Raw genomic sequence first — 57671 nt, forward strand, 5'->3', positions numbered from 1 at the left:
CGATGGGCAACGACCGTGACGCGGGGTGGCCGGCTCGGGACGGCCATGCCCTAACATCCATTAATACCCATTTCCCAACCTGTCCGCCCTTAAAGCCTCGCGGGCGGGAGAGGGGTTGGGGTGAGGGGATCTTAAAACCCCTGTCCAATCGAAGTTGCACAGGGGTCTCGCGAGCTTCATTTAATCACCATTTAGGGCAAGGCGTTTAATGCATTACGTACATTATCTTGATTCGAGCTAAAAATAACCACAAATTCTTGGCCACTACCTTTGATGCCAACATGCACATCGTCGTCAGTACGGTTCAGATCGTTTTCGCGCAGCAACAAATCGCCGTTTGGGTTAAGCGTACCGTTAAATAAACTCAAAAATTCATCGCCATCAGCGGCGGTATCCCAGCGTAATGTCCATTGCAATACTGGCGTGAAATCGCTGGTATGTTCATACAGGGTCATACGACCGCCGCCAATTCCTGCTGCTGCAGCGTCTATATCTCCAGCAGTCGCGGTATAGTTGAGCAACGATTTAACGTCAAACTCCCCAATCGTGTTGGTCATCGCGGTCGTCCAATCTGCGCCAAGCACTGGCAACAGATCAAATTGATTGGGCAAGCTTGGGTTGTCGCGGGTCGCGCTCAAATATTTTTCAGGGTGCAAAATCTGCTCAGTCGAGGTTGGTGGGTCTTGCAAGGCCTTGGTCACTGCTTCCCAACCGCCTGCTGCATAGACTTCCTCAACAAAGGTCAAGCCATCTTCATAGGGAAACACTAAGCCATCACGCAACACACCTGGTACTTTTTCCAAAATGTCGCTGCTATCTTGTTGTTCTTGCAACGTGCGCAACAATTCTTGCAATTGATCAGGCGACATGCGCGGTACTAAATCGGTTTGCAGCCAATCGCTCATTAATTTGGTTGCATCGCCTTCAACCAACGAACGAAATGCCAATGATCGGTCTGCATCAAATTCGCCAACTTTCAAGCCATCTTGCAAATTGATCAATTGATCTTGTAAGTTGTGATTAAATTCATGGGCGTAGGTAATTTGATCTGCGGCAGGAAAATCGTTATTTTCAGCAATAATATAAAATGTATCGGTTTCTGGGTCGTAGAAGCCGCCAATTTGTTCAGTTTGCAAATCGATATACAATTGCTGCAAATCAATATCTTTTTCGGCTAAACCAAGCATCCACATTTGGTTGGTTTCATGGCGAAAGTCTTCGGGTGTATTTTCGGTTTCCATTTCTTTGACAATGTAATCGCGCAATTCATCGCGGGTTAGCATGCGGCGGGTTACAGGCCGTTCTTCAGGCAAGCCGCGCAAGGCAATTACTTCTTGCTCAATTTGCTTCATCACTGCGACAATTTCGGCTGGTGGCTCAACCCCACCTGGGCCGGCTGGAGTTGGCGCAGCTGGGTCAACGGTTGGGGTCGGGCCAGCCTCAGGGATGGCGGTTGGCTCCAGCGCTGGGCTGGTTGGCTCGGCCACACTGGTTGGCGGATTATTGAGCCGCTCTTGTAAATCGTTAACTTGATCTTGCAGCTGACGGTTTTTATCTTGCACCTCATCAGCAGCAGTAACTTGATCTTTCAATTTGCCAAATTCGGCTTGGGTGGTGGCATCGCGCGAGATAATTGTGCCCCGCTCAACCCATAGCCAACCGCTAGCGCCGAGTGCCACCAGCAGCAACGCCACTAGCCCAATTATTGCAACACGTGTTCGATTCATGGATATTCCTTCAAAACTAGGCCGAGATCTCTCAAACGTGTACAGAGCATATCACAGCTTTGGCCGCTTGGAAGTGAAAAAGTGGTGAGCAGTTGCGGCTGATTTGCCTATTGCGTGTACAATCAATACAGCGCGATTCACTCACAATGAGGTTCTTATGGAAAGTATTAGCGTTTTTTTAGTCGATGATCATCTGGTTGTCCGCCAAGGCTTGCGTGATTTTCTCGAACTCCAAGACGATATTGAGGTTGTTGGCGATTCGGGCATGCCCGTCGAAGCAGTTGGCCAAATTAAGCAACTGTTACCAGATGTGGTGATTATGGATTTGGTGATGCCCGAAATTGATGGCGTGGAAGCGACCCGCCGCGTCAAGGCGGTTAGCCCAAGCACTCAAGTTATCGTTTTAACCTCGTTCTCCGACGATGAAAAAGTTTTCCCAGCAATCAAAGCCGGCGCAATTTCGTATTTGTTGAAAGATGTTAGCCCGCTGGAATTAGCCCGCGCCGTGCGTTCAGCCAAACGTGGCGAGGCCGTCTTGCACCCCGAGGTCGCTGCCAAATTGATGCAAGAATTCTCAACGCCCCGCAACAATGATCCCGATGCAGAAGCGCTGACCGAGCGCGAAATGGATGTACTGCGCTTGATCGCCCGGGGCCATTCCAACCGTGAAATTGCCGATTCGCTGATCATCAGCGAAAAAACTGTCAAAACCCACGTCAGTAATATTTTGTCGAAACTGCACTTGGCAGATCGCACCCAAGCGGCGATTTATGCCCTGCGCCAACGCCTTGTGCCTATGGACGATCCCTTACCCGGGCGTTAATTTGGCTAAGCCGCCGCTCAACTGAGTGGCGGTTTTACGTTTTAGCGCGCGTTTAAGGAATTTTCTGCACATCCCACACCAGCTTACTCCAACGGCTGTAAACGATTCGATAGCGTTCAGCTTTGCGCATGTGCATATAATGCTGTTGAGTAACAAATGTTTTGCCTAGTTGTTGAAACTTAGCCGTATAGCGACTCCCCAGTGGGCGACTTGTACGATCAAAACCAATACATAGATCAACAGTAGATTCCAGCTTGCCTGTGATTAAATCGATGAGCAGAAATGCAGTTTGAATAATCAACATCCAAAGCATAAACAGAAAAAGCACTTGAAGTACATTACTAAATTCAAAAGAACCCGAAATTAATTGTTTGATCGAGTCTCTTGCAAAAAATGCAACAATCACCCCAAATCCTAAATTCGTCAACATCATTTTAATAATCTCTTTGCGTTGCCCCGATGATAATCGAGATTGCTCTGCCAAATATTCAGTGTTTTTCAATTCTTCTGCTTCTTGTGTATTTAATAGTTGATCAATAACTGCTTGATTTGGTTCAAGTTTAATTTTCCAAAGCTTTTTAGTGCTTGGGCTATACATTATTCGATAAACCAAGTACGGTTCAACGGTATTATATATTTCTTCATCAACCTGAAAATCACCAAGACGATTAAAAAGCGTAACATAATAGATTTTCATCTTAGGTTCTTTAAATTTCTCTACTTTAAGCAGCTGATCTGTTTCAACATACACAACATCGTTAACAAAATCATATAAATGTTTATTTAAAGCTATAGCTGCAACAATCAAGCCAATTATGATCAACAATGGAATCAACGTAAAATTTCTGGATAAAACAAATGCGAATATGACAATAATTGGTACTGTTATCACTAAGAATGGAAACAAAGCTTTGATCAGATGATACCTGCTTTGTTTGCTGGTCATGGCCATGCTTGGAACTGGCTTTGGATCAGCTGTTGCAGCCTTTACTGGAGTGTTGCGGGGCAAACCTGGCCCACCACATTTGGGACAACGAGTCTCGCCTGATGGGAATTTGATAGAACATTTTGGGCAATACATGGCATTCATCCATTTCTCTCATGGCTCAGTTTATTTTGTAGTTGGATGCAACAAGCGGCCTACGAGCGCACTTAACAGTCGCCCCAACACGATTATGCCAAGCGTCTCGCCTAGCGCCCAAAAGAAAGTGGGGTCAATAGCCTCAAACGTGGGATTAAAAATATTCAGCGTAGGCGAACGAAAGAGATACCAAAAGGCCACAAAAAGAATAAGATAGAGCATCGCAGACCAATTTTCGCGTTCGGGCGCACGTTGAGCATCTAATGACTGCTTAGGGATCGCTTGATGGATAGTCCATAAATGTTTGGAGAAGCGGCTATAACTGATCTGATATATCGCTCCTTTGACTGCCAATTCATACCTTTTCGGGCCTATATTGAAACTGCCGACTTGCTCAAACCGAGCATTATATTTGTTCAAGCTATTTCTGCTGTTGTACGATTTTGAGCCTAGTCGAGCGACGGCGACTTCAGCAACGCCACTCAGCAAATCAAGCAAATAGCCCATTAAATACCAGCCAACCCAACCAAAGAACACAAGTTTGAAAAAGCCAGGAATCATCTCAGCTAGCTCGATGCGCAGCACGAACCACGCAACCGCGATCAGCATGGTCAAATAAAATACGATCCTATCCAAGAGCATGCTTTTTTGATCGCTGGTTAGCTTAATTGTGGTTGGCACGAAGCTTTCCAACCATGCTTGATCAGCCTTACTAACCATAAGCTCTGGCTCGGTTTCTGGCTCCCAGAGTGGTTCAGCCATCGGTTCAGTGCGTCGATAGGCATTGGCCATGGGAAATTCGCCAAAGAGTGGAGTAGCAATCGAACGCCGAGTTTGCTGATTGCAAATTGGGCATGGCTGGGCAGCATTCGCCAGCGGCGTATCACAATTTGGGCATTGCATCGCATAGCTCCCATCCATTATTTGAATGATCGACTCCGCCAAAGATGAAAGATTAAGCGGCCTATTTTGGCCACGAGATACACGCCAAAAATTCCCATTACGAGCCAAAATGGCCAGCCATCTTGCTCGAAAAACCACCAACAGAACAGTACCATGAGTGACCATGGCACAAGCCCAACCAAAAAGAATTGCCACGCTTGTTTGGCAGTTAATGGCCGCGAACCAGGCGGCGCAACCACAAGCTGTAATAATTGTTTGTCGATTACTGCCCCACAAGTATCACAATTACCAGCAGCGCTCGTGATGGTCGCGTTACATTCTGGGCATTGCATCGTGATTCCTATTCTGTTGCGCTAGCAACGTGAGCTGTATCCAATGGTCCATCAACCTGCACCATATCCAATAAATGGTTATTGGTTTGGGCATAAGTAAGTTTATAAACAGCGCCAGCAACCGCAGCATGGAAATCTTGGCGACGAATAATTACACGCCCAAGTTGCTCAAAATAGCCATAGAAGACGGTAATATTTTGCGATCGTCTATGGAAGCTTTGAGTGTCGATTAAGCGATCAACATAAACTTCAGCCACGCCATTAAAGAAATCGTTCAGATGCGCGACCATCTGCGCACCCATAATTAATCCAAAGATGCCCACAAACGCCAAAATAAAGCCAAAATCGCCAACCTGAATTAAATAGCCAACAATCAGCGTTGCCACAAATAGCGCCGCCAAACTCGCCAAGGCAATCAGAAGGTGTTTTTTCTTTTGGGCGTGGGTCAATGGCTTAATCGTTGGCACAAGATTATGGCCATCGGGAAGACTAATGTAGCGCCCACTGGGCAATCGAACGCTTTCGCCACCTGGATGGATTGCTAAATGGGCAACCGCAGCCTCATCAAGCTGAACATAAAACGGAAAGCCACATTCGACACAGCGACTACGGTCGGGAACAAGCTTCTGACACTTCGGACATTTCATAACACTTCCTCTCTGCTGCTTTCAATAGGCAACGACCATAATCGACCGTGGCACAAGCCCAACCAAAAAGAATCGCCACGCTTGTTTGGCAATTAATGGCCGCGCCACACGGATCACAATTGCCAGCAGCGCTCGTGATCCTCACGTTAGATTCTGAGCATTACATTGATGTTCCTATTCTGCTGAGCTACCGACCTGCACTATATCCAATAAAAGGTGAGATTTTTTAGCATAACTCAATCTATAGAGCGCACCTGGAATCGCTTCATAATGATCATTGGCACTAATCGAGATCTGGCCAAGCTGTTCGAAATAGGCACGGTAATAGATTGATCGGTATCCAGTCCCTACCCGATAACGTTCAGTTTCGATTAAGCGATCAGTATAGACTTCAGCCTCGCCGTTAAAGAAATCGATCACGTGGGCAATCATATTCCAGCTCAATGCTAGGCCAAACATCAGCACAAATATCCAGATAAAGCCAATATCAACAGCCAAACTTAAGTAGCCAATCACCATCAGCGTGATTACAATCAGCACCAGAAACAAAAATGCCATCAAAAGGTTTTTGTTCTTTTGGGCGCGCGTCAATGGCATGATCGTTGGCACAAGCTTGTGCTCCTCGGGAATTCTGATCATGCGACCGCTTGGCAATTGAATATTCTTACCATCAGGATCGGCAGCTACATGGGCAACTGCAGCGTCATCAAGCTGGGCATAAAACTGAAAGCCACATTCGGCACAGCGACTACGGTCGGGAACAAGCTTTTGACACTTCGGGCATTTCATAACCATTCCTCTCTACTTCTTTCAATCGTTTGTTATTAGTTAGCCAACTTGTTGCATCTCCCACAAGCTTTTGCTGCGCGGGCTGTAAGTCACTTGATAAATTGCACCTTGCAAGGCAGTATCGTAATTTTGGCGACCAATAGTCAGCCGACCAATGCGTTCAAAATGGCCATAGTACGTCCGACTATTTTTATTTTTGACAATTTGGGTTTTGGTTAAGCGATCAACTTGAACTTGAGCAACGCCACTGAAAAAATCGATCAACTTGGTCATTGATTGCCAGACAAAAATCAAACTCATCGCGATAATGAAAATCCAGGCAAAGCCTGCATCTTTATTGGCTAATGAGCGGCTAAAAGACCACACAATAATCCCAATAATTGCCAAGGGAATCAAAGCACCGAACAGCAATTTGGATTTTTGGCCGCCAGTCAAGGGCACGCTGGTGGGCATGGCATTGCCTATCATGGTGGCGTTTGGTGGCGCAGCAACGCTTTGCATTGGGGTTTGATCCCAGGTTGAGGCTGGCTCGGCTGCTGGTTGCTCCCATGTATTTAATGCTTGGGTTGCTGGGTTCCAAGCAGCATCAGCAGGCGCGCTTGGCTCCCAAGCTGCTGCCGCTGGCCTACTTGGCTCCCAAATATCAGCATCATTTTGTTGATCGCGGCTCCAAGCATTGGCGGTTGGCGATTGACCAAACGCTGCTGAGGAGGTCGAAGTTGGGGGCGTGCGTAACGGCCAATCGCAGCGTGGGCAGGTAGCACTACTATTTGAAACAGTACTATAACAATTTGGGCATTTCATCGGGGTAGTCCTCCATTGATAATGTACGTCGAAACTCAGCATGGGTTGCGTTCGTCGCTCAAGCTTACCCGATCGCCCACACAAGGGCTAGATCAGGCTAGTACTAGAGCGTCAGCTGCGTGCTTGACAGCAACTATCTGGATTGCTATAATGCGACCGTTATCGATAACGGGATCGATAACGGGATCGATAACGAGGTCGGTACCACCTCCAAAACCCTCCCTTAATTGCCGTTCCAAACTTAACTGCTTCAGTGTTCGCAACCTGTCTTCGTTGGGTGCGCCATTTAAGCGCAGCAACCCTAGCTGTGGCACAACTTAAGCCACCGCCCACGAAAACTTACTCCAAGGAAGGACATGACGATGAAGTCTCCTCGCGCGAAGTTCATGCTGGTTTTGATGGTGCTCATGACGATGGTTTTGGCAAGCTGTGGCGAAGCCGCAACTCCAACGCCTGCGCCAACCGATGGCGGCACAACCAGCACCGGTGGTACAACCGCCAATGCTGATAACAGCAAATACACCATTGGGATCTCAATGCCCACCAAATCATCTGCTCGTTGGATCGCTGACGGCGACAATATGGTGAAGTATTTCCAAGAAAAAGGCTTCAAAACCGATCTTCAATACGCTGAAGACGATATTCCAACCCAACTTTCGCAAATTGAAAACATGGTCACCAAAGGGGTCAATGTTTTGGTGATTGCGGCAATCGACGGCGAAACCCTCTCAGATGTTCTGCAAAGTGCTAAAGACAAGAAAATTCTGGTTATCGCCTACGACCGCTTGATCAAAAAGACTCCTAACGTCGACTTCTACGCAACCTTCGATAACTTCAAGGTTGGGGTCTTGCAAGCGCAATCGATCGAAACCAAACTTGGTTTGAAAGATGGCAAAGGCCCATTCAATATCGAGTTGTTCGGTGGCTCATCGGATGATAACAACGCCTTCTTCTTCTACGATGGCGCGATGTCGGTCTTGCAACCCTACATCGATAGCGGCAAGTTGGTGGTCGTCAGCGGCCAAACTGGCATGGATAAAGTTGCAACCTTGCGCTGGGACGGGGCAACCGCTCAATCACGCATGGACAACATTTTGAGCGCTTTCTATGGCGACAAACGAGTTGATGCAGTGCTTTCGCCATACGACGGCATCAGCATTGGGATCATCTCATCGCTCAAGGGTGTTGGCTACGGCAGCGCCGACCAACCAATGCCAGTCGTCTCGGGCCAAGATGCTGAAGTGCCTTCGGTCAAATCAATCATCGCTGGCGAACAAAGCTCAACCATCTTCAAAGATACCCGCGAATTGGCAAAATCAGTCGTTGGTATGGTCGAAGCCTCATTGTCAGGCAAAGAAGTGGCAGTCAACGACACCACCACCTACAACAACGGGGTCAAAGTTGTGCCTTCACAATTGCTGGTTCCGGTCGTTGTCGATGTAACCAACTGGGAAAAAGTGTTGGTCGAAAGTGGTTACTACAAAAAAGAAGACATAACCAAATAGTTCTGGCAGCAGGTCTGGGTGTGGGCAAGGCTCATGCTCAGGCCTGCTTTGCATAGGAAACTTGGCCATCTTCTCAGCAAACGAGGCACAGGTTATGTCTGATCTACTACTTGAAATGCGCGGAATTACCAAAACGTTTCCTGGGGTTAAAGCGCTGAATGATGTTAATTTGCAAGTGCGCCAAGCAGAAATCCACGCGCTAGTCGGCGAAAATGGCGCAGGCAAATCGACCTTGATGAAGGTGCTCAGCGGCGTGTACCCGCATGGCAGCTACAGCGGCGAGATTATTTTCGAGGGTCAAGAGTGTCGTTTCAACGATATTAGCGCCAGCGAAAAACTCGGCATCGTGATTATCCACCAAGAACTGGCTTTGATTCCGTTCCTCTCGATTGCCGAAAATATCTTTCTCGGCCACGAAACTGCCTCACGCGGCGTTATCAATTGGAATGCGGCGATTGCCAAAACCCAAGCCTTGCTCAAAAAAGTGGGCCTGAGCGAATCGCCCAACACATTAATTACCGATATTGGCGTAGGCAAGCAACAATTGGTTGAAATTGCCAAAGCCCTCGCCAAAGAAGTCAAACTATTAATTCTCGATGAACCAACCGCCAGCTTAAACGAAAGCGATAGTGAAGCCTTGCTTGAATTGCTGCTGCAATTCAAACAACAGGGCATCTCATCAATTCTCATCTCACATAAATTGAATGAAGTTTCGAAAGTTGCTGATGCGATTACGGTGCTCCGTGATGGCGCAACCATCGAAACCCTTGATTGTCACAAAGAAACCATTAGCGAAGACCGAATTATCCGCGGCATGGTTGGCCGCGATTTGAGCCATCGTTTTCCGCCTCGCGAGGCCACGATTGGCGAAACTATGTTTGAAGTTCGCAACTGGAATGTCTATCACCCACTTCACGCTGAGCGCAAAGTTGTCGATAACGTCAACTTCAACGTGCGCAAAGGCGAAATTGTCGGGATTGCAGGTCTGATGGGTTCGGGCCGCACCGAATTAGCAATGAGTATTTTTGGTCACGCATATGGCAAACATATCAGTGGCCATGTCTATAAAAATGGCCAAGAGATCGATGTGCGCACGATTCAAAAGGCCATTCGCAACGGAATTGCCTACGTTACCGAAGATCGCAAAAACTATGGCTTAGTACTGATTGATGGGATTAAAAATAATATTTCGCTTGCCAATTTGCCAGCGATTGCCAATAAATCGGTGCTTAACGAGCCAAAAGAATTGCGCATTACCAATCAATATCGCGATGATTTAGGCATTCGCAGCTCCAGCGTGCTGCAAAAAACCGTCAATCTCTCTGGCGGCAACCAACAAAAAGTTGTGCTGAGCAAGTGGTTGTTTGCCAACCCCGATATTCTGATTCTCGATGAGCCAACCCGTGGGATTGACGTGGGCGCTAAGTATGAAATCTACACGATTATCAACAAATTGGCGCAAGCAGGCAAAGCCGTGATCATCATCTCTTCGGAATTACCCGAAATTCTCGGCATGTGTGATCGCATTTATGTGATGAATGAAGGTCAGATAGTGGGCGAAATGCCTGCCGCCGATGCCTCTCAGGAAAAGATCATGAAGTGCATTATGCAGCAGGAGGTTAACCAGCAATGAGCGCTGAACTGCAAACCAACGAATCCAGCAAAGCGGCTGGGTTCAAACTCGCCAACGTTTTCGATTTCTTGAAAAATCATATGCGCGAATATGGCATGCTGGTTGCCCTTGTGGTGATTGTGCTGTATTTCCAATTTGAAACCAGCGGCGTGTTGCTCCAACCAACCAACATCACCAACGTGATTTTGCAAAATAGCTATATCGTGGTGATGGCGCTGGGCATGCTGCTGGTGATTGTGGCAGGCCATATCGATCTTTCGATTGGCTCGGTGGCGGCCTTTGTCGGGGCAGTTGCTGGCTATATGATGGTCAAAAATGATTATCCAGTCATCATTTCGATTGCTGCCTGTATTGCAATTGGCGCTGTAATTGGCGCGTTTCAAGGCTATTGGGTGGCCTTCCGCAAAATTCCGGCCTTTATTGTAACCCTTGCAGGCATGTTGATCTTTCGTGGATTGACCTTAGTGCTACTCGGCGGTAGCTCACTTGGCCCGTTCCCTGAGAGCTTCAGCAATATTAGCCGAGGTTTCATTAGCGGCAACGAAGCCACGACAGGCTTTATGAGCAACCCTCTTGGCGGCGCTGACGCAAAACTGCACGTGATGACGCTTATCATTGGCTTAGCCTTTGCAGCAATCATCGTCTACTTGGATATTGTCGGGCGCAAAAATAGTCGCGCATTCAACTTTCCAGTGCTTTCAACTCCCTTGTTTATTGTCAAAAATACAGCAGTTGTCGCCATTATTATGGCGTTCTGCTATATCTTGGCTTCCTACAAAGGCTTGCCCAACGTCTTGTTGGTCTTAATTCCATTGATCGTCTTGTATATCTTTGTCACCAAAAAGACGGTGATTGGGCGGCGGATTTATGCCTTGGGTGGCAACGAAAAAGCCGCCAAACTCTCTGGCGTGCCAACTGACCGTCTGACGTTCTATACCTTCGTCAATATGGGGGTTTTGGCAGCTATCGGCGGCATGATCTTCACAGGCCGCTTGAACTCGGCCACTCCCAAAGCTGGCGATGGCTTTGAACTCGATGCAATCGCGGCGGTCTTTATCGGCGGCGCATCGGCCTCAGGTGGCATCGGCACAATTTTTGGCGTGGTCATCGGGGCCTTGGTGATGGGCGTGCTCAATAATGGCATGTCAATCGCTGGCGTAAGCGTCGATTGGCAACAAGTGGTCAAAGGCGCAGTGCTCTTGATCGCCGTCTACTTCGATGTATCGAGCAAAAATAAAGCCTAGTTGAAGCAACGCAAGGCATGAGCCACCCTTGGTTCGTGCCTTGCAAATGCATACAAGGAGTTGCCATGAGTCGGCAAACTTACGCGATCGGGGTCGATTTTGGCACCGAGTCGGGCCGTGCTGTGCTCGTTGATGTGCGCAATGGCCAAGAAATCGCAACCGCGATCTATGCCTACGCCAACGGGGTTATCGACGAAAAACTGCCCAATACCAACATTCGGCTAGAGCCAGATTGGGCACTCCAAGACCCCAACGATTATCTTGATGTCTTCAAAATCACCATCCCCGCCATTCTCAAAGAAAGTGGCGTTGATCCAGCTGATGTAATTGGGATTGGGGTTGATTTTACTGCCTGTACGATGTTGCCAACCAAAGCCGACGGCACGCCGTTGTGTATGCTGCCAGAGTGGCGCAACACGCCGCATGCATGGGTCAAATTGTGGAAACATCATGCTGCCCAGCCCGAAGCCAACCAGCTCAACCAGATTGCTCGCGAGCTTGGCTATAGCTTCCTTGATCGCTACGGCGGCAAAATTAGCTCAGAATGGTTTTTCCCCAAGGCTTGGCAAATTCTCAACGAAGCACCCGAAGTCTATGCCGCCGCCGATCGCTTGATCGAAGCGACCGACTGGGTAGTTTGGCAGTTGACTGGGGTCGAAACCCGCAACGAATGTACCGCAGGCTACAAAGCCATGTGGTCAAAATCGGAGGGCTTTCCACCCGACGAGTTTTTCAAGGCGCTCGACGAACGAATGGAACAGATCGTCGATCAGAAAATGTCGCGCACGCTCTTGCCGCTTGGCGCAAAAGCTGGCGGCCTCAGCCAACAAGCCGCAGCATGGACGGGCTTACTAGCAGGCACAGCGGTTGCCGTCGCCAATGTTGATGCCCACGTCACCCTGCCAGTTACCGGCAATACCGAAATCGGCACGATGGTGATGATTATGGGAACTAGCACCTGTGACGTGATGAACGGCGAACAGCGCGACCAATTGCCAATTGTCGAAGGCATGTGCGGCGTAGTCGATGGCGGCATCGTGCCAGGTATGCTTGGCTACGAAGCAGGTCAAAGCGGCGTTGGCGATATTTTTGCTTGGTTTATTGAGCATGGCGTGCCTGGCGAATATTTCGCCCAAGCAGAGGCTGAAGGCCTCAATATTCACAGCTTGCTCGAACGCGAAGCCGCCAAACTTAAGCCTGCTGAGAGCGGTCTCTTAGCCCTCGATTGGTTCAATGGCAATCGCTCAACCTTGGTCGATGTTGAACTCAACGGCTTGGTGTTGGGCATGACCTTGGCCACCACAGCGCCCGAAATCTATCGCGCTTTGCTCGAAGCAACGGCCTTTGGCAAACGCGAAATTATCGAAACCTTCAATCAATCGGGTGTGCCAATTCGCAAATTGATTGCAGCTGGTGGCTTGCCCGAAAAAAACCATTTGTTGATGCAAATTTACGCCGATGTCACCAACTATGAAATTAGCGTGATTGCCAGCAAACAGGCTCCCGCCTTGGGCGCAGCTATGCATGGCGCGGTTGCCGCAGGCCTTGAAGCAGGTGGCTACGCCGATATTGCCAGCGCCGCCAACCAGATGGGCCGCTTGAAAGCCGAAACCTTCAAGCCAATTCCCGCCAATGTTGAAATTTACGATCAGCTTTATGCTGAATATAAAGTGCTGTACAACTACTTTGGCCGTGGCGAAAACGATGTGATGAAGCGCTTGCGCATGCTCCGTCACGCCGCGCTCACTGCCTAGTTGCAGCCAGATTGGAAACCAACGATGTTAGAAACGCTAAAACACGAACTTTGGAAATTGCACCTTGAATTGCCCAAAAATGGCTTGGTAACCTGGACTTCGGGCAACGTCAGCGCCCGCGATCCTGAAACCAATTTGGTGGTGATCAAGCCCAGCGGCGTGATGTTTGAAGATTTGCGGCCCGCCGACCATGTAGTGCTCGATTTAGACGGCAATGTGATTGAAGGCGAACTCAAGCCTTCATCGGATACCGCCAGCCATTTGTATATCTATCGCCATCGTCCTGATGTGAATGGGATTGTGCATACGCATTCGCCATTTGCTACGGCGTTTGCCGCAAACGGCAAATCAATTCCAGTCTATTTGACTGCGATGGCCGATGAATTTGGCGGGCCGATTCCTTGCGCTGGCTTTGCATTAATTGGCGGCGAAGAAATTGGCCAGCAAGTGGTTGAGCATATTGGCACATCGCCAGCGGTGTTGCTGCAAAATCATGGCGTTTTCACGATTGGCAAATCGGCCAAAGCTGCCGTAAAAGCCGCTGTGATGACCGAAGATGTGGCTCGCACCACTTGGTATGCCTTGCAAATCGGCCAGCCGCAGGAAATCGCCAGCGACGATGTTGCCAAATTGCACTATCGCTATACCAATGTGTATGGGCAGTAAAGTTGGGGATCGGTTATTGGGAATCGGGTTATAGATAACCTTGGTTCCCTCACCCCCTAGCCCCCTCTCCCACTGAACGCGGGCGAGGGGGAGCAGCCTTTTTTACCGACGCATTGCGCAAGAACCACGGTGTTAAAGCCCCTCGCCCGCGCCACGGGAGAGGGGTTGGGGTGAGGGAATGAACCGATGCCCAAATCCCTCAATTATAGAAAGGCCAATCAATGCTTGATTTGAAACAATATGAAGTGTGGTTTATTACGGGCAGCCAACATCTGTATGGCCCCGAAACTTTAGAACAAGTTGCCAAACACTCACAAATTATCGCCGCAGGATTTGATCAAAGCAGCGCGATTCCGGTGCGCGTGGTGTTCAAGCCTGTGCTCAAAACGCCCGACGAAATTTACAATTTGGTGCTGGAAGCCAACGCCGCCAAAAACTGTATTGGCTTAGTTGCTTGGATGCATACCTTCTCGCCAGCCAAAATGTGGATTGCCGGCCTGCGCAGCTTGCAAAAACCACTCGCTCACTTGCACACTCAATTCAACAGCGAAATTCCATGGGCGCAAATCGACATGGATTTTATGAACCTCAACCAAGCAGCCCACGGCGACCGCGAATTTGGCTTTATTGTCAGCCGCATGCGCTTAGAGCGCAAAGTGATTGTTGGCCACTGGCAAGATAGCGAAGTGCATGATCGAATTGCAGCTTGGACGCGGGCCGCCGCTGCTTGGCACGATGCCCAAGGCGCACGCTTCGCCCGTTTCGGCGACAACATGCGCGAAGTTGCCGTAACCGAAGGCGATAAAGTTAATGCTCAAATGCGGCTTGGCTATAGCGTCAGTGGCTATGGCGTTGGCGATTTGGTGCGCTTTGTCAACGAAGTCAGCGATGCCGACATCGACAGCACCTTGCAAGAATATGCTGAACACTACGACTTGGCAGCAGGCCTGAAGGCTGGCGGCGAACAGCATCAAGCCCTGCGCGAAGCTGCCCGCATCGAGCTTGGTTTGCGCTATTTCCTTGAACATGGCAACTTCAAAGGCTTTACCACCACTTTCGAAGATTTGCATGGCTTGGTGCAATTGCCAGGTTTAGGCCCGCAACGGCTGATGGATCGCGGCTATGGCTTTGCTGGCGAGGGCGATTGGAAAACCGCTGCGCTGGTGCGGGCGATGAAAGTGATGAGCGCTGGGCTAAGCGGCGGCACCTCGTTTATGGAAGATTACACCTATCACTTTGGCAGCAACGGCATGAAAGTGCTGGGCGCGCATATGCTCGAAATCTGCCCCTCAATTGCAGCAACCAAACCACGACTCGAAGTCCATCCCTTGGGCATTGGCGGCAAGGCCGACCCAGTGCGCATGGTGTTCGATGCCAAAACTGGGCCAGCAGTCAACGCCTCAATTGTTGAAATGGGCAATCGTTTACGCCTGATCAATAGCGTCGTTGATGCGGTTGAAACCGACGAGCCATTGCCAAACTTGCCAGTTGCTCGCGCCTTGTGGGTTCCTCAGCCAGATCTCAAAACGGCTGCGGCAGCCTGGATCTACGCTGGCGGCGCGCATCACACCGGCTTTAGCTTTGATCTGACCAGCGAACATCTCGCCGATTTTGCTGAAATTGCAGGCATGGAATATTTGCAAATTGATCGCAACACCAACGTCAGCCAATTCAAGCAAGAGCTACGCTGGAACGATCTCTATTATCACTTGGCTAAAGGATTGTAAACCAACGCTCAGCAACCAACGTCGCAACGCTGCACACCAATGGCACTGAATGGCCTTTTAGCAGCGTTGCGGCTTGGCCAAAGCAACGCCGGGGCAAGATCGGCTATACTAGCAGCCTTGCATCCCAGCGATTTGAAATGCAGCGTGCTATTGGGAGTTCGCCATGACCATTCATCGTCCACAAAAAGTCACGATCAAAGATATTGCAAAACTATGTAATGTTTCGACCCAAACCGTTTCGCGGGTGCTCAACAATCGGCCCGATGTGTCGCCGCAAACTCGCGAGGCAGTTGAAAAAGCCATTGCCGATATGGGCTACCAGCCAAGCGCTTTGGCCCGCAGCTTGGTGCAGCAACAAAGCTTTACCTTGGGCGTGATTACCGCAGGCTTGCAATATATGGGCGTGTCGCTGACGTTGAATGGCATCGCCGAGGAAAGCGAAGCCTCGAATTATGCCTTGTTGCTCAAGGAATTGCCGCGTTTTGATGCGACCAATATTGTGCCAATTATCGAAGCGCTGATGGCACGTCATGTCGATGGGATTATTTTTGCGGCGGCGGAACTCAACGAGAATGTTGAGGTTGTGCAAGCCCAATTGCCTGCAACTTGCCCGCCGATTGTCTTTGTCAAAAGCCAGCCCAACCCCCGCTTCACCACAATTGGCATCGATAATTATGGCGGTGCGCGCCAAGCAGTCGAGCATTTGCTAAGCATCGGCAAGCGCGAAATCGGCATTATCTGCGGGCCAATCGAATGGCTCGAAACCCGCCAACGCCGCAGCGGCTGGTACGATGGCTTACTGGCAGCAGGCATCACGCCACAGCAACAACAAATTGGCATTGGCAATTGGTCGGCAGCCAGCGGCGAGCAAGCTTGCACCGAATTGTTCAATCGCTATCCTGAGATCGATGCAGTGTTTGCCTGCAACGATCAAATGGCTTTGGGCGCGTTGCATTATGCCAGCAAACATGGCCTGCGCGTGCCCGAAGATTTGGCAATCGTCGGCTTTGATGATTTAGCTGAATCGGCCTACTTCTCGCCAGCGCTGACCACCATTCGCCAACCATTGCGCGAATTAGGCCGCTTGGCGGTACAAACATTGTTGCAATTAATCAGTCCCAGCGCTGAGCACATGCCAGCCGTCATCACAACCCTGCCAACCCAGTTGATTGTGCGCGAGAGCACGGTAATCAATAATTTGCCTGATTAATTCAATCAACGTCCATGCTATACTCCTTAATACAAGCGAAACTAGCATTTAGAAGGATATGAGAATGGACATTAATTTAAGTATCGTTGATCAACGATTAGATGGAATAGTACAAAATTATGGGACATTAATTGCTAATACGCTAAATGTAGATTCAAACAGCACAAACATTTCTCTAGAAGATTCTACGAAAATCAAGTCGATAGCCTTTGTACTATTATGTGTGAGCACAATGCTTGAACTACCACTTGATGTGGCAGTTTAAAGTCTTACAGATGGTGGGAATGATTCAAGTATTGATGCAATCTATTGGGAAGATGTAATCGATGGTGAGTTTGCAATCAACATCTTTCAAGCAAAATATCACCACAAATTAGAGGGGACTTCAGGGTTTCCAGAAAACGAAATAAAAAAAGTTATCCATACATTAAGAGCTCTATTTGATCCTAAACGTAAGGTAACCTTAAATCGACGCTTACTAGTAAAAGTCGAAGAAATTCGATCTCTTATTCTTGATGGTTATTTACCAAAAATTCGAGTTATTTGTTGTAATAATGGAATAAAATGGAACAGTATAGCACAACAAAATATCGATAATCAAAATTTTAGTGCTGATCAGGTTGAATTTTGCTATTTCAACCATAATGATATTATCAGTATTTTACGTAAAAAACAACAGATCAATACTCAATTACAACTTCAAGGTGGAATTGTTACTGAAGATTTCAATTTTAAACGTGTTTTAATCGGTAAAGTTAGTGTCAATGAGATTGTACAAATTTTTGAGAATCACGGTGATCTATTATTAGAACGTAATATCAGACGATACCTTGGTCTAAATAATAATCGAGTTAATTCATCAATTCATCATACATTGCTTGATGAAAAGCAACGTCAGAATTTCTATTTTCTCAATAATGGTATTACAGCTATTTGTAAAAGCTTTAGCTATAACGCACTTCAAAAAGATGATTATATTGTTAGAGTTCAAGATTTACAAATTATAAATGGTGGTCAAACATGTCGCACTATTTATGAAACGCTTAAGGATATTGATGATCGGGGAGAATATGAATCAGTGTGTATTCTTATACGGCTTTATGCAATCGATGATCAAAATCATGATTTTGTACAAAAAATAACTCATGCGACAAATAGTCAAAATCCTGTTGACCTGCGAGATCTTCATTCCAATGATGAAGTACAACAGGATCTAGAGATTGGAATCAAGGATCTTGGGTATATCTACCGACGCTTACGTGAAGATACTGGTTCAGGTTCAACATCAATTCAAAGCACCATTTTAGCAGAAGCAGTCTTAGCAATATGGCGTAAGAAACCGCATCAGGCTAAGTTTTTGCGTCGTGAACATTTTGGAAAACTATATAATGAAATTTTCAATAACTTGACTCCTGCTCAGGCTATTTTGGCTGTATTAATTTTTCGCATGGTGGAAAACGAACGCAAACGTCCAGAATTATTGAATCCAGTCCCAGAATTCTTGCCCTACGCAGCTCATTATATCGCCATGGTTATTGGTGAAGAGCTATTAGTTCAGCATAACCTAAAAGATATCAAAGCAATTACACATACAAAACTTCCAGATCTACAGGCATCGCTACAACATCAAGCACCATTTTATTTAGAAAAAGCAGTTACCAGAATTCAACAGGCTTTAAATCAACTATACACCAATAATGCTATTTCGTTACAACAGTTGTCAGCCACCTTCCGTCGCGGCGATTTATTGAGTATTCTTGAATCATAGGATTAAGCAATCATGTGGAAACTTCACGCCGCAGCTTGGCTAATTCCCACACATTTTTATCACGCGGGCTGTGGGTTATAACATAATAATTGCCTTCGCGGGCAACACCACTATGCTCCAATTTTAAGTTTTGGCTACCAATGAGCTTAAAATCGCCGTGCAAATAGCCCCTTTGTCTGGAGGACCGCACATAGTGCAGTTTGAGCAATTGATCAATCTGCACGTGAGCATAGCCAGCAAGCAGATCGCGCACTCGGCTAAGCAAAGCGCAGCCTACAAGCACAACTATCAGGCCAAAGATGGGCCAAATCAGCAGCCAACCTCTGCTCTCATGCCTAAGCGCAAAATAGAGGATTATGCCGGTACAAGCTAGCAATCCAAGCCAAATGCTAAACACAACAATTTCACGGCGCAAAGCTTGGCGCAGCTGTGGAGTTAACGGGATTTGTTGGCTCAAAATCAGTGGCTTGAGTTTACGATCACATTTAGGGCATTGGTTGATGTGCAGATCAACTTTTTGCTGGCAACGCGGGCAGTGCATGACGATCTCCACAAAACTAGAATTTACCATGCAAGACGCACAAACCGAGTGTTTCGTTACCTTCAAGCATGCTTAGGCTAGCTCCCTTGAGCGGCTAAGCGGCGCTAATCCCCACACGGTTTTACTTTTTGGGCTATAGGTTACGCTGTAATAATTGCCTTCAATCGCCAAATCAAAGTGCTCTTTGCTCAATTGAAGTTTGCCGAGTACGCCAAAATCGCCATAAAAACGTGTGCCCGAGCGATTGCTATATTCCCGCAGCAACTCCAATTGATCAATTTGAACCGTCACAAAACCACTCAGCAAATCGCGCACGAGGTTAAGCAAATAGATGCTTGTTGCGGCAATCATCACCGTAACGCCCAGCCAAGCCCAGCTTGACACAGGATTAATCGCAAACCTCAAACTAGCCAGCACGATTGCAACAAACAGCAAGCCAGCGCTTGGCAGCAAGATTTTATTAATCAGCGATTGGCGTTGTTGTGATGATAAAGGGATTTGTTGGTTCAACAGCAGCGGTTTAAGCGCTTGTTGGCAGTTGGGGCAGCGATTGACGTTCAAAGCGACGTTTTGCTGACAACGTGGGCAATGCATGGCGAATCTCCACAAAACTAGCATTCGCCATGCACTACGGATAAAGCTAGGCGTTGGTTGCCTTCAGCACTTCCAGCACTTCGGCTGCCATTTCGTAGCGGCCAAACGATGGCATGATATAGACCCCTTGGATGCGATCATAGGCAGCGGTCAGAATTTCTTGCGAAACTTGCACCCCAATCGCCCGCCCATTCGAGCCAGCTTCTTTCATGCGCTCCAGTACTTCGTTGGGCAGGGTAATGCCTGGCACTTCGTTATGTAAAAATGAGGCATGGCGATAGCTCTGAACTGGCATCAAACCCAACAAAATGGGAATTGGTAGCGGGCCAAGTTTATCGAGAAAACGATCAAGCTCGGCGGCATCGTATGAAATTTGGGTCATGGCGTAATGCGCACCAGCAGCCACTTTTTGATGCAAACGATCAATTTCCCAATCTGGGTCTTCGGCATTGATATTCAGCGCCACGCCAATTAAGAAGTTGGTTGGCGTGCCAATATCATTACCAGCGGTATCAACGCCGCTATTCATACCAGCAATCACCTTGACCAAGCCAATCGTATCGACATCGAACACGCCAGAGGTACCAGGATACGCGCCAAACGACGGCGGATCGCCTTTCAAGGCCAAGATATTGCGCACACCCAAGGCATGCGCGCCAAGCAAATCGCTTTGCAAGCCCATTAATGAGCGGTCGCGAGTGGTGAAGTGCAAAATCGTTTCCATACCAACTTGTTGCTGAATCAAGTTGCACATTGGCAAGGCGCTCATCCGCACGCGCGCCATCGGGCTATCAGCAACATTAATAAAATTCACGCCTGCGGCCTGCATTTGGCGTGCACCTTCGAGGCAGCGCCGAGGATTGTGGCCTTTGGGCGGGTCGATTTCAACGCTGGTAACAAACGCGCCATCGGCCAACATGCGGCCAAGTTGGGTGGTTTCGGCGCTTTTGCTGGGCAATTGCACGCTTGGCGCTTCTTCATCAACAATCGTAATATTGAGCGTGCTGGCTGGATTCAGATCCTGCAAAGCCGCATGCATACTGCTGATATGCTGCGGCGTAGTGCCACAACAGCCCCCAACAATCTGCACATTCAATTCTTCGATCATGCGTCGCGCATAATCGGCCATATATTCTGGCGACGAAGGATAAAACACGCGGTTATGGCGCTCGGTTGGCCAACCAGCATTTGGTTGAGCCGAAATTGGAATCGTGGCGTTGACGGCGCGCATGCTCTGCACCACCCGAAACACCCGTTGCGGGCCAACCGAACAATTGACTCCAACCACAGCCACGCCTAGTTCGCTAAGTTTGCGTACAACTTCCTCAGGCGTGTTGCCAAGCACGGTGCGGCCATCTTCGGCAAAAGTCATTTGGGCCACAATTGGCAAATCGCCAACTTGCTTGGCCGCCTTGACCGCAATCACCATCTCGCGCAAATCGCTAAATGTCTCAAACATCAACAGATCAGCGCCTTGCTCCAACAAGGTGCCAATTTGCTCGGCAAAGGCTTCTTGGGCTGCTTGTTCGGTTAGCGGGCCGTAGGGTTGTAACAACACGCCCAGCGGGCCAACTGCGCCAGCAATCAAGGTGTTGGTGCCAGCAATTTCGCGGGCTTCGCGGGCCAATTTCATGCCGCGATGGTTAATTTGGCGGACTTTATCAGCAAGGCCAAACGGCTCTAATTTAAAGCGATTTGCGCCGTAGGTATTAGTTTCAATAATATCGGCCCCAGCCTCAATATAGCTCTGATGAATTTCACGCACGACATCTGGCTGGGTCAGATTCAAGGCATCGAAGCACTCGTCAAAATCGTTGCCGCGATTGTACAATTGAGTGCCCATCGCGCCATCACAAAGCAAGGCTCGTTGCCCTAGTTGTTCAAGAAATGGATTCGCCATAGCCTTAGTTCCTTGTCCATTGGTAAAGTTGTTGTCGCACGATCGCCGTTGATCGCCAGTAACTATAGCATATTGCTTAACATTTGCTGGTTTGGGAGTAGGGGTCGGGGGCTAGGGATCGGGGATTGGTATCCGTGCCCTACCAACCCGTTGTACTCAGATCACTATTCACCTCCAGCCGTTATCCTCTCTCGATTAAGCCTCCTTCGCGTCCTTCGCGCTCTTCGCGGTTCCAATCCCCAACCATCGATCCCCGATACACAAACAATCGTTTCGCCACCCTTCCGTCCCAGCGGGAAACGTCAGGGGTTTTCATCCCCCGACACCCCCTAATATTCACGCGTTGGATTGTTGCTATGTTTCCTATTCCCCCAGCATTATTCTTCGCGTCCTTCGCGCTCTTCGCGGTTCCAATCCCCGATTCCCAACTTTTTAGCCACGAATTGCACGAATTGCACGAACAATATTCCGATAGCCGATAGCTGTATTGGTACATTGCGTTAACGACGATTCCCCCTCTCCCGCACGCGAGCGAGGAGGAACCGCTGAATTAGTGCTCCCCTCGCCCGCGTTCAGTGGGAGAGGGGCTGGGGGTGAGGGCATGCACTTGGTTGTCAAGCCAATGAACCATTTACAGATAGCCTATAGCTTCGTCATCGATCCCTGACCCCTTAACCCTGATTTCTATGTTCTTTTTGACTTTTGACTTCTGACTTTTGACTTTTGACTTCCCCTTCATCCTTTATAATTCATCCTTCATCTCCATTCTGCTGGCCGAATTTTTGCTATAGGCTAAATTATCGTTTCGCATGGAGCACCAATCGGTTTATGACAGTTCAAACAACTACGTGCTGCTCAACCTGCAATTTTGCCGAAAACCCGCCTAGCGCGCGCTTTTGTGGCAATTGTGCCAGCCCATTGCCGCTGCACTGTTTTAGTTGTGGCGCGGCTAATCCACCAGGTTTTCGCTTTTGCGGCACCTGTGCTACTGCGTTAATCGAGTATATTCCTGCTGCCACAACTCGCCGCGTAGTAACAATTTTATTTGCCGATGTGTGCAACTACACCAACCTTACCAATCGGCTGGGCGCTGAGCATATGTATAGTTTGCTCGACCCATGCTTGCGTCGCTTGGGCGAAACGGTGCGCCGCTTTGAAGGAACGATCGATAAATTTACCGGTGATGGCTTGATGGCGGTTTTTGGCATGCCCGTCGCACTCGAAGCGCACGCCGCCCAAGCTGCCTACGCAGCTTTGGCAATGTTTGAAGAATTGGCAGCCTACAACGAAACAATTGCTCATGCAGGCGTTCAATTTCAAATTCGGGTTGGCTTGGCCAGCGGCGAGGTGATTGCTGGCTTGCTTGGCTCCGACCGCTACAGCGATTTAACCGTTATTGGCGGGCCAGTAAATTTGGCAGCACGGCTCCAACAAGTGACCGATGCTGGCACGATTATGGTCGATGATGATTTAGCCCAAAATTTGCAGCAGAATTTTGTCTTTAGTGAGCAACATACGGTTTCACTCAAAGGCTTTGAGCAACCGATCACGGCGGCGATGCTTGCAGGCAAGCAGTTATCGCAAACGGTGATTGACGGAAGTTTTGCTTTACCCTTGATTGGACGCGATGCCGAATTACACAATTTGATCGGCGCGACCGAACTCTTGCACAACGGCATGGGCGGGGTGATTGGCCTGACTGGCAGGGCTGGCGTTGGCAAAACACGCCTGACTGGCGAGATTATTCAACATTTGCACAGCCGCGATGTGAAAGTGCTGGTCAATGATTGTAGTAGCGCCACGCGCATTGTACCCTACAGCGCCTTTTTGGGTTTGATTCGCCAATTATTTCAAATTGATCATGCCGATTCTGCCGCCACCATGCATCATAAAATTCAATTGCTGATTCATGAATTGGGCAATATGCCGCTCGATTTAATGCCTTACATCGAATATTTGCTCTCGCTCGATTTTATTGATCAAAGTTTGGCTGAACGGGTGCAGCACCTTGATGCAGCCCAATTGAAGCGCCATGTGTTCTTGGCAATTCGCGAATTGCTGGTTGCTTGCACGCGCCAACAATCAATGGCGATTGTGATCGACGATGTGCAATGGGCCGATGATTTGTCGCTGGAGCTGTTGGAGTTTATTGCCGAAACCTTCGATGCATCATCGCTCTTGCTCTATTTGGTGGCCCGCGACGACGAAACCCCACAAATTCGCCAAACCTTCAACCGAATTTTGGCGCAGGCTCGACAACGCGGCCTCGTGCTTGAACTCAATTCGCTCAGCACAGAAGCAGCCGAAGCTTTGATTAAGCAAATTCTGCCCCAAGCCTCAGCAGTGATGATTGAGCATTTGGTGCGCCAAGCAGATGGGGTGCCCTTTTATTTGGAAGAATTAGCCCGCCATGCCTTGCATGCTGGCCTCGATATTCAAGCCCAAAGCAGCGATAGCCTGCAAATGCCCACAATGCCGCTTTCGCTGCAAGCGTTGATGCGCTCGCGCTATGATCGTTTACCAACCGATTTGGCGTTGAGCTTGGCGATTGCCTCGGTGATTGGCCGCCGCTTTAGCCAGCAATTGCTCAGCCAACTGCGGCCAGAACAGCCAATCAGCGAGCATCTTCAGCAATTGCAACAACGTGGGTTTGTGCAGCCAATCGCCAATCATCACGACGATTGGTCATTTAGCCATTTGCTCTTACAAGAAACGATTTATGCAAGCCTGCTGCAACAGCAACGCCATACCTTGCACGGCGAGGTGGCACAAGCGCTCGAAGCCCAAGCTGGTGAGCATCCAGAACTCTATATCGATGCTTTGGCCTATCACTTTAGCCATTCGCAATTGACTCACAAAGCCTTGGAATATTTGCTGTTGGCGGCCCAACGCGCTGCCAGCCGCTTTGCCAATGATGATGCGCTGCGTTTGTATGATCAAGCGTTGCCATTGCTCAGCGCACTTGAGCCACCAGTTCCCGAGCATGGCACAAGCCTATTTCACGGGCGCGGCGATATTTTGAGCTTTGTTGGGCGCTACGATGAAGCACGCGTCGCCTATCAACAAGCGCTTGGCATGATTCAGCCTACGCCAGAAAACGAAGCCACCCATGCCACGATTTTACGTCAACTTGCCGCCACCTACGAAAAGCAAGGCAACTACGACGAAGCTATGCAGCATTTGGAGCAAGCACGCTTGGTTTTGGCCGATGGCGCATTGCTCGATCACGCCCGCATCGATTGTGATGCAGGCTGGATTGCCTTCCACCGTGGCCATTTAGACCAAGCAGAGCGTTTGCTCAACAACGCCCTCACCATCAGCGAGCTGAATAACCACCACGGCTTGCAAGCTTTGGCGGCCAATCGGCTAGCGGGCATCTTTTGGCAGCGTGGCAATCTCAAAGGCGCACAAGCCTTGGTCAACCAAAGTTTGGCGGTGAGCCGCTATCTTGGCGATTTACCAGCCATGAGTCGGGCGCTCAACAACCTTGGGGTAATTGCGATGGAGCTTGCCGATTGGCATGCAGCCGCGAGTTACTACGAACAAAGCCTCGAAACAACCCAAGCAATTGGCGATTTGAATGGCCAGATTCTGGCCATTAACAACCGTTCGCATTGTATGATGATGCTTGGCTCGCTCAACGATGCCTTGCGCTTCTCGCAGATGGCCTATCGTCTGGCCCGCCAAATTGGCGCAAAGCTGCATATGGCGACAGCCCTCATTCAACAAGGCACGATTTCGTTTTATGTGCAAGATTATCAACGGGCACGCGGCTACTATTTGCAAGCAGAAAAATTGTATTGCGAAATCCATCATTACGATCCCAAGCGGGTGATTATTGCCGAAATGCTTGGACGAATTGCCTTTGTTGAAGGCCGACGCGCCTGCGCCAACCGGATGGCCAAGCGTGCGATTCGGCTGGCCAACCAGCTTGATGAGCCGCAATCGCTCTTCCGTAGCCAAGTGTTGCAAATCTATTTGCAAGCCTACAACGGCCAACGCCGCCAAGCCAGCGAGGCAATTGATCAATTGCTGCAACTCTCGCTCAACAATAATTATTTGTTGGCGCTGGGCTTGACGATTGGCGCAACCATCAAACGGCTCAACGGCGATTACACAGTGGCACTCGCTCATCAAGAACGAGCCGAAATTTTATTTGAGCAAATGAATACCCCAACTATGCTCCGCGAGTATGTTTAAGCCCTAAGGGTATTGGTACATCACGTTAACCTCGACCGAATCCCCCTCGCCCGCGCCACGGGAGCGGGCGAGGGGCTTTAACTTTATGCTTCTCCCGCAATTCCTTGGCGAAAAATGGTCGGCTCCCCTCGCCCGCGTTCAGTGGGCGAGGGGCTGGGGGTGAGGGCATGCCCATCTTTGCTCATCCAATACACTACTAAGTCTCTTGCAAAAACCTGCCCTTAATCGAAAGCAGCGCTGACTTGTGATTACAAGTCAGCGCTGCTGATTGCGCTATGCCAAAACGTGGAAGTATTGCTACTCCCACGCTTCCCGCTCGAAATGGTTGAAATTTAGTCGCTAATGAGACTCCCTGCATTGATGGTGCTGTTCAGGCTTCCTGCATCGGCGTTATTGCCAGCCCAGGTGCTATAGCTACCAGCCCATGTGCTGTAGCTGCCAGCCCATGTGCTGTAGCTGCCAGCCCACGTGTTGTAGCTGCCTGCCCAGGTGCTGTAACTCCCAGCCCATGTGCTGTAGCTGCCTGCCCAGGTCAGATAACTGCCAGCCCACGTGCTGTAACTGCCAGCCCACGTGCTATAGCTCGTGGCAAGGGTTGAGCTATAGGTCGCTGTGCTATCGCTAAATGTATTGCTGGTTGAATCGTATTCGGTCGTCCCTTGATAGTGGTTGCTGGTATCGTCAGGATTGCTGCTGACAATCAAGTCGGTCGTAAGATCCATGCCTGCGTTGGCGCTGCCAGTATTGCTGCCATCGACCACAGCGGTTGGAATAACCTTGCCAGCGCCTTGTTGCCACATGCTATAGGCTGCTTGGCCATCAGCCAAGGTAGCGATTTGTGCAGTGCCAGTCAAGCGCGCTTTGATTTGATTATTGGTTAGGGTTGGTTCATCTTGCAACAAGAGCGCGACAATGCCGCTGACCTCGGCGGCTGCCATCGATGTACCGCTCAAGGCATAATAATTGAGTTGTTGCGACGTTTTAACGTCGGCCCATTGGAGTTGGGCACGTTCGCTCACTAAACCAGCTGCGCCAGAATTAGCAAGCACACTATCTGCTGGTAATGGAGCAATCACCCGTGAGCCAGCAATCACCACATCGGGCTTAACAAAGCGGCTTTCGGTTGGACCAGCAGATGAATAGGCTGCAATCGTATCGCTGCCGTTATCGTTATAAATCGCTGGCCGAATTGCTCCGACGCTGACGATATACGGCACATTGGCAGGAGCCATAATCGTAGCTGGATTTGAACCGGTGTTGCCTGCTGCTGCAACCACCGTAATGCCTTCGTTCCAAGCATACATCACTGCTTGATTCATCGGGTCGTACCAGTAGGGCGAAACAACCTCTGCTTGCAACGAAAGATTCAGCACCCGAATGTTGTATTGATCGGCGTTATCAATAACCCAATCAATCGCTGCAATAATTGTGCTATACGAGGCTTTCCCTTGCGAATCTAAGGCGCGGACAACCACATAATTCGCGCCTGGGGCAATCCCCACCTTAGCAGTGCCATACTCTGGTGGCAAAGCACGATTATCGCCCAACGTGGAAAAGACGTGAGTTCCATGGCCATAGGGGTCGCTGCTATTGAAAATTTGGCTAGTCGCCAACATATCTTTATAGACTAAAAAACGGCTGCCTTGGCTGTAGCGGGCGGTCGTGTTATTGATCCGTTGCCAACGTTCAGGCCGTTCGATGCCAGGCAAGCCCGAATCGATTACTGCCACCGTTACCCCTCGGCCATCGATGCCACGCCGTTGCAAGGCATCGGCACCAGTCACAATTGAGGGGTATTGCAATGCTGGCGGTGTTTTGCCTTTTGGCCCACGGCCAGCCATGCTAGCAGGTGCTTGCTCAACCGTTGTTTGGGCCGAGGCCTCGACCGTTTGGTCGGCAAACACGCGCAAACCTTGGGCTTGAAGTTGTTCGATTTGTGGCGTGGTTAAATGCGCCACACTGGTTTCAAAACGGCTGAATTGGCGTTGGATTGTGCCACCAACTGCCTGAATTGCACTAGTTTGTTGGCTGAGCGAGCCACCCTGCACTAACACTTGTTGGGTCGCTGGCGCAGGCTGGGCGATACCCAGCAAACTGACAACGAGGATTAGGGCTAGCACGAGCCGACCTGGCAATAATCCTCTACGATGTTCTCTATCCATAGCGCCTCCAAATTTGGCATGAATGTGGTGTTTCGAGCGGTCACTGCTGGTATATCATAGGTTATGCCACTAACTGGATTAACGCATGGCCATTAGTCCTAGGTTAGTCCTACCGCGAGGGTGAGATCGCCAAGCCGTGTAGTAGCTTTTCATCGCAGATTAAGCTCGCTGTGGTATAACAGGCCGCAGTGTGTTTAAGCAAGTGCATCGTAACCCACGCACATACAAGGAAAGATGATTGATGATTGATGATCGTTTTGCCGCTTTAGAAGCAGTGCCACGCGGCAGCAAAGATATTGCCAATGTTTCGCATCTGGTCTATTCCCGCCGCTGGCAATATTTTGCTGGGGTTTTGGGCCTGCTTGGTTTGGGCAGCGCCACAACCTTGCTCACCAGCCAACCTCCACGTTGGGCCAAACCAATGCTTGGCGGCTTGTTGGCGGCAGGTACAACAGCAGCGGGCCTAGGCGTGGCCAATATTTGGCGCTTGGCAGTCGAACGCCATACCTTGCGCTTGCCGCATTGGCCAAGTGCGCTCAATGGCTTCAAAGTTGCTCAGCTCAGCGATTTGCACCTTGGGCCGAATTATAGCCAGCATGTGCTACGCCAAGCCTTAGCCAACATCAAACGCTGGCAGCCAGATATAATCTTACTAACTGGTGATTTTGTGAATCGGCCAAGCGATGTTGGCACGTTAGAACGTATGCTGACTGGCATCAACGCGCCACTAGGCGTATACGCCTGCCTTGGCAATCACGATTACTGGGACGATCCGCAGCTGATTGCGCGCACCCTCAGCAAGGTTGGAGTCGATGTGCTGCTCAATCAACATCGGGTGGTGCATTGGCGCGAGCAAGCAATCGTGATTGCTGGCGTAACCGACCCATGGCAAGCTGACGCAGATTTGGAGCTAGCATTGCACAATGCACCTGCGGCCCCGATTATCTTGCTGGCGCATGGCCCCGATTTTGCCGACACTGCCGCCCAACACAAGGTTGCTTTGCAACTTTCCGGGCATGCTCACGCTGGGCATATCAATGCACCATGGTTAGGGCCGCTGGTTGTGCCACGTTGGGGTGAAAAATACCCACACGGTCGATTTATGATCGACCAGTGTGGGCTGTATGTTAGTCGCGGGTTGGCGGGCTTGCCAATTCGCTTTGGCGCAACGCCTGAAGTTGGCTTATTAACCTTGATTAGCGCCTAATAATCTTCCTGAACCTCTAAAATACGGCGGCGCAAGGGGTACAAATCGGCGGGTCGGCAATGCACATCGCCAATTCGCAATTGATATTTCAAAAACGCCAATTCGGTTAATAAATGATGGCGAGTACGCACAATTTGCAGTGCTCGCCAGCCACCGCGAAACAAGGCATGCCATTGGCTTTGCACCCGCCGCCTGCTTGAACGCACAGTTTGGTAGGTTGCTTGATCGATAAATCCACAATGAATTTCCTCGATCAGCTCCAGATCGATCCAATAGCGTTCTTTGCGCCAAGCAATAACTGCGACCAAGACCACAATCAGCACGCCACCGCTACTAATCAACCACGCAATCAATACGCCAGGAAAGCGATAACTAATTGTCATGTTGTGCAGCGCGTGAAACACCACCGCCAAAACCAGGCTCAGCGGCTGCATCACAATCACTACCCAACGCCGCCGCTCATAGCGAATCATGCCCAAGGCCACGCCAATAATGCTGGTGTAGAAGGCATGATTAAAGCCAAAAAGCACCACCCGCAGCCAAAGCAACGAGGTAATCGAGCCGCCACGGCTGGCAAAATAAATTGCATTTTCGGTCATGGCAAAGCCAAAGCCAATTAATGCGCCATAAATAATGCCATCGAGCACACCATCGAACTCATAGCGAAAGAACATATAAATGCCAAACAATGCCAAGGCTTTGAGTGGTTCTTCGACCAAGGGTGCATACCAAACCGGTTGGCTCCCACGGTCAAAGCCCAAGGTAGAAGCAGTATTGGGCAATTCTGCCAACAGCGCGAGGGCCACGGCAGGCACCGCACCCCAGACAAACACTGCTAACAACAGCGGCCATGGCTCTTTTTCATAGCGATCAAGCCACCATAAAAAGGTCACGTACAGCAGCGTTGGCAATACCGTCAGAATAATTGCAAGCCACATTGATTTTCTCGTTGATTGATTGCGGCGCTTTGCTTGGCCATCAATACGGTATGACCTATTCCGTCACCCATGGTCGGGTATCGGGTTCGGGAATACTTAGCTCAGCGAGACGGGCATTTGTGGGAATCCCATCACTGTCCCATCCATGAAGAGCATAATATTTCGTTAGCAGTGTGTCAAGAGTGGGAATTTGATTGGCGGCGATTCCGCTGGTTAATGGTTGTTGTTGCCAGCGCGCGCTAAGTTCATCGTGATGGCCCCATTGCAAGGCCAACAAACGCTCAACCGTAATAATGCGCTCGCCAACTTTGGCCAAATCGGTTGCTGAAACCTGCTTGCCAATATCGGCGCTCAGAATCGTCGCTAGTTCTTTGGGGGTCATTTGGTAGGCTAAGCTGGCCAAACGCCGACAAACTCCGGCGCTATCGAGGCCAGCCACAAAGCGTTCGTGCCAAATCAGGCGCTCAGGTTTGCCATTGACCACGCTTGGTTGATGGTCGTCGCTGCCCTTGAGCCATTGGGGAATCGTATCCAGCCACTCGTACCAAGGCATCGCGCCACGGGCATCGCCGCCAATTGGGCTGGTTGCCAAATGCAAGGCCCAGCCTTGAGCCGCACGTGGGTCGAGCGGGCTAAGCGGCAAATTATTGGCCAGCGGGGCAAATTGCTCGCTACCATAAAAGACTTGGCTCATCTCGTACACGCCCAACGAGAGCAAGCCCCCGATGCCTTGTTTGGTGGCAATCGCATCAATTGCCGCCAAAATCGCCGCTTCATCGCCCCATTGCAAATCGTATTGGCGGGTCAATTCGCGCTGGCGACATTCCATCAAAAAGCCAATCGCATTGGCGGTTGCATTCGGATCAAGCCCATAGCGCAAACAGCGCTGGTTGGCTTCAATAATTGCGGCGGGAGTTTGCAAGCCACAGCGCGCACCAAAGCTCACAATTGCTTCTAGCTCAGGCCGTGGTTGGTTGGTGGTGGCAAAATCGTGGTAACACGGCAGCGGGCAGCGCGGACAACCGCGATCATAAATCTCGCCAGCATAATCGCCAGTTGTTGGCATCACGCTTGGCTCGGGATCTTGGCCATTGCGCCCAGTAATTGCGCCATGATGCGCAGCCAAATCAACGTAGTAGCTCGAACCATAATCGCGAATTGCTGCTGCCAGCGGGTCGCGGCCAATCCGTTCGGTAATTGGCTTAAACGCTGAGAGGAAAGTCGCGGTATCGGCAGGCTTGACCATGCGCGTGCCACGCACCACAATCGCCTTGAGCCGTTTGAGCGCCATCACCATACCCGTGCCAGCAGGCTCGGCCATGTAGCGACCTTCGGCCACCAAAGCAGCATAGGGCAACATCTTTTCGCCAGCCTGACCAAGGGTCAAAACTCGCGCATCAGCGCCATGTTCGGCCATCAGGGCATCGTTGATTTGTTGGGTGTCAAGGCCATTGAGGTGATTGGCGGGGTAGAGTTCTGCTTGGCCATTATCAATCACGGCGTAAAGCCAAGCAGTTGCTTGACCAACCACCCAAATTGCATCGAAGCCAGCCCGTTTGAGCGCCGCGCCCCAATCGCCAACCGCCCAACTATGAATCAAATTGCCAGTGATGGGAGAACGAGTGGTCGCGACAAAGCCGCCAGTAGCGTAGGCCGGAGTGCCAGCCAACACCCCAGGAGCCAGTAACAAAGGATTATCAGGAGAGCGAACTGCTGTATCGGGGGGAACAAAATGATACATCAAGCCCGCTGTCAGCCCACGTCCACCCAAATATAGCTCGCGAATTGGCGATGGGATGTCAAACGTGGAAGTACTGGCTGTGTCGAGGTTAATGCGTAACGCACGCCCGATAAACGCCATGCGTGGTCTCCTTCCGAAGCTACTACGATGCGTATTGTACAGTAGGTACACAAGTCTAGCAACGCATACCCTGTACTATTGCCAACTCGCCAGCAGTACGAGCCTAAAAGCGCTTCTCTAGGCGGTGTAGGCTGTATGCTAGCGTGTTTCAAGCCGAGCAGCGTTGAGCGCTGGCCAATCGATTTGCACGCCTAAGCCTGGCGCTGCTGAGGGTTGAATGCTGGCAGTTTCAAAGCTTAAGCCAGTTGCCAGATCATTGGCAATCAACAATGGCCCATCAAGGTCAACGAAATCGACCAACCCAGCCAAGGCACATGCCGCAGAAACCCCGATGCTGCTTTCAATCATACAGCCAAGCATCAGCTGCAAGCCATGGGCGCGGGCGGTAGCAATCGCTGCTTGTGCGCCGACAATGCCGCCAGTTTTCATGAGCTTGAGGTTCACGCCATCAACCAGGCTGGCCCAACGCGCCACATCAGCAGCAGTTTTAATTGGCTCGTCGGCAAAAATTGGCACGCCATAGTTGGCAGCTTTGAGCTGAGCATAGCCATCAAAATCATCAACTGCCAATGGTTGCTCAATTAACTCAACGCCTAAATCGGCCAAAGCTGGAATCAACGTGGCAGCAGTTTCGCGGCTCCAACCAGCATTGGCATCAACCCGCAAGCGGCTATTGGGCGCAGCTTCGCGAATAATCGCCACGCTGGCCAAATCGGCAGGCCCGCCCAACTTTACCTTGAGAATGGGATAGTGGGCCACGGCCAAGGCTTGTTGACGCAAGGCTTCGGCCTCTTCTATTGGCAAGGTGACTGAGGTTTGGGGTAATTCCAAGCCATTCAAGCCCAAGAGGTGGCGCAAGGGCACGCCAAGTTGCTGGCCCAAACGATCATGTAAGGCCAAATCCACGGCAGCGCGGGCAGCCCGACTTTCAAAATCAAGCTTGCCCAACAGCCAGCTAATTGCTGCTGGATCATAGCTGCTGGTGATTGTGGCGCGATAGCGTTCGAGCCAAGCCTGAATTTTGGCGGCAGTCTCGCCGTGGTAGGCCACCGCAGCGGCTTCGCCCCAGCCATCATCCAAATTCAACAGCACATTATGACGGGTGGTACTAGCACCGTGGGCAATCCGAAAGGTGTTGCGTAAACGAAGTTCAACCGGATAAAGCGCCCATTCCATGGCTATTGCTCCTCGCGAATCCGCCGAATAACGACCAAACCAGGGTTGCCTTGAGCCTGATAGACCTGCTGATGCACTTCATCAATTCGATCAAGCGAAATGCTCCAATTGCGTTGATTGGCATGGATCATCCACTCGTTGTCAAGCGCAATCGAGACGTGGTTAATCCGTTCGTGGCGATAATCTTCGATGTTGCGCAGCACGCCCCAAAACAGCAAATCGCCAGCACCAACCTCTTCACGGCTGATCAAATGGCCAATTTGCGATTGCTGATCGGCATCACGGGGCAATTGCACGCCCAGCCAACGGTAAGCCGCCTGCGCCAAGCCAGAGCAATCGAAGCCAAAGCTGGTTGTGCCTCCCCAAAGATAGGGCACGCCGATCAATTGGCGAACTGCCCGCAGCATATCGTCGATTCCCGATTGATCAGCAGAAAAATCATCGACTGGCGTTAATGAATCGGCTTCGAGCCAGCCAGGCACGCCAGCAGGGGTGCTTATAAAGGCTTTGCCATCGCGAAATTCATCAATTTTAAGCCGAATGCCCCATGGCAACAAGCCAATTTGCTCGCCTTCTAAGCCAAACAATGGCAGCCAGCGGCTGGTAATAACGTGAGTGGCAGCGTTGCGATAATCGCTTGGCTGCTCGTGGAGCACAACGCCGTTGCGATGTACCCAACCAAGATAACCATCGCTGGTGATGACGTTTAACCATTGTTGATCATGGGCGATCACCTCTAAGCCTTCGCCAAAACTGGCCTCGGTGACCAATTCTGAATCGCGGGTGGCCTGCCAGCGCACATCCAACACCCCAAACCCAACCGTTGCAAAGCCGTGTTCGGGCTGCTCGCGCAGCACAATCAACTCATCGCGCACATTCGGCAACAAGGCCAAAAGCGCCGTATGCTGGCTCCGATCCAACACCCGACCACGGAGCACCGTGCCATTGTCTTCTTCGACGTGGGCAGCTAAAATCGTCATGCGCCGACGATCAAATTGGGCTGCATACTGATCAATCGTGGTTTGAAGTGGATGCATCGTTCACGTCCTCTGCTAGCATGAAACCGTGATTGGTAAAAAAGTGGGCCTGTGAACTATTGGCGAGCACGCGAACTTGGACCCGTGGATAGCGCGCTTGGGCTAAGCCATTGAGGGCTGTGCTGAGCAAGGCTTGCTCAAATTGTTGCTGCTGAAAGGCCTGATCAACCGCCAACTGGAGAATTTCGACGGTATTGGCCTGTTTGACCACGACAATTGCGCCCAGCAAACCGCTGCGAGTTTCGATCACAAATGAGCAGGCATCGAGTAAGCGGCCATACTCGCCTTGTAAAGCAGCAAAGGCCCAATCGATGCAGGCCGAGAGGGTTGGCGTAGGCTCGTTGGGGAGCGGTAGGCCAGCGGCATGCACAAGCCGACCCAAATCAACCCCATCGTCGGTGCTTAAATAGCGTAAAGGGTACGGGGCATCAAGCACGCCAAGCCGAGTTGCCGAGTGTAAGGTTTGCCAGTGATCCATGGGGTATCCTTTGAGATCGCGATTAAGGCTATGCTACCATATTTTTGGGTAATCCGAACGATTGCTAGCTCCCCCAAGAGTCCTAGTTTGATAATCCGCCTAAAGACTGAGAGATCGCTACTTGACGGCCTGCAAGCGGCTATGCTATTCTAGGCCTGTTCGAAATCAATTCTGCTATTTTCTTAGATGGAGGCTGCATGATGATCAACTTGATCAACAACCAACTGCGCACTGCAAGTGATGCAGGTACCCATGCGCCCATCTACCTCGTGCTTCTCTCCTAAAGCGATACGCTAATAAGCACCGAGGGCCGTGGGCGTGATTCTAACAACGCTCACGGCTCTTGTTTTCTGCGGCTGTGGACCTGCCTTTCTATGATGGGCCGTGAGCATTCTTTCAAGCAAGATACTCATGGTCTATTACGTTTGTTTAGGAGGCTCCTAGTGTTAATGCTCGACCGCGATGGAACCGTCCTGTGTGTAGAAAAGCCCAAGCCCAAAACCAACGCCATGAAACGGGCGTATGCTGAGTTGCCCCACGAGCCAGATCAAGACCAAACCAGCCGCATTGGCCGTTTGGTCGACTTGGCCTTCGATCAACTTGGCTTCCGGCGCTTGGAATTGCATGTCAGCGACGACCACGCCAGCAAACGTCGATAATTCTCCTCAACGACGAGCGAGTGTTGATCGATCCCATCTATCGCATATCATGGAATTGCTAGCAGCCCTAGCAGTTGACCGGTTCGTGCAACCATTGGATGGAGTACAACAATGCAGCAAGCATCTGCTTTAGTGGTGGCAAATATCTATAAACAATTCGGCACGAGTGAGGTCAAACATTGGCTCACTCGTCGCCCTCGTCCCAACCCTAAGCCTCCGGTCGTTGCGGTTGACCATATCAGCCTCGCTGTGGCCGAAGGCGAAATTTTTGGCTTGCTCGGGGCCAATGGTTCAGGCAAATCAACCTTGATTCGCTTGATCTCAACCTTGCTGATTCCCGATGCTGGCCAGATTCAGGTGTTTGGCCTCGATGTACGCACCGATGAGAAAGCAGTCAAACGCTTAATCAATCGGGTTAGTGTCGAGGCTGCGTTTTTTAAGAAGTTGAGCGCCTTAGAAAACTTAATGTACGCCGCCCGTTTGTACGATCTCAAGCCAGCCTATGCCCGCACTGAATCGGTGCGCATTTTGGCAGCGCTCGGCTTGAAAGAAAAACGCTTATATGAGCCGCTAGAAAATATGTCACGCGGCATGCAGCAAAAAGTTGCCATCGCCCGTGGCTTGCTCACCAAACCACGGCTTTTGCTGCTCGATGAGCCAACCACAGGGCTTGATCCCCGTTCGCGCTCGGATGTGCAACGCTTTGTGCGTCGTTTACGCGACGAATCAAACACAACCGTCTTTTTGACGACCCACGATATGGACGAAGCCGATCGGCTTTGCGACCGCATTGCGATTATCGATGCTGGCAAAATTGTGGCCTTGGATACGCCGCAAGGACTTAAAACCAGCATCGGCCAGCAAATCGGCAAGCCCAACGCCACCATGGAAGACGTTTTTATGACCCTCACAGGCCGCTCGTTGGCCGACGAAGATTTTATGGACGAAGACACCGATTATATGGAGCACAACCATGACCAAACTACTGAACAAAGCATTGAAGGAGCGTGAATGAACGGAACAATCATGCGGGCCCAAAGTGGCTTTTTCTGGGTAAAACTCGACGAAACCGGTGAGACCTTGCGCTGCACCCTGCGCGGGCGGCTCAAAAAAACCAAACAATATAGCGATCTCGCAACGCTCGGCGATTATGTGCGCATCACCCAAACCATGCCAGGCGAGGGCGCTGTCGAAGAGATTTATCCACGGCGCAGCAAGCTCGCGCGAACCGCAATCAAAGGTGCCCGCTTTGAACAAGTGATTGTCGCCAACCTCGATATTGTGTTAATTACCTTTGCTGTTGCTCACCCTGAGCCACATGTGCGCATGATCGATCGCTTTTTGGTCATTGCCGAGGCCAACAATCTCGATGTGGCGATTATTGCCAATAAATGCGATTTAGCCAGCGAGAGCAAACAAGAGGTTTTCAACATCTACGAGCAAATTGGCTACCCAGTGTTTTATACCAGCGTCGCTACTGGCCAAGGCATCGAGCAAGTTCAAGAAGCAATTCATAATAAAATTTCGGCCTTTACTGGCCCCTCAGGCGTTGGTAAATCGAGTTTGCTCAATGCCATTCAGCCAGGCCTGAATTTGCGCACTGGCGATGTGAGCGATGCGGTCAATAAAGGCCAGCACACCACCGTTGCTGGCGAATTGGTGCCCTTGCATGCTGGCGGTTTCGTGGCCGATACACCTGGGATTCGTGAGCTTGGCTTATATCAAATGGAGCCAGACGAACTCGAATGGTGCTTCCGCGAATTCCGACCCTTTATCGACCAGTGTGAATTTAGCGATTGCACTCATACCCACGAGCCAGACTGCGCAGTCTTGACAGCGGTTGAGGGTAGTCAAATTAGCGCCGCTCGCCATCAAAGTTATGTCAAATTGCGTGACCAAACTGCTGAGCAAAGCGCCAGCCAACGCTTTTAAGATCCCTCACCCCCAGCCCCCTCGCTCACTGAATGCGGGCGAGGGGGAGCTTCGTTTTCACCACAAATCATGTAAAAACCATAAAACAAAAGCCCCTCTCTCGCTAGGCGGGAGAGGGGTTGGGGTAAGGGAACCTTAGCGCCGATTGTTATTTTCGGTTGAGCGGGCAATCGAAGGGCCTGGAGTGTGAGATGGTGGCCCAGCGACTTCGCGTACCGATGGTGGTGCTTGCTGCTGTTGGGCTGCATAATCGGCGGCAAATGCGGCCAAAGTGGCATCAGGCTCATAGAAGAAATCGAGGTTGTTGCCATCTTTGGCTTCTTCTTCGGAGACCACGATTTGCACTTTCGCGCCATTTGGAATCCCGCCCGAAGCCAACAAGTCGGCCAATGGGGCATCAATATCCTTCATCAAGCGCGAGCGCAATGGGCGTGCCCCAAAGCGTGGGTCGAAACCACGGCGCAAAATATAATCGCGTGCTTCTTCGTTGAGGCTAATTTCAACCCCATGGCGGCGATATTGATCATTCGATTCAGCAACCATGCGATCGAGCACTTGGCGCAAGGTATCGCTGCTCAATGGGCGGAAGGCGATAATTTCATCGATCCGGTTGATCCATTCAGGGCTAAACACCTTTTGCAGCGATTCGAAACCGATTTGGTAAATTTGTTGGCCGGTTGATTCGACGACCCGATTAGGCGTGCGGAAGCCAATCGTGCGTTGCGAGACATAATTTGCCATTTCCTGAGCGCCAACATTCGTAGTCATAATAACAATAGCGCGTTGGAACGAAACTTTGCGCCCACCGTTGAGCAAAGTAATCTCGCCATCTTCCATAATTTGCAACAACAAATTCCACAGCTCAGACGTTGCTTTTTCAATTTCGTCAAACAAGATCACAGCATTTTCTTGCTCGATTAAATCGGGGTCGAGCAATGGCTTCTGATCGCGTCCGACGTAGGAGGGAGGAGCACCAAGCAAGGCTGAAACTTCGTGGCCTTGGCTAAACAGCGAACAATCGAGCTTGAGGAAACCACCGCCTTGCGGATGCAAAAATGCAGCTAAACGCTTGGCGCATTCACTTTTACCAACGCCAGTTGGCCCCAGAAAAAGCAAAGTTGCCCGTGGGCGTTGCTGGCTACCAGCGCTAAAGCCAAAGCGGGCGCGATTTAAGGCCCGAATTAAGCTTTCGATCGCCCGATTTTGGCCAAAGACACTGCTGCGTAATTCTTGTTCAACCGCATCGAGTGGGTTTTTATCACCGCGCACCGCTCGTTGCATGGAACCGCTGATCGGTGTTTTTTGCTGTTCATCCATACTTTTAACCTCCAAGACAGATACGGCAACCATGGCAAAACCCGTGAGACTATTGTATCCCACGGGTTTTTGCTGAGTCAAGGATGCTTAGTCCTGTTTTTTATGGCGCTACAGGGATGGTATTTAGTACCGCAGGGTTGATAGTCAAGATCTGACCAACGACCCATCCTTCGCTGCCATCGGGAAGCTTGATTTTGAACCAAGCACTATCGCTGCTGCGACCAGTCAAAGTCAGGTTCACACCTGCATCGACCGTCGTGACAACCGCGGCACCAGGTGCTGAGCGCACATTGCCACCATTGAAGGTCACGGCAAATGGTGCATCGCCACTGACTGGAGTAATTTTGTTGACTTCGCTAGCTGGCAAATCGATCGTGCTGCTATTGAGCCAGCCCGATTGGCCACTTTGGCTAATTGCCACCAAGTACCAAACTTCGCCGTTGACTGGCATTTTGACCACGATCCGCGCAATTTCGCCAGCGGTCACGTTGCCACGTTGGTTGGCTGGGCCATATGGGGTGGTGTAAATAATGCCTGGGCGGCTAATTACAACATTATCCAATGGCACTGGCACGCCACCAGCAACAGCAGTTGGTTCGACTGGTGGGGTAACTTGGGTTACTGGCGTAGCACCATCAGCAGGGGTTGGCACGACGGTTCCGGAAACTGGTTCAGTTGACTCAACTGTTGGCGTAACATCGACGGGAGTTACCGCAGCATCGCCCAAGAAGCGATCGAGGGCATCGCCCTTAATTTCAATTGGTTCGTTGGCGGTGGCCAAAACTGCACCCTCAGCGTTGGCAACCGTCACTTGGACAGTATATTCCGATGATTTGCGGCCATCTTCGTGGTCTTCGATTTCGGGAATGGTTAACCGAGCTTTGCCAGCGGCCACGGTCGTGGTCATGGCAGAGGTATCAAAAAACTCAAATGGCCGGCCATCTTCCAATAAGATCGCTCCCACTTGGCTATTGTCAGGGGCATCTGTGGCAATGTTGATTTGAGCCGTTAATTTGCCATCGCTTACAATCATGCTGGCGCGCTCAATGTCGAGGGTGGTTTCGGCCACGGGGGTAGGCACAATTTCTTCGTCACCACCTTGGCTAATCACGCCATAGGCCACAGCGCCAAGCACCAAGATCAGCACAAGGCCGACCAAAATCATCCCAAGCCCGCCACCTTTTTTTGGTTCTTCGGGGGTTGGCAAGGAGGTGTAGTCAGTTGGAACGTAGTCAGCAGGCAACGAAAGTTGATCGGGGACTTTTTTGCGCCGTAACTGCCAAACAGTCGTTGGCTGAGAACGTGGTGTTAAGGCAACTTGAGACATTCGGCTCGCCTCCCCCACGAAGTGTGGGTTACTAAAAAATGCAAAGTTATCGCTTTAGGGCGTATTATAGCGAGGAGAGATTGATTTGACAACGAAGCCAAGTTTTGGCTTTGATACAATAGCCTAGCATTAGTGTCAAGCGAGGTCGTCTTATGCGGTTGATCGTGGTTCGTCATGGTGAAACAGCCTGGAATGCTGAACGTCGTTATCAAGGCCATTTGCCCATTCCCTTGAATGCACGTGGACGCGAACAAGCGTTACGCGCCGCTCAACGGCTCGCCACATTAACAATTGATCAGCTTTATGCCAGCGATATTGCCCGGGCTTGGGAAACTGCCAGCATCATTGGCGCACACATTGGGCTGGCTCCGCAAGCCTTGAGCGATTTACGCGAGATTAACGATGGTGATTGGGCTGGCCACACGCCAGAAGAATTGCACAATCTCTTTCCCGATCATATGCAATTAATCAAACTCAACCCTGACAGCACCCAACGGCTCAATGGCGAATCGTATGCTGAATTGCAACAGCGCATGGCCAACGCCTTCGATCATTTTGTTGCCAATCATCGTGGCCAAACCGTGGTCGCAGTTTCGCATGGCGGGGCGATTCGAGCCTTGGTTTGCCATCTGTTGGCAGCACCACTCCGCCATTTTGGCCGTTTATGGCTCGATAACGGCGCGTTCGTCGAAATTGTGGCCCACGGCGATGAATGGCGCGTTTTGCGGGTCAACGATGCCGCTCACCTCGACGGGGTGTTTGCCAAGGGGGAGTAGCGAATTATGAAGGATGAATTATGAGGGATGAAGGGAAAAGGCTGAAATCAGAAGGCAAAACTCAGAAAGGATGAAGGGGCGAGGGATCAGGATTCAGGGGCGAGGGGGTGGGAATTTAACGCAGAGGCGCAGAGGGTGCGAGGCTGAAGGCTCTAGGCTATCGGAACGTTTTGTGGAGTTTCAAACAATAGCCCATAGCCAAAAGCCTATAGCCTAATTCGCGCTCTTCGCGGTTTCAACCCTATGCTCTATGCTCTATGCTCTATGCTCTATGTTCTGTGCTCTTTGTTCTTTGTTCTCGCTCCCGTGCTATAATCCCACGGTGAATTTTTTATGTCCTGTGAGGAGTATCAAACCAATGCGCCGAACAACCACGATTGCGCTTTTAGCGCTTGTATTAGCCGCCTGTGGTTCTGCTGAATCAACCGCAATGCCAACGCTCGAACCACGCCCGACCAGCGCACCAACTGCCGAAGTTGCCCCAACCGAGGCCAGCACTGGCCGACCAACTTCGGCTCCAAACGACACTGGCAGCAATCCAAATCCAGGTTCGTCCAAGCAATATGCCAGCGAGCCAGCCATGACGATTGATGTCAATAAGCAATATATCGCCACGCTCAAAACCCAAAAAGGCGATATTGTGATTGAACTCAATACCAAAAATGCGCCACGCACAGTCAATAACTTTGTGTTTTTGGCCCGCGAAGGTTTCTACGATAACGTGACCTTCCACCGCGTGATTCCTGGCTTTATGGCGCAAGGTGGCGATCCAACCGGCACGGGTATGGGTGGCCCAGGCTACAATTTTGGCAATGAGTATAATGATACCACTAGTAATTTGCTCTTCGATAAACCTGGGGTTTTGGCAATGGCTAATACTGGTCAACCAAATAGCAATGGCTCACAATTTTTCATCACCTTGGCTCCAGCAATGCATTTAACCCCCGATGCCTATACGATCTTCGGCCAAGTTACCGCTGGCCAAGATGTGGTTGATCAAATCAGCCCTCGCGATCCAGATATGGGCGGCGCACCTGGCGATGCAATTTTGACCGTCACGATCGAAGAAAAATAATGAATCATTTATATAAAATCTAGCATTCTTAAATCATTTAATCACTAATTCAAAGGCTCCTTGATTCTTCGAATCAAGGAGCCTTCCAACAAAAATTTGCAGGTTTTTTACTATTAATGTATATTTACAAATGATTGTACTTGAGTAATATAGGAAAGGATTCAAAGAATGAGTAAATTATGGCGGAAGGTTCTTGCCGTTGGGTTTATGTTTTCTTTGATGTTGGTTATTGTACAACCTGCTTCAGCGACTACAAATGTAGTCGTGCCCTGGAACGGCATTGTCTATCATGAGTGCATCCTTACTGATTTTGTGGTAACCACTCAAATCAACCCATCACAAATCTATGCAGAATGCCAAAGTCCAGGTAATGGCCCAGGTCATACTACTCTTAAATATGACAAAAGAACCTATACAGGGTCGTATTTTCAAAGTATTACCACCACAGAAGTCAGTATTTGGGGTAATAAAGTTGGGATTAAAGCAATCCCCTAAGATGGATCAAATATTGAAAATTCGATCTTAATTTAAAATCAAGAAAAACTCAACTGTGCTGGCTGTAGGGAAATCCTTAGTTCAAGCACAGTTGATTTTTGTATTAAGCTTTTTATAATGCCTCTTCTAAATTAATTTCGCTTAACGTAATCATGTGGCGTAGTCAGTAATTCGACTACGCCACTGACCAAACTGTAGTAGGCTCCCACAATTCGCAGCAACCCAGCGTGCTCACGTTGGGCCAATAATGGAATCTGCTGCAACTCCAGCACTGTATGCAGCACATTTGCCCGAATCGCCGCATCCAAACGATTCGGATCATGACTATCAATTTCAGCAACTGCTGGCCGCAGATGATCAACTAAGACGGCAATCCGATCAGGCGCAGTCTGCTGCTTATCAAGCATCGATATTGTTGCTTTGACCGCACCACAATGCTCATGACCAAGCACCACCAGCAACGGAATCTCCAACACATCAGCACCAAATTCGATGCTGCCAACCGTCACTTCATCGATCGCATGGCCCGCGGTGCGAATCACCAACAAATCGCCAAAGCCACAATCAAACAACAATTCAGGAATCACCCGCGAATCGACGCAGCCGAGGATCATGGCAAACGGATGTTGGGCTTGGGTTAATTGTTGGCGGTAGAGGCTATCGTGATGGGGATCGAGGGGATGGTTGGCGACAAAGCGGGCGTTGCCAGCAAGCAAAAAGGCCAGCGCCGCCGCCGCATCAACGGTTAATGTTTGCAGATCAGGTAAAACAACTGGTGGAGCCATGGGAAAACCCTTCCTTGTATGCAAAGCAGCATTGCTACCAGCATAGCAAGCGGTGGCTCCAACACCGTTATGGTTCCGCTACCCAAGATGTATATCTAAAGACTATGGGTTGATTGAGGCGTTCCCTCAGCCCGCAACCACATCTCCTTCCAAGAGTAGATTTTTAGTAAAGCGCGGTGGTCAAACCCCCTCACCCCAACCCCTCTCCCACTGAACGCGGGCGAGGGGGAGCACCGTTTTTACCAACAATTTGAGGCAGAACCACAATATTAAAGCCCCTCGCCCATCAGATGGGAGAGGGGTTGGGGTGAGGGAATCTTGACTCCTACCACCGAAAGCCTATTGGAAACGGGGAGCACCGTGGTTTTTACCAACAAATTGCGACAAAACCAGAGGATTAAAGCCCCTCGCCCGCCGCGTGGGAGAGAAGTTAGGGTGAGGGAATCTTAATTCCTAGAAAAACTCGACTGTGCCGCTATCAAGGCTATAGTAGCCGCCGATAATGCGTACTTTGCCAGCTGCTTCAAGCTCTGCCAACAACGGCGCTGCTTTCAGGGCAGCAACAGTCAATTTGGTATTTTCGCGCACAACCGCATCCAGCAAATCACTTGGTTCTTGCTCTGTGGCTGTAACTGCATCATACGCTGGCCGAATATGCTCCACAATCGAAACAATTTGGTCGGGGGCTGGAGTGTTGCTTTCGATCGATTCGATCGTGGCATTGACTGCGCCACATTTTTCATGGCCCAACACCAGCACCAGCGGCGTGCCCAACTCGGCAACCCCAAACTCGATGCTGCCAATTTCAACTGCATCAATCACATGGCCCGCCGTACGCACCACCAACAAATCGCCAATGCCGCGATCGAACACCACTTCTGGCCCAACCCGTGAATCGACGCAGCCAACAATGGTGGCAAACGGTTTTTGGCCTTTGGCCGTGGTGCTGCGGCGCTTGGCATCTTGGTTGGGATCAATCGTGCGATTGGCGACAAAACGGGCATTGCCATCTTTGAGCAGTTGGAATGCACTATCGGCGTTAAATTCAACTGGCTCAGTCGTTGCCGCAGGCAGAAGCGTTTCTTCGGCCCCGCAACCAGCTAACAACCCTACCGTCAGAATGCCAGAGGCCCCTAAAAATTGGCGGCGCGATAGCTTGCCCAAATCCATGAGCACAACTCCTTAGATAGCTATAATCCAATTTGTTGATTATAGCTCTAAGCAAATTGCCAATCAAGCATTTTGGGCTTGCTCCAAAAAGGCCCGAATCGCGCCATAGGCAATTTCTGGTTGCTCCAGCACGCTCATATGCCCAGCATTGGGAATTGTGACCAAACTGGCGTGAGGCAAGGCATTGACCATCGCATGGGCATCGTGGGGCGTGGTAATTTGGTCGTCATTGCCAACAATCACCAAGCTTGGCATCGCCATCGTCGAAAGATATTGGGTTGAGTCGGGGCGACTAGCCATCGCATGGGCGGCGTTGGCAATCGTTTTTGGATTGGTCGTCAGCATCATACTGTTGAGGCGTTCAACCAAACGCTGATCTTCGGCGTTGGCTGGGCTGAGCAATTTAGGCAACATTTGGGCGGCAATCGGTGCAGCGCCTTCGCGGAGAGCGGTCTCAGCAGTTTTAAGCCGATTTTGCTTGGCTTCGTAGTTATCGGATGTGGCTTTGGTATCAATCAACACCATTGCCCACAAATGTTCGGGATAGCGCCGCGCCAAATTCAACGCAATATAGCCACCCATCGATAAGCCCAGCACCGCAGCGCGATCGATGCCCAAGCGATCCAACAATTCGATCAAATCGTTGGCCTGATCGTCGAGCGTCCAACTATCGCTGCCACTTGATTCGCCAAAGCCACGCAGGTCGGGGCTAAGCACTCGATAGCGGCTGGCTAAAGCCATGCGGGCTTCATCCCACATCGAGCGGTTGAACGGGAAGCCATGAATACACAGCACGACCTCGCCATCACCAGTATCATCGTACATCAAACTACGACCACGAACGTCAATCGGGGGCATGAGCAAGCTCCTTCCAAAATAATACACTCGTTGATCGTGGACGCGGTACAATAGCATGCTAGGAGGGTTATTATGGATTGGCAGCTTTATATGCGTCCAGGGTGTCATTTATGCGACGAAGCCGAGCATTGGCTAGAACCACTAGCTCACGAGTTTCAGGCTCGGCTGGTCTGTATCAATATTCTCGATGAGATAACGGTGTATGAGCGCTATAAGTATAAGATACCTGTGCTGCAAATTGCAGCCCAATTTTGGTACTATCCGTTTAATGAGACCCAAATACGTGCGTCACTTCACTCCCAACCTAGCCCAAATCAAGGAGTTTAACCATGCTAGGCCGATTAGCCTCATTTGGATTAATTCTATGCTTGCTGGCTGCATGTGCCAGTCAAACCAACTCCACAGCACAAAGCCTGCCAGCCTCAGCCGTAAGCCTCGCCCAAAATTTAAGTTTGGCCGAAGGCACAGTGCAAATTGGCGAGCAAATTCCCGAGCTGAGCTATGAGCAAGCAGGCAAAAAAGTCACGCTCAGCGATTTTCGCGGCAAAGTCGTGGTGCTCAATTTTTGGCAAACGACCTGCGTGCCATGTCGCACCGAAATGCCCGATTTCGAAGCAATTGCCCGCGAACGCCAAGATGTGGTCTTTATTGGTGTGAACAAAGATGAAAATGCCGAGGTTGTGCAGCGTTTTGCCAGCGAAGTTGGGGTAAGCTATGTATTGCCACTCGATCGCGATGGCAGCATTAGCAAAGCCTTTAATGTCAATTATCTGCCCACAACCTATTTTATCGATCGCGATGGGCTGGTGCAAAAAATCCATGTCGGAGCCATCAGCCGCTCGCAAGCCAATAAGCTGATCAGCGATTTTGGGCAACCCTAAGCGCTGAAACCAACCCCCAAGTAGCAGGAGTAAGCCCGATCATGAATGAACGTGATCTCAATCGTTTAGTGCTTGAAAAGGCCAAGCAACAAGTTGAAGCCCACAAAGCCGAGCGCGAAGTCATTGTGCAAGAGGCGCGGAAGCCCAAACCGCTGCCAGAGCGCGACGAACGCCCAGCTTTGTGGGGCTTGCTCGGCGTATTGTTGACCTTGACCATCGCTGGCCTGTTTTTGATTCCAGGCGGTTTCACCGAAAAACTCAGCTGGGTGGTGCATGGCGTTTGCTCCAAGGAACATACGCTCAGCCTCGGCGGCACGATGATGCCGCTCTGTCAGCGCAACACTGGCTTATATAGCGGTTTCTTGGCGACAATCATCACGCTGGTTGCCATGGGCCGTGGCCGCGCCGCCAAATTGCCACCCTTGGCGATTGGGATCGTGCTGATTTTGAGCGTCGGCTGGATGGGCAGCGATGGCTTTAACTCGCTGCTGCTTGATATTGGCAACTACAATCTCTACACGCCGCAGCCAATCTTGCGGATTCTTTCTGGCTTGGCGATGGGCATTAGCATGGGCACGATGATTTTATTTGCCTTCAACATTAGCGTGCGTGCCAACGCCCGCACCGACCAACGCATTATTGGCGGTTGGCGCGATTACGCGATTTTGGTGGCGGTGGCGGTTTGTCTGTTTGTGCTGACCCAACTGGCCTCGCCGTTTATCGCCTATCCCTTGGCAATCTTCAGCACGGTGGGCATTCTCAGCGTGATGTTTATCGTCAATATTATGATTATTGCGATGATTACCCGCAGCGAAAATACGGTTGTGCGTTTGACTCAACTGGCTCGCCCAGCCATGGTTGCCTGCGTCATGACGGCAATTGAATTTGGCTTATTGGCTTGGCTACGGATCATCATGGAACGCTCAATGGCTTAGTGAATTTTTGGAGGTATCTTGGCATGCCACAGGCTGCAATTAATGGCATTACGCTCAATTATGAAGTCGCAGGAACCGGCGCACCCTTACTGTTAATTATGGGGTTGGGCGGCACGCTCGATGGCTGGCGCAAAGAGTTGCCATTCTTAACTGACCATTTTCAAGTAATTTATTATGATAATCGTGGGGTCGGTCAAACCACTGCCCCAACCGATTTCACCGCCTACAGCATGGAGCATTTCGCTGCCGATGCAATTGGCTTGCTTGATCATCTTGGCATCGAGCGCGCCCACGTTTGGGGCGTTTCAATGGGAGGCATGATTGCCCAACATGTGGCGCTGAATTACCCTGAACGGGTGCAAGGCTTGGTATTGGGTTGCACGCTCTCACATTACACCAACGACCCAAGCAACATTCCAACGCTGCCCGCCGAGTTTCACGCCGAAGCGAGCAACCTTGCCCCAGAGGCTTGGGTGTTGGAATTGATGCTCAGTGGAACCCAAAAAAGTGCCGAGCAAGTGATGCAAGATAGCGTGCGCTTTAATTTTGCTCCTGCCTTTGTTGCCGCCCATCCCGATGTCATCGAAGAATATATCGAGGTTGGGATGCGCAATCATGGCCCAGCGCATGGCTTTATGGGTCAATGGAGCGCAATTATGAATCACAGCACAATCGAGCGCCTGCCCAAGCTTCAGCACCCGACGCTGGTGCAACATGGCGATGCCGATGCTTTGGTACCGATTGGCAACGGGCGATTGCTGGCATATTTGCTGCCTCATGCAGAATTCCAGTTAATTCCTGGGAGTGGTCATTGCTATTTCATCGAGCAGCCAGAGCTAGCCAGCCAAGGAGTCAAAGCGTTTTTGCAAAGTCTCTAAGCGTTTGGGCAATTGATGAGCAGGCTGGTCGCACAGCCTGCTTCTTTTTTTAGCTGAGGAACCCTGCATGCAGCCAAAGTACCGAGCTTGGTTGGCCGGAGCCAAAGCCGAGCTACCAATTATTATGGGCGGAATTCCGTTTGGAATTATTTATGGGGTAACTGCATTAAAACTTGGCTTATCGCCATGGTTTATTCAAGCCATGTCGACGATCGTATTTGGCGGCTCCTCGCAGATGATCATTGCTCAAATGTTTGGCTCATTCGCACCGAATCTGGCGATTATTCTCACATCGACGGTGGTCAATTTACGCCATGCCCTGTATAGCGCCTCGCTTGCGCCGTATGTGCAACCGCTCAGCCGTTGGTGGAAGGTGCTGTTGGCCTATTTGCTAACTGACGAGGCCTATGCCGTAGCGATTACCAACTATCAAGAACGTAACGACCCTGAGCATGGCCATTGGTTCTTTTTTGGGGCTGGCTTTATGCTCTGGATCTCATGGCAAATCAGCACCGCAATTGGTATTTTGGTTGGCAGCCAACTTCCGCCCATGCCAGTCTTGGATATTGCCGCAGCGCTGACATTTATTGGCATTTTGATTCCGATTCTGCGTGATAAAGCACTGATTGCAGCGGCGATAACTGGAGCGAGTGTAGCGGTGCTTGCATCCGGCTTGCCCTATAAACTCGATTTAATGGCAGCGGCAGTCGTGGGTATTGGGGTTGGCTTAGCGATTGAAGGGAAGCAAGCATGAGTCTGTGGCTCACGATTGTGGTGATTGGCGTGATCACCTTTGCTATTCGCTATTCGTTCATTGGGCTGGTGAATAACGCCGACTTTCCAGCGATCGTTCAGCGCGGCCTGCGCTTTGTGCCGGCAGCAGTGTTGGCGGCGATTATTGCTAGTGATTTAGCGATCAGCAATAAACAAATTGATCTGATTAATCCCAAAATGGCTGCTGGGGCAGTGGCGATCATTATAGCTTGGTATAGCCGTCAAGTAATACCGACCCTAGTTGCTGGATTTATCGTGTTTTTGCTGCTCAATTAGTTGCAGGTCGGGCAGTTCTCCCGTAGAATAGAGAGGCAGCATCCTTGATCGACAAAGGAGACGACACAATATGCAGCTGATTGGCAATCTGGGCATTTTAGGCTTTGGCTTCGCGCATCTTGTGCTTGGAGCCGTTTTATTAGCGACAGGCTATCGCACCCTAACCAAAGAAATTATTCCACGCTTAATTGAAGCCCGACCAAGCGTCGGCGCGCGCGTAGGAGCAGTTTTGGGTGGGGTCGGTTGGACAGTCGCCGTTGCGCTGTTTTGCTTCCTGGTTGCGGGGCGGGCTGCCCAAATGGTGTTATAAGCCATTTATTGCAACGCTCAACGAATCAACAACAGCATAATCGCATTGATCGTATCAACACTATTTACACTGAGGCATTATGCGTTCATCGATTCGTCAACGTTTTGGCTTGGGCCTAATCATCCTTGTAATTGTGGTGGGCAGTGCCAATGTTATTGCTCGCTGGTCACTGGGCAAGTACCGAACTGATGTCGAGTCGCTGATCGATCAAACGATTCCGCAGCTCGATTCATTATTGCGTTTGCAAACCAGCGCCCAAGGCGTTACCCAAAATACGCTGGCCTTTTTACAAACCAACGACGATCAATACTTGCTCTCGCGCACTGGTTGGGTGCGTGAAACTGAACGCCTGATTGGCGTGATGGATGGCTTAACGGGCGATACCAACCAGCCAACCCAAGATTCGTATGTTGCGCTACGCCGCTCGGTGCAATCGATTATTGAAGATACCCAACTCTTTATCGACAAAGCTGCGACAGACGACCCCCGCGTGATCGAACGTCGATTCGACCAAGTGCGCGATTTGAATTTATCCTTCGATACCCGCTTCAAAGCCTACCGCGATTTAGTGACCGATGATGGCGTTCAACGCCGCGCCAATATCTCCAACAACCCCTTGCGTTATATGAATGTGCTGGGGGTGATTGCCGTTTTAGCGCTGATTGGGCTGATGGCTTTATTCCAATATATGGTGTTCAAGCCAATTCGCGCCTTACAACAAACCGCCCAAACCGTCGCTGCTGGCAATTATCAGCAGCGAGCTGAGGTCAAGCGCCTCGATGAAATTGGCGATGTGGTGGTGGCCTTCAACCATTTGCTCGATAGTATCAACAACGAGCAGCAAGCATTACGCGATCAGGTTGAACGTGTCGATCAAGCCCGCAATGAGGCCGAAACTGCTCGCAGCGATGCAGCTGCACAACTCGAAACCATCCAAAATCAACGGGCAATTATTCGCTCGATGAGTGTACCGATTTTGCCTGTTGGCAAGCGCATGTTGGTTGTGCCATTGATTGGCGAACTCGGCCCACAACGGCTAAAAACCTTGCAAACCAATGTGCTGGGCCGCATCTCGACCGATCGCCCACGCTGGATTATTATCGATGTTACGGGCGTGCCAGTGATCGATAATCTGGTCAGCCAAGCCTTCTCAGAGCTGATCGATAGCGTGCGGCTGTTGGGTAGCGAGCCAATGCTGGTTGGCATTCGGCCAGAAGTTGCCCAAGCGCTCGTTTCCACCGGCATGAATTTCAATAGTTTGGTGGTTGAGGCAACCTTGCAAGCAGGCATTGCCTACGCCGAACGCCATAGCTAGAGCTTAAGATTCCCTCACCCCAACCCCTCTCCCACAGAGCGGGCGAGGGGCTTTCATCCCGTGGTTTTTGCATGATCTGTGGTAAAAATTGGTGCTCCCCCTCGCCCGCGTCCAGTGGGAGAGGGGGTGAGGGAACCTCAATTATTGGCGATTCATGGCGTGAATCATCTTCAGGCCTTCGTGCGTGAGCCATGGGTCAACGTGGTCGATCACATGGGTTTCGCTCGCGATAATATCAGCAATTACTTCTGCTTGGCCACCAGTTGCCACCACCGTGCCACGCGCACCCAACTCCTGCCACATGCGGGTGATCAAGCCTTCAACCAACCCAGCATAGCCCAAAACAATCCCTGATTGCATATAGTGCGAGGTGTTTTTGCCAATGACGCGCGGCGGGCGGGCTAATTCCACATGGTAAAGTTTGGCAGCAGCCCGAAACAGCGCATCAGCCGAAATCCCAATGCCTGGGGCAATCGCTCCGCCAATATAATCGCCCTCAGCAGAAATCACATCAAAGGCTGTTGCCGTGCCAAAGGCAATCGCAATCACTGGCCCGCCGTAGCGGCGAAAGGCTGCTACCGAGTTGGCAACCCGATCAGCGCCAAGTTCGCGCGGCGTGTCAATCAATAAACGCATGCCAGTTTTGATGCCTGGGCCAATGACCACTGGCTCAACATTCAAATAGGTGCGGCTTAATTCGCTAAAAACACTGGTTAATGGCGGCACAACGCAGGAAATTGCGCAACCCTCAATCTGATTGATCGATATGCCCCGCAGTTCAAACAAACTGCGCACCAAAACCGCATATTCATCGGTTAATTTTTGGCGCTGGGTTGATAACCGCCAATGCGCCACCATCTGATCGCCATCCCATGCGGCGATTTTGCTATTCGTATTGCCAATATCAATCGTAATTAACATGTTGCTTTTTCCACATCAGCGTGAATCAAAAATCCAATCCATTATTGCATACTTTTGCTTTTTCAACTATTTTTAACAATTCATCAATGCACGCAGCAACGAAACAATGATAATATAAGCACAGAATTAGCTCTTTTTTGGCTAGGGAGCGTACCCGTGGCCGTTCAAGTTTGGATTGGCGAAAAGCCCGAACACCCTAATGAGCGCAAAGCAATTATTGCCTTAGCCAACGGTCTCGACCGATTGGAAGGCCTATATGTCATGCTGGCGAATTTTAGCGTCGGTGGCCATACCATTGACCTTGTGGTGTTGAAGAACGATGCAGTCTTTATTGTCGAAATGAAGCACTGCGATGGCAAGGTTTATGGTTCGGTCAATGGCCGCTGGAAGGTTGTCAGCAGCTCAGGTTCGGTCAAATGGCTCAATCAAGGCCGCAAAAATCCCTATAATCAAGTGATTGCCTATTACTATGCGGTGCGGAATTTCTTGCACGACCATCAGCACGAGATTATGTCGGAGCAAAAGGCTAGCCAAACCGATTTTCGCGCCTGCAAGCGCCTAATCGTGATCTCGCCTATTTTGGAGCGCGGCTCGGAAATTCATCTCGATTGGCGGGTGAACGTCAAAGGCTTGGATGAATTACCAACTCACTTGGTCACCGAACGCACCGACGAAATTAGCTTCACCGATGAGGAAATGCTCAAAATTCCGCGTTTGCTGAATTGCTCGATTTGGGAAGAAGTGAATCAATTGGTGGCTGGGGTTATGCCAGCGTGGGATGATACGCCCTCTGATCCGCCGCCGCCAGTCGTCGTGCCTGAGCCAATTGTTGTGCCAGAGCCAGTCGTCGCGCCAGCGTTACCCAAAACATGGCAACAACGAGTGCGCGATAGTTCGCTGCGCACTCGATTCAATGTGTTGGGTTGGGCGGTTATCTCGCTCTTGTTGATTTTGGTGCTGGTGCAGGGCCGCAATATTACGATTATCTCAAATGCGCCAACACCTGAGATCTATGGCACAATTCCGGTTCCGGCGGCTTCGCCAACCCCAAGCGGCTGTATTACGACCTTTGGCCAGACCATTCGCAAAGCCCGCGATCCGGTTTCCTATCAATGGTATACGATCGATAGTCGCGCCAGCGAAGAGGCCTATGTGGCAGTAACCCTTGATCGGGTGCAATTTTGCGCCGATCAGATTGTGCTGCATTGGAGTGTGCGCAATACCACCCCTGGCATCGTGCAATTGGGCCTGACGAATAATAATATTGCGGTCAGCGATACCAGCGGCATTGTCTATCGTTTGCGCGAAGAACGCCAAACCATCCGCGTGCGCAACGGCAAAATGAGCACCGGCACGGCAACGATTCCACGCTCGGTCAATTCAAACGCCAACACCTTGACCATCGAATTGCTCAGCGAGCCATTTGGCGGCCAATTATGGACGGTGCAAGTACCCAAAAAATGAGAACATAGAGCATAGAGCATAGAGCATAGGAGTTGGGGATTGGGAGCGAGGGGTCAGCGATTAGGCTATTGGCTATTGGCTTTGGGCTAGAGTCGGATTAGTTAACGCAGAGGCGCAGAGAAATAATGGCTTTGGGCTATTGGGAAATCAATCTGAGGCGAAAAAACTTAACCTTCGTGCTCTTCGCGGTTTCAACTGTTGACCTTTGACTTAGGAGTCGGATTATTTAACGCAGAGGCGCAGAGAACCGATGGCTATTGGCAATCGGAACATATGATGATAAATGATTGCTGAATTCAATAGCCTACAGCCTATAGCCACACTAGCCTTCGCGCTCTTCGCGGTTTCAACTTTTTGACTTCTGACTTCTGACTTTTGACCTTTGCTTTTGACTTTACTATGGCACAACTAACTGGCAACTTAGAACGCATCACCTATCGCTCGGAAGAAACGGGATATACCGTGGCGCGGTTAAAAGCCCAAGGTCAGCGCAGCGTGATTACGATTGTTGGGCGCTTGCCCGATGTGCAAGTGGGCGAAAGTTTGCAACTCGAAGGCGAATGGACAGAGCATCGCACCCATGGGCGGCAATTTGAGGTCAGTAGCTATCAGACCACCCGCCCAACTGGCAACGAAAGTATTGTGCGCTATTTGGCCTCTGGATTATTGCCTGGCATCGGCCCAGTTAATGCCCAACGCATCGCCGATACCTTTGGCGAGGCAACTCTCGATGTGCTCGACCAAACGCCCGAACGCTTGCGCGAAGTCAAAGGCTTGGGCACCAAGAAAATCGCCGCAATTATCGCCGCGTGGCAGGAGCAACGCTCAATCAAGGCCTTGTTGGAATTAGGCCAAGCAGTTGGGCTGACCACAGGTTTGGCGTTGCGCATTTTTCGCCATTACGGCGAGCAAGCCAGCCAAGTCGTGCAGCACGACCCCTATCGCCTAGCCTTGGAAATTGAGGGCATTGGGTTTCCAACCGCCGACCAAATTGCCCAAGCCTTGGGCGTAGCTCGCGATGCGCCAAGTCGGGTGATTGCAGGCTTGCGCTATACACTCGGTACAGTTGCCAACAGCGAAGGCCATTGTGCCCTGCCCCAAGCAGCATTAATCGAGCAAACTCAAGCGATTTTGGAATTGCCGCGGAGCTTGATTGCTGAACAATTGACGCTTGCAACTGAAGCGGTCTTGTTGGTGCTTGATGGCGATTTGGTTTATTTGCCAGCCTATTATCATGCCGAAACTGAATTGGCCGCCAACTTGCAACGCTTGCAACAATTGCCCAGCGCAATTCAATTGCGTTTCAAGCAGCAAAGCGATGCAATTATTCTACGCCAATTGCATAATGCCAATTTCGATTTGAGCCAACGCCAAGCAGAAGCAGTGCTCGCCGTGTTGCGCTCAAAAGTGGTGTTGCTGACTGGCGGGCCTGGCACTGGCAAAACAACGACCGTGCAGGCGATTTTGGCTTTGTTGCAACAGGTTGGGTTGCGCACAATTTTGGCCGCACCAACTGGCCGTGCCGCTCGCCGCCTTGGCGAAACGACCAATCATCCAGCTGCCACGCTGCATCGCACCTTGGAATATGCTGGCGGCGTTGGCAACGACCGCTGGGGCCGCAACGAGCACAATCCCTTAGCCGCCGATTTGGTGGTTATTGACGAAACTTCAATGCTTGATATTTTGTTGGCGCATCATGTGGTTAAGGCCTTGGCTCCAACCACACATTTGCTTTTGGTTGGCGACCCCGATCAATTGCCAGCGGTTGGGGCTGGTGCGGTATTGCGCGATTTATTAGCGAGCAACAGCATCACCACCGTGCATTTGGATACGATTTTTCGCCAAGCAGCCGATAGCCAAATTATCACCAATGCCCATGCGATCAATCAAGGCGAACTGCCGAGCGTCAATCGCGGCGATTTTTATTGGTTTCCGCGCAGCAACCCTGCCGAATGTAGCGCGATGATTGTTGAGTTGTTGACAACCCGCATTCCGCGCCAATTTCCCCAATTCGATCCCTTGCGCGATATTCAAGTTTTGGCGGCAACCCATCGCGGCGCTGCGGGTGTGCTCGAACTCAATAGCCAACTGCAGGCTGCACTCAATCCAGCCATGCCAAATCTGCAAGAAGCAACCCTTGCAGGAACCCTCTTTCGCGAAGGCGATCGGGTGATTCAGACCCGCAACAATTATGATCTCGATGTGAGCAACGGCGATTTGGGGCTAATTCAAACAATCGACCACGATCAACGCACCGTCAGCGTCTATTTTGATGATACGCGCACGGTGGTCTATCAATGGAATGAATTTGATGAAGTGGCCTTGGCCTATGCGATTAGCGTGCATAAAGCCCAAGGCTCGGAATACCCCGTGGTGATTGTGCCAATGTTGCGCTATTACAATGTGCTGCTCAATCGACCATTGCTGTATACGGCAATTACCCGCGCCCGCCAATTAGTAATTTTGACTGGCGATTGGCAAGCGGTCGAGTTTGCCATCGCCCAGCGCCGCAGCATCCAACGCATTACTGGGCTGATGCAGCGGTTTACAGAACATAGAGCATAGAGCATAGAACATAGGCGCTGAGGATCGGTAATTGGGGGTTGGGGTTGGCTATGGGCTATCGGCAAATAATCAAAAGTAATCTGTGGCTAAAAAACTTACCCTTTAGCCAAAAGCCGATAGCCTATAGCCTCATAACAACTCAGCTCTAAACTCGATAGACAAAGCCCAAGAATCGCGTATGCTAAAGCAGATCAGCCAATTTAGGGTCTGTTTTTAGGTTTTTGCTCACAGTTTGGGGCGTATAATGCGCTTAACTGGAGTTTTGTAGTGGACGATGTGCCAGCGTTGTCACATCAGTAAGGAACATCATGGGAAACTTTCTTTTAGCAATGCTGCGTGGCTTTATTGGGCGTTGCCCGTTGTGCGGCAAGGGTAAGCTGTTTCGCAGTTATTACGATATTCACCCAAATTGTAGCGTTTGCGGCGTTGGCTACGAGGCCACGGGCAATCAAAGCACTGGGGCAATGGGCATTAATATTGTGCTCACCATCTTTTTGGGCTTTATTGGCGGCATTTTCTTGGTAATTTATGCCAGCGACCAGCTGATGATGGGCTTATTGGCCTTGCTGGTTGTCATGTCGATTTTTCATATTATCTTCTATCGCTTTGCGCGTGGCCTGTGGCTGGGCCTGATGGTCGCAACTGGCGACCTTGAAACTGGCAAAGACGAACGCGGCTAAAATAAAGAATGAACAATGCGGGATGAATATGTATATTCATCCCGCATTGTTGTTATTGCTCACAGCCAACGCGATAGGCATCTAGCTCACGATTCTTGAGCATGGCATTAATTCCCAATTGGCGGGCTTGCGGGCAAAATTGGCTGGTTTGCGCCCCAGTATCAGTGTATTCAATGGCAAAAACTGGCTTGCCAGCAGCAATAAATGGGCTTAATTCGTCACACCAGCCTTGATCAAAACAATCCTCGGTTAAGGCCCAATCGTAGTATGCCAGCAACTCGCCAACTTGCTCGGAATCATTTTTGAGGCCAATCGATAAGCCTCGGCTATGGGCTTCGTTGGCCAGCCAGCGATTGTAGGCCAATTGATCATTGGCGTTCAGGGGAAAGCCAGTTGGGTTTTGGTAGCCATTGATATTATCTGGCTCGATGCCATCAAAACCTTTGCTTTTGCATTCGTCCATGCGCGCCCGCATAATCGGCGCAAGCAGCTCGATTTGGCGAATATCAAGCCATTTTTCACCAGGCCAACCCTCATAATCGTTGCCCAACACGCTGCTTGGAAACGCATTGGCATCAGATCGCCAATCTTCCCATGCGCCAACATTGATATAGCACACAACCTTGCGGCCTTGGCTATGCAATTGGCTCACGGTTGCGCTGCTCGTATCAAACAAATCCAAATCATACACAGTTACAGCATGGGAAAGATCAAGCGGCATGCCATTAAATTGCAATTGCATGGTCGAATTAACCGCTGGTTGCCACCACGCATTGTGCTGAGCAATTGGCACAAATGCCCGTTGGCTCAGTGGCCGCGCGAAAAGCACCGTTACCAATACCAACCCCAAGCCAAGCCCAATTAACCAAAAGCGCCGCATCGCTACCTCACTACTTCGACCCAATCGAGCACAATTCCAAGCTGACGTTGGTCGCTCGCTGGTTGCCATGGTTGGGCCAAAATTTCAATGTGCCGTTCATGCTCGCTGGCAGCGAGCGGTATCTGTAGCACTCGCCAATCAGCTTCAAGCTCAGCGACCTGCACACATTGGGCCGCCGCAACACAAATTTGCAGCTTTGCCGCTGGGGCCTCAACAGGCCGTGGATTAGACAAGCGTAAGCGTAACATTGTTGCTTTACCAGCTGGCAAACGAAGCTTAGCCTTGGCCAGCGACCAGCGCGCGCTACTATCTGCCAAGCTTTCAGCGGGATAAAAGCCGTCAATTAAGCCAATATCCAAGCCAGCACCCACGTCGATCCAATGCTCAGCTGGCCGATCGGCTGCCTGCCATGCCGTCGCCAACAAGCTGCTGCTATCAACATACTGATTGGCCCATGCTTCGCTGGCAGCAGTCTGATCGCCCTGTTCAAGCAAATATTGGCCTAGGCGATAATGGGCCAAGGGATAATCGTGATTATGATTGGTTGCGGCAAGATAGGCTTCGAGGGCTGCATCTGGTTGGCCAAATTGCGCTTTGATTTCGGCAAAAGCCAACCAACTATCTGCTGAGGGCAAAATGCTGAGCGCCTTTAAACTAGCAGCCTCTGCTTGCGGCAAATTGCCAGCAGCGA

At 50.5% G+C, this 57671-nt stretch carries 53 protein-coding genes (1 of these 53 running past the window's edge); 29 read left to right on the forward strand and 24 right to left on the reverse strand.

Annotated features, from left to right (window positions below; all coding sequences use genetic code 11):
• Positions 1–191: 191 nt before the first annotated feature.
• On the reverse strand, positions 192–1727 hold the full coding sequence (locus JOD20_RS21865; protein WP_204757316.1) for a hypothetical protein: 1536 nt from the start codon (positions 1725–1727) through the stop codon (positions 192–194).
• 157 nt (positions 1728–1884) lie between these two features.
• On the opposite strand from JOD20_RS21865, the gene JOD20_RS21870 reads away from it, so the two are divergent.
• Positions 1885–2550: a response regulator gene (locus JOD20_RS21870; RefSeq protein ID WP_054536288.1), complete on the forward strand. Its 666-nt coding sequence runs from the start codon at positions 1885–1887 to the stop codon at positions 2548–2550.
• Between the two features lie 52 nt (positions 2551–2602).
• Here JOD20_RS21870 and JOD20_RS21875 read toward each other — a convergent pair whose 3' ends face one another.
• From JOD20_RS21875 to JOD20_RS21900, 6 genes are all read right to left on the reverse strand, one after another.
• Complete coding sequence (locus tag JOD20_RS21875) at positions 2603–3631, reverse strand: hypothetical protein (protein ID WP_204757317.1); 1029 nt, start codon at positions 3629–3631, stop codon at positions 2603–2605.
• 30 nt (positions 3632–3661) lie between these two features.
• Positions 3662–4534 (reverse strand): hypothetical protein, encoded by an 873-nt coding sequence (locus JOD20_RS21880; RefSeq protein ID WP_204757318.1) that lies wholly within the window; start codon positions 4532–4534, stop codon positions 3662–3664.
• Between the two features lie 17 nt (positions 4535–4551).
• Positions 4552–4866 carry a hypothetical protein gene (locus tag JOD20_RS21885; protein WP_204757319.1) on the reverse strand — a complete coding sequence of 105 codons (315 nt, stop codon included), beginning with the start codon at positions 4864–4866 and terminating at the stop codon, positions 4552–4554.
• 8 nt (positions 4867–4874) lie between these two features.
• The gene (locus tag JOD20_RS21890; protein ID WP_204757320.1) at positions 4875–5513 is read right to left on the reverse strand and encodes a hypothetical protein; all 639 of its coding nucleotides are present in this window, start codon (positions 5511–5513) and stop codon (positions 4875–4877) included.
• Between the two features lie 174 nt (positions 5514–5687).
• Complete coding sequence (locus tag JOD20_RS21895) at positions 5688–6302, reverse strand: hypothetical protein (protein ID WP_204757321.1); 615 nt, start codon at positions 6300–6302, stop codon at positions 5688–5690.
• Between the two features lie 39 nt (positions 6303–6341).
• Positions 6342–7106 (reverse strand): hypothetical protein, encoded by a 765-nt coding sequence (locus JOD20_RS21900; protein ID WP_204757322.1) that lies wholly within the window; start codon positions 7104–7106, stop codon positions 6342–6344.
• 362 nt (positions 7107–7468) lie between these two features.
• Here JOD20_RS21900 and chvE point away from each other — a divergent pair, with 362 nt between their 5' ends.
• The 9 genes from chvE to JOD20_RS26570 all read left to right on the forward strand — a co-directional run bounded on the left by chvE (position 7469) and on the right by JOD20_RS26570 (position 18613).
• Complete coding sequence (gene chvE / locus JOD20_RS21905; protein ID WP_275580658.1) at positions 7469–8611, forward strand: multiple monosaccharide ABC transporter substrate-binding protein; 1143 nt, start codon at positions 7469–7471, stop codon at positions 8609–8611.
• A 94-nt stretch (positions 8612–8705) separates the two neighbouring features.
• Positions 8706–10244 carry a multiple monosaccharide ABC transporter ATP-binding protein gene (gene mmsA / locus JOD20_RS21910; protein ID WP_204757324.1) on the forward strand — a complete coding sequence of 513 codons (1539 nt, stop codon included), beginning with the start codon at positions 8706–8708 and terminating at the stop codon, positions 10242–10244.
• Positions 10241–11488, forward strand: coding sequence for a multiple monosaccharide ABC transporter permease (gene mmsB / locus JOD20_RS21915; RefSeq protein ID WP_204757325.1), 1248 nt, complete (start codon positions 10241–10243; stop codon positions 11486–11488). Before mmsA ends, mmsB begins: the two co-directional genes overlap by 4 nt.
• Before the next feature lie 65 nt (positions 11489–11553).
• Complete coding sequence (gene araB, locus JOD20_RS21920) at positions 11554–13242, forward strand: ribulokinase (protein ID WP_204757326.1); 1689 nt, start codon at positions 11554–11556, stop codon at positions 13240–13242.
• Positions 13243–13266: 24 nt separating this feature from the next.
• Complete coding sequence (locus JOD20_RS21925; RefSeq protein WP_204757327.1) at positions 13267–13908, forward strand: L-ribulose-5-phosphate 4-epimerase; 642 nt, start codon at positions 13267–13269, stop codon at positions 13906–13908.
• A gap of 221 nt (positions 13909–14129) precedes the next feature.
• Complete coding sequence (gene araA, locus JOD20_RS21930) at positions 14130–15635, forward strand: L-arabinose isomerase (RefSeq protein WP_204757328.1); 1506 nt, start codon at positions 14130–14132, stop codon at positions 15633–15635.
• A gap of 163 nt (positions 15636–15798) precedes the next feature.
• Positions 15799–16845, forward strand: coding sequence for a LacI family DNA-binding transcriptional regulator (locus JOD20_RS21935; RefSeq protein WP_204757329.1), 1047 nt, complete (start codon positions 15799–15801; stop codon positions 16843–16845).
• A 64-nt stretch (positions 16846–16909) separates the two neighbouring features.
• Positions 16910–17110, forward strand: a complete 201-nt coding sequence (locus JOD20_RS21940; RefSeq protein ID WP_204757330.1) for a hypothetical protein — start codon at positions 16910–16912, stop codon at positions 17108–17110.
• Between the two features lie 552 nt (positions 17111–17662).
• A complete protein-coding gene (locus JOD20_RS26570; protein ID WP_338034208.1) occupies positions 17663–18613 on the forward strand; it encodes an AIPR family protein in 951 nt (316 codons plus the stop codon).
• A gap of 10 nt (positions 18614–18623) precedes the next feature.
• Here JOD20_RS26570 and JOD20_RS21950 read toward each other — a convergent pair whose 3' ends face one another.
• From JOD20_RS21950 to JOD20_RS21960, 3 genes are all read right to left on the reverse strand, one after another.
• The gene (locus tag JOD20_RS21950; protein WP_204757331.1) at positions 18624–19154 is read right to left on the reverse strand and encodes a DUF308 domain-containing protein; all 531 of its coding nucleotides are present in this window, start codon (positions 19152–19154) and stop codon (positions 18624–18626) included.
• Positions 19155–19226: 72 nt separating this feature from the next.
• A complete protein-coding gene (locus tag JOD20_RS21955; RefSeq protein ID WP_204757332.1) occupies positions 19227–19748 on the reverse strand; it encodes a hypothetical protein in 522 nt (173 codons plus the stop codon).
• A gap of 46 nt (positions 19749–19794) precedes the next feature.
• Positions 19795–21648, reverse strand: coding sequence for a bifunctional homocysteine S-methyltransferase/methylenetetrahydrofolate reductase (locus JOD20_RS21960; RefSeq protein WP_204757333.1), 1854 nt, complete (start codon positions 21646–21648; stop codon positions 19795–19797).
• Between the two features lie 828 nt (positions 21649–22476).
• Here JOD20_RS21960 and JOD20_RS21965 point away from each other — a divergent pair.
• Positions 22477–25848, forward strand: coding sequence for an ATP-binding protein (locus tag JOD20_RS21965; protein WP_204757334.1), 3372 nt, complete (start codon positions 22477–22479; stop codon positions 25846–25848).
• A 332-nt stretch (positions 25849–26180) separates the two neighbouring features.
• Here JOD20_RS21965 and JOD20_RS21970 read toward each other — a convergent pair whose 3' ends face one another.
• Positions 26181–28010, reverse strand: coding sequence for a S8 family peptidase (locus JOD20_RS21970; protein WP_204757335.1), 1830 nt, complete (start codon positions 28008–28010; stop codon positions 26181–26183).
• Positions 28011–28251: 241 nt separating this feature from the next.
• On the opposite strand from JOD20_RS21970, the gene JOD20_RS21975 reads away from it, so the two are divergent.
• Positions 28252–29217 (forward strand): metallophosphoesterase, encoded by a 966-nt coding sequence (locus JOD20_RS21975; RefSeq protein ID WP_204757336.1) that lies wholly within the window; start codon positions 28252–28254, stop codon positions 29215–29217.
• On the opposite strand, the gene JOD20_RS21980 is transcribed toward JOD20_RS21975, so the two are convergent.
• From JOD20_RS21980 to JOD20_RS22000, 5 genes are all read right to left on the reverse strand, one after another.
• Entirely contained in the window at positions 29214–30155 is a 942-nt protein-coding gene (locus JOD20_RS21980; RefSeq protein ID WP_054536269.1) for a PrsW family intramembrane metalloprotease, read from the reverse strand. The two genes, JOD20_RS21975 and JOD20_RS21980, sit on opposite strands and share 4 nt — an antisense overlap.
• Before the next feature lie 55 nt (positions 30156–30210).
• Complete coding sequence (locus JOD20_RS21985; RefSeq protein ID WP_204757337.1) at positions 30211–32016, reverse strand: aldehyde ferredoxin oxidoreductase family protein; 1806 nt, start codon at positions 32014–32016, stop codon at positions 30211–30213.
• Positions 32017–32154: 138 nt separating this feature from the next.
• Positions 32155–33192, reverse strand: a complete 1038-nt coding sequence (locus JOD20_RS21990; RefSeq protein WP_204757338.1) for a dipeptide epimerase — start codon at positions 33190–33192, stop codon at positions 32155–32157.
• 2 nt (positions 33193–33194) lie between these two features.
• Positions 33195–34229 carry a C40 family peptidase gene (locus JOD20_RS21995; protein WP_204757339.1) on the reverse strand — a complete coding sequence of 345 codons (1035 nt, stop codon included), beginning with the start codon at positions 34227–34229 and terminating at the stop codon, positions 33195–33197.
• Complete coding sequence (locus JOD20_RS22000) at positions 34204–34707, reverse strand: GNAT family N-acetyltransferase (protein ID WP_204757340.1); 504 nt, start codon at positions 34705–34707, stop codon at positions 34204–34206. The genes JOD20_RS21995 and JOD20_RS22000 overlap by 26 nt, the downstream gene beginning before the upstream one ends.
• Positions 34708–35150: 443 nt before the next feature.
• Here JOD20_RS22000 and JOD20_RS22005 point away from each other — a divergent pair, with 443 nt between their 5' ends.
• The 3 genes from JOD20_RS22005 (at position 35151) to rsgA (ending at position 37298) form a co-directional block, all read left to right on the forward strand.
• Positions 35151–35366 (forward strand): hypothetical protein, encoded by a 216-nt coding sequence (locus tag JOD20_RS22005; RefSeq protein WP_110514741.1) that lies wholly within the window; start codon positions 35151–35153, stop codon positions 35364–35366.
• Positions 35367–35477: 111 nt separating this feature from the next.
• The gene (locus JOD20_RS22010; protein ID WP_204757341.1) at positions 35478–36377 is read left to right on the forward strand and encodes an ABC transporter ATP-binding protein; all 900 of its coding nucleotides are present in this window, start codon (positions 35478–35480) and stop codon (positions 36375–36377) included.
• Positions 36378–37298: a ribosome small subunit-dependent GTPase A gene (gene rsgA, locus JOD20_RS22015; protein WP_204757342.1), complete on the forward strand. Its 921-nt coding sequence runs from the start codon at positions 36378–36380 to the stop codon at positions 37296–37298.
• Positions 37299–37433: 135 nt separating this feature from the next.
• Here rsgA and JOD20_RS22020 read toward each other — a convergent pair whose 3' ends face one another.
• Positions 37434–38615: an AAA family ATPase gene (locus JOD20_RS22020; RefSeq protein ID WP_054536261.1), complete on the reverse strand. Its 1182-nt coding sequence runs from the start codon at positions 38613–38615 to the stop codon at positions 37434–37436.
• Positions 38616–38715: 100 nt separating this feature from the next.
• Positions 38716–39942 (reverse strand): SH3 domain-containing protein, encoded by a 1227-nt coding sequence (locus JOD20_RS22025; RefSeq protein WP_204757343.1) that lies wholly within the window; start codon positions 39940–39942, stop codon positions 38716–38718.
• Between the two features lie 152 nt (positions 39943–40094).
• On the opposite strand from JOD20_RS22025, the gene JOD20_RS22030 reads away from it, so the two are divergent.
• From JOD20_RS22030 to JOD20_RS22040, 3 genes are all read left to right on the forward strand, one after another.
• On the forward strand, positions 40095–40718 hold the full coding sequence (locus JOD20_RS22030) for a histidine phosphatase family protein (RefSeq protein ID WP_204757344.1): 624 nt from the start codon (positions 40095–40097) through the stop codon (positions 40716–40718).
• Between the two features lie 358 nt (positions 40719–41076).
• Entirely contained in the window at positions 41077–41793 is a 717-nt protein-coding gene (locus tag JOD20_RS22035; RefSeq protein WP_275580659.1) for a peptidylprolyl isomerase, read from the forward strand.
• A 168-nt stretch (positions 41794–41961) separates the two neighbouring features.
• Positions 41962–42288, forward strand: coding sequence for a hypothetical protein (locus JOD20_RS22040; protein WP_204757345.1), 327 nt, complete (start codon positions 41962–41964; stop codon positions 42286–42288).
• Positions 42289–42419: 131 nt separating this feature from the next.
• Here JOD20_RS22040 and JOD20_RS22045 read toward each other — a convergent pair whose 3' ends face one another.
• The 3 genes from JOD20_RS22045 to JOD20_RS22055 form a co-directional block, all read right to left on the reverse strand.
• A complete protein-coding gene (locus JOD20_RS22045; RefSeq protein ID WP_204757346.1) occupies positions 42420–43073 on the reverse strand; it encodes a carbonic anhydrase in 654 nt (217 codons plus the stop codon).
• A gap of 453 nt (positions 43074–43526) precedes the next feature.
• Positions 43527–44243 (reverse strand): carbonic anhydrase, encoded by a 717-nt coding sequence (locus JOD20_RS22050; RefSeq protein ID WP_204757347.1) that lies wholly within the window; start codon positions 44241–44243, stop codon positions 43527–43529.
• A 63-nt stretch (positions 44244–44306) separates the two neighbouring features.
• Positions 44307–45101: an alpha/beta fold hydrolase gene (locus JOD20_RS22055; protein WP_204757348.1), complete on the reverse strand. Its 795-nt coding sequence runs from the start codon at positions 45099–45101 to the stop codon at positions 44307–44309.
• A 72-nt stretch (positions 45102–45173) separates the two neighbouring features.
• Between JOD20_RS22055 and JOD20_RS22060 the strand changes: the two genes are divergently transcribed.
• The 8 genes from JOD20_RS22060 to JOD20_RS22095 all read left to right on the forward strand — a co-directional run bounded on the left by JOD20_RS22060 (position 45174) and on the right by JOD20_RS22095 (position 50470).
• Positions 45174–45428, forward strand: a complete 255-nt coding sequence (locus tag JOD20_RS22060; protein WP_204757349.1) for a glutaredoxin family protein — start codon at positions 45174–45176, stop codon at positions 45426–45428.
• Between the two features lie 2 nt (positions 45429–45430).
• Positions 45431–45982 carry a TlpA disulfide reductase family protein gene (locus JOD20_RS22065; RefSeq protein ID WP_204757350.1) on the forward strand — a complete coding sequence of 184 codons (552 nt, stop codon included), beginning with the start codon at positions 45431–45433 and terminating at the stop codon, positions 45980–45982.
• A 41-nt stretch (positions 45983–46023) separates the two neighbouring features.
• Entirely contained in the window at positions 46024–46917 is an 894-nt protein-coding gene (locus tag JOD20_RS22070) for a DUF2085 domain-containing protein (RefSeq protein WP_204757351.1), read from the forward strand.
• Positions 46918–46940: 23 nt separating this feature from the next.
• Positions 46941–47795, forward strand: a complete 855-nt coding sequence (locus JOD20_RS22075) for an alpha/beta fold hydrolase (protein ID WP_204757352.1) — start codon at positions 46941–46943, stop codon at positions 47793–47795.
• A gap of 67 nt (positions 47796–47862) precedes the next feature.
• Positions 47863–48549: an AzlC family ABC transporter permease gene (locus tag JOD20_RS22080; protein ID WP_204757353.1), complete on the forward strand. Its 687-nt coding sequence runs from the start codon at positions 47863–47865 to the stop codon at positions 48547–48549.
• Entirely contained in the window at positions 48546–48845 is a 300-nt protein-coding gene (locus JOD20_RS22085; protein WP_204757354.1) for an AzlD domain-containing protein, read from the forward strand. Before JOD20_RS22080 ends, JOD20_RS22085 begins: the two co-directional genes overlap by 4 nt.
• Positions 48846–48915: 70 nt before the next feature.
• Positions 48916–49155, forward strand: coding sequence for a hypothetical protein (locus JOD20_RS22090; RefSeq protein WP_204757355.1), 240 nt, complete (start codon positions 48916–48918; stop codon positions 49153–49155).
• 79 nt (positions 49156–49234) lie between these two features.
• Positions 49235–50470 (forward strand): HAMP domain-containing protein, encoded by a 1236-nt coding sequence (locus JOD20_RS22095; protein ID WP_204757356.1) that lies wholly within the window; start codon positions 49235–49237, stop codon positions 50468–50470.
• A gap of 141 nt (positions 50471–50611) precedes the next feature.
• On the opposite strand, the gene JOD20_RS22100 is transcribed toward JOD20_RS22095, so the two are convergent.
• Positions 50612–51391, reverse strand: coding sequence for a type III pantothenate kinase (locus tag JOD20_RS22100; RefSeq protein ID WP_110514757.1), 780 nt, complete (start codon positions 51389–51391; stop codon positions 50612–50614).
• Between the two features lie 156 nt (positions 51392–51547).
• On the opposite strand from JOD20_RS22100, the gene JOD20_RS22105 reads away from it, so the two are divergent.
• From JOD20_RS22105 to JOD20_RS22115, 3 genes are all read left to right on the forward strand, one after another.
• Entirely contained in the window at positions 51548–52855 is a 1308-nt protein-coding gene (locus JOD20_RS22105; RefSeq protein ID WP_204757357.1) for an NERD domain-containing protein, read from the forward strand.
• 399 nt (positions 52856–53254) lie between these two features.
• Entirely contained in the window at positions 53255–55420 is a 2166-nt protein-coding gene (gene recD2 / locus JOD20_RS22110; protein ID WP_204757358.1) for an SF1B family DNA helicase RecD2, read from the forward strand.
• A gap of 308 nt (positions 55421–55728) precedes the next feature.
• A complete protein-coding gene (locus JOD20_RS22115; RefSeq protein ID WP_054536244.1) occupies positions 55729–56100 on the forward strand; it encodes a DUF983 domain-containing protein in 372 nt (123 codons plus the stop codon).
• A 52-nt stretch (positions 56101–56152) separates the two neighbouring features.
• Here the strand turns inward: JOD20_RS22115 and JOD20_RS22120 are convergent, their stop codons facing one another.
• Positions 56153–56980 carry an endo alpha-1,4 polygalactosaminidase gene (locus JOD20_RS22120; protein WP_204757359.1) on the reverse strand — a complete coding sequence of 276 codons (828 nt, stop codon included), beginning with the start codon at positions 56978–56980 and terminating at the stop codon, positions 56153–56155.
• Positions 56981–56982: 2 nt separating this feature from the next.
• A protein-coding gene (locus JOD20_RS22125) for a glycosyltransferase family 39 protein (protein ID WP_204757360.1) crosses the window boundary here: on the reverse strand, positions 56983–57671 show its 3' portion. It continues 1357 nt past the right edge of the window; the window shows 689 of its 2046 coding nt (coding positions 1358–2046); its start codon lies beyond the right edge, outside the window; its stop codon occupies positions 56983–56985.

Origin of the sequence: Herpetosiphon giganteus (assembly GCF_016907925.1) — a bacterium.
GTDB lineage: Bacteria > Chloroflexota > Chloroflexia > Chloroflexales > Herpetosiphonaceae > Herpetosiphon > Herpetosiphon giganteus.

Bases quoted from the DNA above. Each gene is read 5' to 3' on its own strand.
- chvE (WP_275580658.1), top strand. From the start codon at position 7,469: ATGAAGTCTCCTCGCGCGAAGTTCATGCTGGTTTTGATGGTGCTCATG.
- JOD20_RS21975 (WP_204757336.1), top strand. From the start codon at position 28,252: ATGATTGATGATCGTTTTGCCGCTTTAGAAGCAGTGCCACGCGGCAGC.
- rsgA (WP_204757342.1), top strand. From the start codon at position 36,378: ATGAACGGAACAATCATGCGGGCCCAAAGTGGCTTTTTCTGGGTAAAA.
- JOD20_RS22010 (WP_204757341.1), top strand. From the start codon at position 35,478: ATGCAGCAAGCATCTGCTTTAGTGGTGGCAAATATCTATAAACAATTC.
- JOD20_RS21900 (WP_204757322.1), bottom strand. From the start codon at position 7,106: ATGAAATGCCCAAATTGTTATAGTACTGTTTCAAATAGTAGTGCTACC.
- JOD20_RS21935 (WP_204757329.1), top strand. From the start codon at position 15,799: ATGACCATTCATCGTCCACAAAAAGTCACGATCAAAGATATTGCAAAA.
- JOD20_RS22000 (WP_204757340.1), bottom strand. From the start codon at position 34,707: ATGGATCACTGGCAAACCTTACACTCGGCAACTCGGCTTGGCGTGCTT.
- JOD20_RS22085 (WP_204757354.1), top strand. From the start codon at position 48,546: ATGAGTCTGTGGCTCACGATTGTGGTGATTGGCGTGATCACCTTTGCT.
- JOD20_RS22045 (WP_204757346.1), bottom strand. From the start codon at position 43,073: ATGGCTCCACCAGTTGTTTTACCTGATCTGCAAACATTAACCGTTGAT.
- JOD20_RS22050 (WP_204757347.1), bottom strand. From the start codon at position 44,243: ATGGATTTGGGCAAGCTATCGCGCCGCCAATTTTTAGGGGCCTCTGGC.
- JOD20_RS22095 (WP_204757356.1), top strand. From the start codon at position 49,235: ATGCGTTCATCGATTCGTCAACGTTTTGGCTTGGGCCTAATCATCCTT.
- JOD20_RS21880 (WP_204757318.1), bottom strand. From the start codon at position 4,534: ATGCAATGCCCAAATTGTGATACGCCGCTGGCGAATGCTGCCCAGCCA.
- JOD20_RS21940 (WP_204757330.1), top strand. From the start codon at position 16,910: ATGGACATTAATTTAAGTATCGTTGATCAACGATTAGATGGAATAGTA.
- JOD20_RS21980 (WP_054536269.1), bottom strand. From the start codon at position 30,155: ATGTGGCTTGCAATTATTCTGACGGTATTGCCAACGCTGCTGTACGTG.
- JOD20_RS22070 (WP_204757351.1), top strand. From the start codon at position 46,024: ATGAATGAACGTGATCTCAATCGTTTAGTGCTTGAAAAGGCCAAGCAA.
- JOD20_RS22090 (WP_204757355.1), top strand. From the start codon at position 48,916: ATGCAGCTGATTGGCAATCTGGGCATTTTAGGCTTTGGCTTCGCGCAT.
- JOD20_RS21925 (WP_204757327.1), top strand. From the start codon at position 13,267: ATGTTAGAAACGCTAAAACACGAACTTTGGAAATTGCACCTTGAATTG.
- mmsB (WP_204757325.1), top strand. From the start codon at position 10,241: ATGAGCGCTGAACTGCAAACCAACGAATCCAGCAAAGCGGCTGGGTTC.
- JOD20_RS22065 (WP_204757350.1), top strand. From the start codon at position 45,431: ATGCTAGGCCGATTAGCCTCATTTGGATTAATTCTATGCTTGCTGGCT.
- JOD20_RS21960 (WP_204757333.1), bottom strand. From the start codon at position 21,648: ATGGCGAATCCATTTCTTGAACAACTAGGGCAACGAGCCTTGCTTTGT.
- JOD20_RS21965 (WP_204757334.1), top strand. From the start codon at position 22,477: ATGACAGTTCAAACAACTACGTGCTGCTCAACCTGCAATTTTGCCGAA.
- JOD20_RS21890 (WP_204757320.1), bottom strand. From the start codon at position 5,513: ATGAAATGTCCGAAGTGTCAGAAGCTTGTTCCCGACCGTAGTCGCTGT.
- JOD20_RS21950 (WP_204757331.1), bottom strand. From the start codon at position 19,154: ATGCACTGCCCGCGTTGCCAGCAAAAAGTTGATCTGCACATCAACCAA.
- JOD20_RS22025 (WP_204757343.1), bottom strand. From the start codon at position 39,942: ATGTCTCAAGTTGCCTTAACACCACGTTCTCAGCCAACGACTGTTTGG.
- JOD20_RS21870 (WP_054536288.1), top strand. From the start codon at position 1,885: ATGGAAAGTATTAGCGTTTTTTTAGTCGATGATCATCTGGTTGTCCGC.
- JOD20_RS21885 (WP_204757319.1), bottom strand. From the start codon at position 4,866: ATGCAATGCCCAGAATGTAACGCGACCATCACGAGCGCTGCTGGTAAT.
- mmsA (WP_204757324.1), top strand. From the start codon at position 8,706: ATGTCTGATCTACTACTTGAAATGCGCGGAATTACCAAAACGTTTCCT.
- JOD20_RS21875 (WP_204757317.1), bottom strand. From the start codon at position 3,631: ATGTATTGCCCAAAATGTTCTATCAAATTCCCATCAGGCGAGACTCGT.
- JOD20_RS21895 (WP_204757321.1), bottom strand. From the start codon at position 6,302: ATGAAATGCCCGAAGTGTCAAAAGCTTGTTCCCGACCGTAGTCGCTGT.
- JOD20_RS21865 (WP_204757316.1), bottom strand. From the start codon at position 1,727: ATGAATCGAACACGTGTTGCAATAATTGGGCTAGTGGCGTTGCTGCTG.
- JOD20_RS22030 (WP_204757344.1), top strand. From the start codon at position 40,095: ATGCGGTTGATCGTGGTTCGTCATGGTGAAACAGCCTGGAATGCTGAA.
- JOD20_RS22075 (WP_204757352.1), top strand. From the start codon at position 46,941: ATGCCACAGGCTGCAATTAATGGCATTACGCTCAATTATGAAGTCGCA.
- JOD20_RS22115 (WP_054536244.1), top strand. From the start codon at position 55,729: ATGGGAAACTTTCTTTTAGCAATGCTGCGTGGCTTTATTGGGCGTTGC.
- araB (WP_204757326.1), top strand. From the start codon at position 11,554: ATGAGTCGGCAAACTTACGCGATCGGGGTCGATTTTGGCACCGAGTCG.
- JOD20_RS22060 (WP_204757349.1), top strand. From the start codon at position 45,174: ATGGATTGGCAGCTTTATATGCGTCCAGGGTGTCATTTATGCGACGAA.
- JOD20_RS22080 (WP_204757353.1), top strand. From the start codon at position 47,863: ATGCAGCCAAAGTACCGAGCTTGGTTGGCCGGAGCCAAAGCCGAGCTA.
- JOD20_RS21990 (WP_204757338.1), bottom strand. From the start codon at position 33,192: ATGGAATGGGCGCTTTATCCGGTTGAACTTCGTTTACGCAACACCTTT.
- JOD20_RS22055 (WP_204757348.1), bottom strand. From the start codon at position 45,101: ATGCCCCCGATTGACGTTCGTGGTCGTAGTTTGATGTACGATGATACT.
- recD2 (WP_204757358.1), top strand. From the start codon at position 53,255: ATGGCACAACTAACTGGCAACTTAGAACGCATCACCTATCGCTCGGAA.
- JOD20_RS22120 (WP_204757359.1), bottom strand. From the start codon at position 56,980: ATGCGGCGCTTTTGGTTAATTGGGCTTGGCTTGGGGTTGGTATTGGTA.
- JOD20_RS22035 (WP_275580659.1), top strand. From the start codon at position 41,077: ATGCGCCGAACAACCACGATTGCGCTTTTAGCGCTTGTATTAGCCGCC.
- JOD20_RS21995 (WP_204757339.1), bottom strand. From the start codon at position 34,229: ATGCATCCACTTCAAACCACGATTGATCAGTATGCAGCCCAATTTGAT.
- araA (WP_204757328.1), top strand. From the start codon at position 14,130: ATGCTTGATTTGAAACAATATGAAGTGTGGTTTATTACGGGCAGCCAA.
- JOD20_RS22020 (WP_054536261.1), bottom strand. From the start codon at position 38,615: ATGGATGAACAGCAAAAAACACCGATCAGCGGTTCCATGCAACGAGCG.
- JOD20_RS22040 (WP_204757345.1), top strand. From the start codon at position 41,962: ATGAGTAAATTATGGCGGAAGGTTCTTGCCGTTGGGTTTATGTTTTCT.
- JOD20_RS21955 (WP_204757332.1), bottom strand. From the start codon at position 19,748: ATGCATTGCCCACGTTGTCAGCAAAACGTCGCTTTGAACGTCAATCGC.
- JOD20_RS21970 (WP_204757335.1), bottom strand. From the start codon at position 28,010: ATGGATAGAGAACATCGTAGAGGATTATTGCCAGGTCGGCTCGTGCTA.
- JOD20_RS21985 (WP_204757337.1), bottom strand. From the start codon at position 32,016: ATGGCGTTTATCGGGCGTGCGTTACGCATTAACCTCGACACAGCCAGT.
- JOD20_RS22100 (WP_110514757.1), bottom strand. From the start codon at position 51,391: ATGTTAATTACGATTGATATTGGCAATACGAATAGCAAAATCGCCGCA.